64 protein-coding genes, 3 pseudogenes and 1 riboswitch (1 of these 68 cut by a window edge) are annotated in these 53,020 nt (G+C 59.3%); of the genes and pseudogenes, 50 read left to right on the forward strand and 17 right to left on the reverse strand.

The genetic code is table 11. The features are described from left to right. The 30 genes and pseudogenes from O8B93_RS22745 to rplQ all read left to right on the forward strand — a co-directional run. A pseudogene (locus O8B93_RS22745) lies at positions 1-612 on the forward strand (EF-Tu C-terminal domain-related protein); the annotation flags it as partial. Then, a pseudogene (locus tag O8B93_RS22750) lies at positions 590-883 on the forward strand (EF-Tu C-terminal domain-related protein); the annotation flags it as partial. The pseudogenes O8B93_RS22745 and O8B93_RS22750, both read left to right, overlap by 23 nt. 310 nt (positions 884-1,193) lie before the next feature. Beyond that, the gene (gene rpsJ / locus O8B93_RS22755; RefSeq protein WP_003495158.1) at positions 1,194-1,502 is read left to right on the forward strand and encodes a 30S ribosomal protein S10; all 309 of its coding nucleotides are present in this window, start codon (positions 1,194-1,196) and stop codon (positions 1,500-1,502) included. A 168-nt stretch (positions 1,503-1,670) separates the two neighbouring features. Beyond that, positions 1,671-2,312 (forward strand): 50S ribosomal protein L3, encoded by a 642-nt coding sequence (rplC, locus tag O8B93_RS22760; protein ID WP_003507769.1) that lies wholly within the window; start codon positions 1,671-1,673, stop codon positions 2,310-2,312. Positions 2,313-2,324: 12 nt separating this feature from the next. Next, positions 2,325-2,945, forward strand: coding sequence for a 50S ribosomal protein L4 (rplD, locus tag O8B93_RS22765; RefSeq protein ID WP_003495173.1), 621 nt, complete (start codon positions 2,325-2,327; stop codon positions 2,943-2,945). Beyond that, positions 2,942-3,235, forward strand: a complete 294-nt coding sequence (locus O8B93_RS22770) for a 50S ribosomal protein L23 (protein WP_003495178.1) — start codon at positions 2,942-2,944, stop codon at positions 3,233-3,235. The genes rplD and O8B93_RS22770 overlap by 4 nt, the downstream gene beginning before the upstream one ends. A gap of 43 nt (positions 3,236-3,278) precedes the next feature. After that, a complete protein-coding gene (gene rplB, locus O8B93_RS22775) occupies positions 3,279-4,115 on the forward strand; it encodes a 50S ribosomal protein L2 (protein WP_003507771.1) in 837 nt (278 codons plus the stop codon). Between the two features lie 15 nt (positions 4,116-4,130). Beyond that, positions 4,131-4,409 (forward strand): 30S ribosomal protein S19, encoded by a 279-nt coding sequence (gene rpsS / locus O8B93_RS22780; RefSeq protein ID WP_003507772.1) that lies wholly within the window; start codon positions 4,131-4,133, stop codon positions 4,407-4,409. 2 nt (positions 4,410-4,411) lie between these two features. Then, positions 4,412-4,801 (forward strand): 50S ribosomal protein L22, encoded by a 390-nt coding sequence (rplV, locus tag O8B93_RS22785; RefSeq protein WP_006313972.1) that lies wholly within the window; start codon positions 4,412-4,414, stop codon positions 4,799-4,801. Continuing rightward, positions 4,801-5,532 (forward strand): 30S ribosomal protein S3, encoded by a 732-nt coding sequence (gene rpsC / locus O8B93_RS22790; RefSeq protein ID WP_004442600.1) that lies wholly within the window; start codon positions 4,801-4,803, stop codon positions 5,530-5,532. The genes rplV and rpsC overlap by 1 nt, the downstream gene beginning before the upstream one ends. Before the next feature lie 38 nt (positions 5,533-5,570). Continuing rightward, positions 5,571-5,984: a 50S ribosomal protein L16 gene (gene rplP / locus O8B93_RS22795; protein ID WP_006313973.1), complete on the forward strand. Its 414-nt coding sequence runs from the start codon at positions 5,571-5,573 to the stop codon at positions 5,982-5,984. A 12-nt stretch (positions 5,985-5,996) separates the two neighbouring features. Then, positions 5,997-6,197, forward strand: a complete 201-nt coding sequence (gene rpmC, locus O8B93_RS22800; protein WP_003495193.1) for a 50S ribosomal protein L29 — start codon at positions 5,997-5,999, stop codon at positions 6,195-6,197. Between the two features lie 11 nt (positions 6,198-6,208). After that, entirely contained in the window at positions 6,209-6,445 is a 237-nt protein-coding gene (gene rpsQ / locus O8B93_RS22805) for a 30S ribosomal protein S17 (RefSeq protein ID WP_006313974.1), read from the forward strand. Positions 6,446-6,681: 236 nt separating this feature from the next. Then, on the forward strand, positions 6,682-7,050 hold the full coding sequence (gene rplN / locus O8B93_RS22810; protein WP_003495199.1) for a 50S ribosomal protein L14: 369 nt from the start codon (positions 6,682-6,684) through the stop codon (positions 7,048-7,050). Between the two features lie 12 nt (positions 7,051-7,062). Then, on the forward strand, positions 7,063-7,371 hold the full coding sequence (gene rplX, locus O8B93_RS22815; protein ID WP_006313975.1) for a 50S ribosomal protein L24: 309 nt from the start codon (positions 7,063-7,065) through the stop codon (positions 7,369-7,371). After that, on the forward strand, positions 7,364-7,918 hold the full coding sequence (gene rplE, locus O8B93_RS22820) for a 50S ribosomal protein L5 (RefSeq protein ID WP_006313976.1): 555 nt from the start codon (positions 7,364-7,366) through the stop codon (positions 7,916-7,918). The genes rplX and rplE overlap by 8 nt, the downstream gene beginning before the upstream one ends. 33 nt (positions 7,919-7,951) lie before the next feature. Next, positions 7,952-8,257 carry a 30S ribosomal protein S14 gene (gene rpsN, locus O8B93_RS22825; RefSeq protein ID WP_003495202.1) on the forward strand — a complete coding sequence of 102 codons (306 nt, stop codon included), beginning with the start codon at positions 7,952-7,954 and terminating at the stop codon, positions 8,255-8,257. Positions 8,258-8,269: 12 nt separating this feature from the next. After that, positions 8,270-8,668, forward strand: coding sequence for a 30S ribosomal protein S8 (gene rpsH, locus O8B93_RS22830; protein WP_006313978.1), 399 nt, complete (start codon positions 8,270-8,272; stop codon positions 8,666-8,668). Positions 8,669-8,711: 43 nt separating this feature from the next. Then, positions 8,712-9,245, forward strand: coding sequence for a 50S ribosomal protein L6 (rplF, locus tag O8B93_RS22835; protein WP_006313979.1), 534 nt, complete (start codon positions 8,712-8,714; stop codon positions 9,243-9,245). A 12-nt stretch (positions 9,246-9,257) separates the two neighbouring features. Further along, entirely contained in the window at positions 9,258-9,620 is a 363-nt protein-coding gene (gene rplR / locus O8B93_RS22840; protein WP_269712152.1) for a 50S ribosomal protein L18, read from the forward strand. Between the two features lie 119 nt (positions 9,621-9,739). Next, complete coding sequence (gene rpsE, locus O8B93_RS22845) at positions 9,740-10,309, forward strand: 30S ribosomal protein S5 (protein WP_003495208.1); 570 nt, start codon at positions 9,740-9,742, stop codon at positions 10,307-10,309. Between the two features lie 11 nt (positions 10,310-10,320). Further along, a complete protein-coding gene (gene rpmD / locus O8B93_RS22850; protein WP_003495212.1) occupies positions 10,321-10,527 on the forward strand; it encodes a 50S ribosomal protein L30 in 207 nt (68 codons plus the stop codon). 16 nt (positions 10,528-10,543) lie between these two features. After that, entirely contained in the window at positions 10,544-11,023 is a 480-nt protein-coding gene (gene rplO / locus O8B93_RS22855; RefSeq protein WP_046798172.1) for a 50S ribosomal protein L15, read from the forward strand. A 217-nt stretch (positions 11,024-11,240) separates the two neighbouring features. After that, entirely contained in the window at positions 11,241-11,408 is a 168-nt protein-coding gene (locus O8B93_RS22860; RefSeq protein WP_269712153.1) for a hypothetical protein, read from the forward strand. Beyond that, positions 11,353-12,693, forward strand: coding sequence for a preprotein translocase subunit SecY (gene secY / locus O8B93_RS22865; protein ID WP_174008780.1), 1,341 nt, complete (start codon positions 11,353-11,355; stop codon positions 12,691-12,693). Before O8B93_RS22860 ends, secY begins: the two co-directional genes overlap by 56 nt. After that, positions 12,690-13,280 carry an adenylate kinase gene (locus O8B93_RS22870; RefSeq protein WP_269712154.1) on the forward strand — a complete coding sequence of 197 codons (591 nt, stop codon included), beginning with the start codon at positions 12,690-12,692 and terminating at the stop codon, positions 13,278-13,280. The genes secY and O8B93_RS22870 overlap by 4 nt, the downstream gene beginning before the upstream one ends. Before the next feature lie 303 nt (positions 13,281-13,583). Beyond that, positions 13,584-13,952, forward strand: coding sequence for a 30S ribosomal protein S13 (rpsM, locus tag O8B93_RS22875; protein ID WP_003516122.1), 369 nt, complete (start codon positions 13,584-13,586; stop codon positions 13,950-13,952). Positions 13,953-14,090: 138 nt separating this feature from the next. After that, complete coding sequence (rpsK, locus tag O8B93_RS22880) at positions 14,091-14,480, forward strand: 30S ribosomal protein S11 (RefSeq protein WP_003495225.1); 390 nt, start codon at positions 14,091-14,093, stop codon at positions 14,478-14,480. A 195-nt stretch (positions 14,481-14,675) separates the two neighbouring features. Beyond that, entirely contained in the window at positions 14,676-15,686 is a 1,011-nt protein-coding gene (locus O8B93_RS22885) for a DNA-directed RNA polymerase subunit alpha (RefSeq protein ID WP_045017096.1), read from the forward strand. 120 nt (positions 15,687-15,806) lie between these two features. After that, positions 15,807-16,232, forward strand: coding sequence for a 50S ribosomal protein L17 (rplQ, locus tag O8B93_RS22890; protein WP_006313985.1), 426 nt, complete (start codon positions 15,807-15,809; stop codon positions 16,230-16,232). A gap of 75 nt (positions 16,233-16,307) precedes the next feature. Here rplQ and O8B93_RS22895 read toward each other — a convergent pair whose 3' ends face one another. After that, entirely contained in the window at positions 16,308-16,631 is a 324-nt protein-coding gene (locus tag O8B93_RS22895; RefSeq protein WP_269712155.1) for a hypothetical protein, read from the reverse strand. 122 nt (positions 16,632-16,753) lie between these two features. Then, positions 16,754-17,626 (reverse strand): DUF817 domain-containing protein, encoded by an 873-nt coding sequence (locus O8B93_RS22900; RefSeq protein ID WP_269712156.1) that lies wholly within the window; start codon positions 17,624-17,626, stop codon positions 16,754-16,756. A 56-nt stretch (positions 17,627-17,682) separates the two neighbouring features. Between O8B93_RS22900 and O8B93_RS22905 the strand changes: the two genes are divergently transcribed. Continuing rightward, complete coding sequence (locus tag O8B93_RS22905) at positions 17,683-18,111, forward strand: ribosomal maturation YjgA family protein (RefSeq protein ID WP_269712207.1); 429 nt, start codon at positions 17,683-17,685, stop codon at positions 18,109-18,111. Here the strand turns inward: O8B93_RS22905 and msrQ are convergent. Both msrQ and msrP read right to left on the reverse strand, forming a co-directional pair. Further along, positions 18,065-18,712 carry a protein-methionine-sulfoxide reductase heme-binding subunit MsrQ gene (gene msrQ, locus O8B93_RS22910; protein ID WP_269712157.1) on the reverse strand — a complete coding sequence of 216 codons (648 nt, stop codon included), beginning with the start codon at positions 18,710-18,712 and terminating at the stop codon, positions 18,065-18,067. The two genes, O8B93_RS22905 and msrQ, sit on opposite strands and share 47 nt — an antisense overlap. 2 nt (positions 18,713-18,714) lie before the next feature. After that, positions 18,715-19,656 carry a protein-methionine-sulfoxide reductase catalytic subunit MsrP gene (gene msrP / locus O8B93_RS22915; protein ID WP_269712158.1) on the reverse strand — a complete coding sequence of 314 codons (942 nt, stop codon included), beginning with the start codon at positions 19,654-19,656 and terminating at the stop codon, positions 18,715-18,717. Between the two features lie 311 nt (positions 19,657-19,967). Here msrP and ilvD point away from each other — a divergent pair, with 311 nt between their 5' ends. After that, complete coding sequence (ilvD, locus tag O8B93_RS22920) at positions 19,968-21,803, forward strand: dihydroxy-acid dehydratase (RefSeq protein ID WP_269712159.1); 1,836 nt, start codon at positions 19,968-19,970, stop codon at positions 21,801-21,803. A gap of 433 nt (positions 21,804-22,236) precedes the next feature. After that, positions 22,237-23,235, forward strand: coding sequence for a serine hydrolase domain-containing protein (locus O8B93_RS22925; protein ID WP_269712208.1), 999 nt, complete (start codon positions 22,237-22,239; stop codon positions 23,233-23,235). Positions 23,236-23,251: 16 nt separating this feature from the next. On the opposite strand, the gene O8B93_RS22930 is transcribed toward O8B93_RS22925, so the two are convergent. After that, positions 23,252-23,602, reverse strand: coding sequence for a lysozyme inhibitor LprI family protein (locus O8B93_RS22930; RefSeq protein WP_269712160.1), 351 nt, complete (start codon positions 23,600-23,602; stop codon positions 23,252-23,254). Positions 23,603-23,774: 172 nt separating this feature from the next. On the opposite strand from O8B93_RS22930, the gene O8B93_RS22935 reads away from it, so the two are divergent. After that, on the forward strand, positions 23,775-25,181 hold the full coding sequence (locus O8B93_RS22935) for a DegQ family serine endoprotease (protein ID WP_269712161.1): 1,407 nt from the start codon (positions 23,775-23,777) through the stop codon (positions 25,179-25,181). After that, the gene (locus O8B93_RS22940; protein ID WP_269712162.1) at positions 25,178-26,494 is read left to right on the forward strand and encodes a replication-associated recombination protein A; all 1,317 of its coding nucleotides are present in this window, start codon (positions 25,178-25,180) and stop codon (positions 26,492-26,494) included. The genes O8B93_RS22935 and O8B93_RS22940 overlap by 4 nt, the downstream gene beginning before the upstream one ends. Before the next feature lie 113 nt (positions 26,495-26,607). Here the strand turns inward: O8B93_RS22940 and O8B93_RS22945 are convergent, their stop codons facing one another. Continuing rightward, positions 26,608-26,922 (reverse strand): DUF1883 domain-containing protein, encoded by a 315-nt coding sequence (locus O8B93_RS22945; RefSeq protein ID WP_269712163.1) that lies wholly within the window; start codon positions 26,920-26,922, stop codon positions 26,608-26,610. Positions 26,923-27,164: 242 nt separating this feature from the next. Between O8B93_RS22945 and O8B93_RS22950 the strand changes: the two genes are divergently transcribed. Then, positions 27,165-28,979, forward strand: coding sequence for a methyl-accepting chemotaxis protein (locus O8B93_RS22950; protein WP_269712164.1), 1,815 nt, complete (start codon positions 27,165-27,167; stop codon positions 28,977-28,979). 348 nt (positions 28,980-29,327) lie between these two features. Further along, positions 29,328-30,626, forward strand: coding sequence for an extensin-like domain-containing protein (locus tag O8B93_RS22955; protein WP_269712165.1), 1,299 nt, complete (start codon positions 29,328-29,330; stop codon positions 30,624-30,626). Between the two features lie 148 nt (positions 30,627-30,774). On the opposite strand, the pseudogene O8B93_RS28015 reads toward O8B93_RS22955, so the two are convergent. Further along, positions 30,775-30,944, reverse strand: a pseudogene (locus tag O8B93_RS28015) (bifunctional diaminohydroxyphosphoribosylaminopyrimidine deaminase/5-amino-6-(5-phosphoribosylamino)uracil reductase RibD); the annotation flags it as partial. A 356-nt stretch (positions 30,945-31,300) separates the two neighbouring features. Here O8B93_RS28015 and O8B93_RS22960 point away from each other — a divergent pair. The 3 genes from O8B93_RS22960 (at position 31,301) to O8B93_RS22970 (ending at position 33,911) form a co-directional block, all read left to right on the forward strand. Beyond that, on the forward strand, positions 31,301-32,122 hold the full coding sequence (locus tag O8B93_RS22960) for a sulfite exporter TauE/SafE family protein (RefSeq protein ID WP_269712166.1): 822 nt from the start codon (positions 31,301-31,303) through the stop codon (positions 32,120-32,122). Between the two features lie 104 nt (positions 32,123-32,226). Continuing rightward, positions 32,227-33,153 carry an ABC transporter ATP-binding protein gene (locus O8B93_RS22965; RefSeq protein WP_269712167.1) on the forward strand — a complete coding sequence of 309 codons (927 nt, stop codon included), beginning with the start codon at positions 32,227-32,229 and terminating at the stop codon, positions 33,151-33,153. After that, the gene (locus tag O8B93_RS22970) at positions 33,150-33,911 is read left to right on the forward strand and encodes an ABC transporter permease (protein WP_269712168.1); all 762 of its coding nucleotides are present in this window, start codon (positions 33,150-33,152) and stop codon (positions 33,909-33,911) included. Before O8B93_RS22965 ends, O8B93_RS22970 begins: the two co-directional genes overlap by 4 nt. Positions 33,912-34,062: 151 nt before the next feature. Here the strand turns inward: O8B93_RS22970 and O8B93_RS22975 are convergent, their stop codons facing one another. The 5 genes from O8B93_RS22975 to O8B93_RS22995 form a co-directional block, all read right to left on the reverse strand. Beyond that, complete coding sequence (locus O8B93_RS22975; protein WP_269712169.1) at positions 34,063-34,848, reverse strand: SDR family oxidoreductase; 786 nt, start codon at positions 34,846-34,848, stop codon at positions 34,063-34,065. Between the two features lie 23 nt (positions 34,849-34,871). Beyond that, on the reverse strand, positions 34,872-35,831 hold the full coding sequence (locus O8B93_RS22980) for a sugar-binding transcriptional regulator (RefSeq protein WP_046798190.1): 960 nt from the start codon (positions 35,829-35,831) through the stop codon (positions 34,872-34,874). A gap of 20 nt (positions 35,832-35,851) precedes the next feature. Next, positions 35,852-37,321: an FGGY family carbohydrate kinase gene (locus O8B93_RS22985; protein WP_269712209.1), complete on the reverse strand. Its 1,470-nt coding sequence runs from the start codon at positions 37,319-37,321 to the stop codon at positions 35,852-35,854. A 116-nt stretch (positions 37,322-37,437) separates the two neighbouring features. Next, positions 37,438-38,394: a transketolase family protein gene (locus O8B93_RS22990; RefSeq protein WP_269712170.1), complete on the reverse strand. Its 957-nt coding sequence runs from the start codon at positions 38,392-38,394 to the stop codon at positions 37,438-37,440. Further along, positions 38,394-39,203 (reverse strand): transketolase, encoded by an 810-nt coding sequence (locus O8B93_RS22995; RefSeq protein ID WP_078052753.1) that lies wholly within the window; start codon positions 39,201-39,203, stop codon positions 38,394-38,396. Before O8B93_RS22995 ends, O8B93_RS22990 begins: the two co-directional genes overlap by 1 nt. A gap of 230 nt (positions 39,204-39,433) precedes the next feature. Here O8B93_RS22995 and O8B93_RS23000 point away from each other — a divergent pair, with 230 nt between their 5' ends. The 4 genes from O8B93_RS23000 to O8B93_RS23015 all read left to right on the forward strand — a co-directional run bounded on the left by O8B93_RS23000 (position 39,434) and on the right by O8B93_RS23015 (position 43,876). After that, the gene (locus tag O8B93_RS23000; protein WP_127758017.1) at positions 39,434-40,414 is read left to right on the forward strand and encodes an ABC transporter permease; all 981 of its coding nucleotides are present in this window, start codon (positions 39,434-39,436) and stop codon (positions 40,412-40,414) included. 132 nt (positions 40,415-40,546) lie between these two features. After that, a complete protein-coding gene (locus O8B93_RS23005; protein WP_137453042.1) occupies positions 40,547-41,476 on the forward strand; it encodes a sugar ABC transporter substrate-binding protein in 930 nt (309 codons plus the stop codon). 118 nt (positions 41,477-41,594) lie between these two features. Beyond that, the gene (locus tag O8B93_RS23010; RefSeq protein ID WP_269712171.1) at positions 41,595-43,073 is read left to right on the forward strand and encodes a sugar ABC transporter ATP-binding protein; all 1,479 of its coding nucleotides are present in this window, start codon (positions 41,595-41,597) and stop codon (positions 43,071-43,073) included. Between the two features lie 14 nt (positions 43,074-43,087). Then, the gene (locus tag O8B93_RS23015; protein ID WP_269712172.1) at positions 43,088-43,876 is read left to right on the forward strand and encodes an SDR family oxidoreductase; all 789 of its coding nucleotides are present in this window, start codon (positions 43,088-43,090) and stop codon (positions 43,874-43,876) included. Between the two features lie 244 nt (positions 43,877-44,120). Here O8B93_RS23015 and ribB read toward each other — a convergent pair whose 3' ends face one another. The 4 genes from ribB to O8B93_RS23035 form a co-directional block, all read right to left on the reverse strand. After that, complete coding sequence (gene ribB / locus O8B93_RS23020; protein ID WP_080816685.1) at positions 44,121-44,762, reverse strand: 3,4-dihydroxy-2-butanone-4-phosphate synthase; 642 nt, start codon at positions 44,760-44,762, stop codon at positions 44,121-44,123. A gap of 121 nt (positions 44,763-44,883) precedes the next feature. Next, a riboswitch (FMN riboswitch) is annotated at positions 44,884-45,033 on the reverse strand. A gap of 161 nt (positions 45,034-45,194) precedes the next feature. Next, positions 45,195-45,902, reverse strand: a complete 708-nt coding sequence (locus O8B93_RS23025; RefSeq protein WP_269712173.1) for a TIGR02281 family clan AA aspartic protease — start codon at positions 45,900-45,902, stop codon at positions 45,195-45,197. Further along, positions 45,899-46,090, reverse strand: coding sequence for a DUF1289 domain-containing protein (locus O8B93_RS23030; RefSeq protein ID WP_269712174.1), 192 nt, complete (start codon positions 46,088-46,090; stop codon positions 45,899-45,901). The genes O8B93_RS23025 and O8B93_RS23030 overlap by 4 nt, the downstream gene beginning before the upstream one ends. A 19-nt stretch (positions 46,091-46,109) precedes the next feature. Further along, positions 46,110-46,895 (reverse strand): adenosylcobinamide-GDP ribazoletransferase, encoded by a 786-nt coding sequence (locus tag O8B93_RS23035; protein WP_309568515.1) that lies wholly within the window; start codon positions 46,893-46,895, stop codon positions 46,110-46,112. A gap of 152 nt (positions 46,896-47,047) precedes the next feature. Here O8B93_RS23035 and cobT point away from each other — a divergent pair, with 152 nt between their 5' ends. Together cobT and O8B93_RS23045 are read left to right on the forward strand one after the other, a co-directional pair. Then, the gene (gene cobT / locus O8B93_RS23040; RefSeq protein WP_006314026.1) at positions 47,048-48,082 is read left to right on the forward strand and encodes a nicotinate-nucleotide--dimethylbenzimidazole phosphoribosyltransferase; all 1,035 of its coding nucleotides are present in this window, start codon (positions 47,048-47,050) and stop codon (positions 48,080-48,082) included. A gap of 8 nt (positions 48,083-48,090) precedes the next feature. After that, positions 48,091-48,495 carry a diacylglycerol kinase gene (locus O8B93_RS23045; protein WP_269712176.1) on the forward strand — a complete coding sequence of 135 codons (405 nt, stop codon included), beginning with the start codon at positions 48,091-48,093 and terminating at the stop codon, positions 48,493-48,495. A gap of 16 nt (positions 48,496-48,511) precedes the next feature. Here O8B93_RS23045 and pdhS2 read toward each other — a convergent pair whose 3' ends face one another. Further along, positions 48,512-50,047, reverse strand: a complete 1,536-nt coding sequence (pdhS2, locus tag O8B93_RS23050; protein WP_269712177.1) for a two-component system sensor histidine kinase PdhS2 — start codon at positions 50,045-50,047, stop codon at positions 48,512-48,514. Positions 50,048-50,154: 107 nt separating this feature from the next. Here pdhS2 and O8B93_RS23055 point away from each other — a divergent pair, with 107 nt between their 5' ends. The 4 genes from O8B93_RS23055 to O8B93_RS23070 form a co-directional block, all read left to right on the forward strand. Continuing rightward, complete coding sequence (locus O8B93_RS23055) at positions 50,155-50,748, forward strand: thermonuclease family protein (protein WP_269712178.1); 594 nt, start codon at positions 50,155-50,157, stop codon at positions 50,746-50,748. After that, positions 50,741-51,394 (forward strand): uracil-DNA glycosylase family protein, encoded by a 654-nt coding sequence (locus O8B93_RS23060; RefSeq protein WP_269712179.1) that lies wholly within the window; start codon positions 50,741-50,743, stop codon positions 51,392-51,394. The genes O8B93_RS23055 and O8B93_RS23060 overlap by 8 nt, the downstream gene beginning before the upstream one ends. 70 nt (positions 51,395-51,464) lie before the next feature. After that, positions 51,465-51,953, forward strand: coding sequence for an Lrp/AsnC family transcriptional regulator (locus O8B93_RS23065; RefSeq protein ID WP_003507846.1), 489 nt, complete (start codon positions 51,465-51,467; stop codon positions 51,951-51,953). Between the two features lie 288 nt (positions 51,954-52,241). Next, positions 52,242-53,020, forward strand: partial view of an aliphatic sulfonate ABC transporter substrate-binding protein gene (locus tag O8B93_RS23070; RefSeq protein ID WP_269712180.1) — the 5' portion only. The gene runs 187 nt beyond the window's last position; the window shows 779 of its 966 coding nt (coding positions 1-779); the start codon lies at positions 52,242-52,244; the stop codon falls past the right edge of the window.

Genomic DNA, 53,020 nt, shown 5'->3' on the forward strand with positions numbered 1-53,020 from the left:
TCCTACGACTTCCCGGGCGACGATATCCCGATCATCAAGGGTTCGGCACTTGCCGCTCTTGAAGATTCCGACAAGAAGATCGGTGAAGACGCGATCCGCGAGCTGATGGCTGCTGTTGACGCCTACATCCCGACGCCTGAGCGTCCGATCGACCAGCCGTTCCTGATGCCGATCGAAGACGTGTTCTCGATCTCGGGCCGTGGTACGGTTGTGACGGGTCGCGTTGAGCGCGGTATCGTCAAGGTTGGTGAAGAAGTCGAAATCGTCGGCATTCGTCCGACCTCGAAGACGACTGTTACCGGCGTTGAAATGTTCCGCAAGCTGCTCGACCAGGGCCAGGCTGGCGACAACATCGGTGCACTGGTTCGCGGCGTTACCCGTGACGGCGTTGAGCGTGGTCAGATCCTGTGCAAGCCGGGTTCGGTCAAGCCGCACAAGAAGTTCATGGCAGAAGCCTACATCCTGACGAAGGAAGAAGGCGGCCGTCATACGCCGTTCTTCACGAACTACCGTCCGCAGTTCTACTTCCGTACGACTGACGTTACCGGTATCGTTTCGCTTCCTGAAGGCACGGAAATGGTTATGCCGTTCGGTCAAGCCGCACAAGAAGTTCATGGCAGAAGCCTACATCCTGACGAAGGAAGAAGGCGGCCGTCATACGCCGTTCTTCACGAACTACCGTCCGCAGTTCTACTTCCGTACGACTGACGTTACCGGTATCGTTTCGCTTCCTGAAGGCACGGAAATGGTTATGCCTGGCGACAACGTCACGGTTGAAGTCGAGCTGATCGTTCCGATCGCGATGGAAGAAAAGCTGCGCTTCGCTATCCGCGAAGGTGGCCGTACCGTTGGCGCCGGCATCGTCGCTTCGATCGTCGAGTAATATCGACTTCCAAAATTCAGCCCGGCGGCGGTGTTTCAGACACCGCCGCCGGACTTTTAATAAAAAGCCTGGCGGCGTTGCATTTTTAGTGCTTGAAAAATTCGGTGAAAGCGCGTAAACGCGCACTCACACTCACCCGCTGGATTCGCAAGTCATTGCGGAGCGCGGTGTTTTAGCAATACAGACTACTGAAATGATTGGAGTGCAGGGGCATTCCTCTCGATTTTTGAAAATCTGCGGCGCCACGATCAATAGAAGTTCATGTGTTTCCGCGTGCGGAAACGAATAACAAAGAACAAGGACAAGACGAATGACCGGCCAGAATATCCGTATCCGCCTCAAGGCGTTCGATCACCGGATCCTCGATGCCTCTACCCGTGAAATCGTGTCGACCGCAAAGCGCACCGGCGCCAGCGTTCGCGGCCCGGTTCCGCTCCCCACCCGCATCGAAAAGTTTACCGTCAACCGCTCTCCTCACGTTGACAAGAAAAGCCGTGAACAGTTCGAAATGCGGACGCACAAGCGTCTTCTCGATATCGTTGACCCCACCCCGCAGACTGTCGATGCTCTTATGAAGCTCGACCTCGCTGCTGGCGTTGACGTGGAAATCAAGCTCTAAGACCCGGCCCGATCCATCCAAGGTGAGGGCTGAAATAACAAGGAAGGTACGTGGAGCAATCCAACGTCTTCCAAACCGGAGACCGGAAACATCGTGAGATGTCGAAGGGCACTCCTTAACAAAGGCCAGAGAGGGTTTTCCCTTCAAGGCTCGCAAGAGGATGAACCAATGCGTTCAGGTGTGATTGCACAGAAAGTGGGTATGACACGCGTCTATAACGACGCAGGTGAACATATCCCTGTAACAGTATTGCGACTGGATAACGTACAAGTCGTTGCCCAGCGCACGGAAGACAAGAATGGCTACACCGCAGTTCAGCTCGGTGCCGGCCAGTCCAAGGTCAAGAACACGACGAAGGCGCTTCGCGGTCATTTTGCCGCTGCCAATGTCGAACCGAAAGCCAAGCTCGTCGAGTTCCGGGTTTCCCCCGAGAACCTGATCGACATCGGTGCAACACTGACCGCAAATCATTTTCAGTCCGGCCAGCTGGTCGACGTCACTGGAACCACAATCGGTAAAGGTTTTGCCGGTGCTATGAAGCGTCACAACTTCGGTGGTGGCCGCGCTTCGCACGGTAACTCCGTATCGCACCGTGCACACGGTTCGACCGGTAACAACCAGGATCCGGGCCGCGTCTGGAAGGGCAAGCGCATGGCTGGTCATATGGGCCAGACGCGCGTTACGACCCAGAACCTTGAAGTCGTTTCGACTGATGAAGACCGTGGCCTCATCCTGGTAAAGGGTGCAGTTCCCGGTTCGAAGGGTTCCTGGATCATCGTCCGCGACGCCGTCAAGTCGGCTGCGAAGTAAGGGAGCCTTATCATGGAATTGAACGTCAAAACCCTCGAGGGAAAAGACGCCGGCAAGGTTTCTCTGTCGGATGAGATCTTCGGCCTCGACCCCCGCCAGGACATCCTGGCCCGCATGGTTCGCTGGCAGCTTGCAAAGAAGCAGCAGGGAACCCACAAGTCCAAGAACCGGTCGGAAGTTTCCCGCACCGGCGCGAAGATGTACAAGCAGAAGGGTACGGGTCGCGCTCGTCACCATTCGGCTCGCGCACCGCAGTTCCGCGGCGGCGGCAAGGCCCACGGCCCGGTCGTTCGCAGCCACGCCCATGACCTTCCCAAGAAGGTTCGTGCGCTCGCTCTGCGTCACGCTTTGTCTGCAAAGCTGAAGGCTGAAGAACTGATCATCGTCGATCAGCTCGTTGCATCCGAAGCAAAGACCAAGGCTCTGCTGGGCAGCTTCGCTTCGCTTGGCCTGACCAACGCTCTCGTTATCGGTGGCGCTGAACTTGACGGCAACTTCAAGCTCGCAGCCCAGAACATCCCGAATGTGGACGTTCTGCCGGTACAGGGCATCAATGTTTACGACATCCTGCGCCGTGGCAAGCTGGTGCTTTCCAAGGCTGCTGTAGAGGCTCTGGAGGAGCGGTTCAAATGACGGATCTTCGCCACTACGATGTGATCGTATCTCCTTCGATCACGGAAAAGTCGACGCTGGTATCCGAACAGAACCAGGTCGTATTCAACGTCGCCAAGAGCGCTTCCAAGCCTGAAATCAAGGCTGCCGTGGAAGCTCTCTTCGGTGTCAAAGTCACGGCTGTGAACACGCTTATCCGCAAGGGTAAGACCCGTCGTTTCCGTGGGTTCGCCGGTAAGCTTAAGGACGTCAAGAAAGCCGTCGTTACGCTCGCCGAAGGTCAATCCATCGACGTGTCCACCGGACTCTAAAGGTTAGGCCCAAGCGGGCAAAGACCCAAAAGGGAACAAGAATATGGCATTGAAAAGTTTCAATCCGACCACGCCGAGCCAGCGCCAGCTGGTTATCGTGGACCGCGCTTCGCTCTACAAGGGCAAGCCGGTAAAGGCTCTCACCCAGGGCCTCAGCTCCAAGGGTGGCCGTAACAACCAGGGCCGGATCACCGTCCGTTTCCAGGGTGGCGGTCACAAGCGGACCTATCGTCTGGTAGACTTCAAGCGTCGCAAGTTTGACGTTGAAGGTACCGTTGAACGTCTGGAATACGACCCCAACCGCACCGCGTTCATCGCGCTGGTTACGTATACCGACGGCGAACAGGCTTACATTCTCGCGCCACAGCGTCTTGCTGCCGGTGACAAGGTGATCGCCTCCGACAAGGCAGTGGACGTGAAGCCCGGCAACACCATGCCGCTTCAGTACATTCCGGTCGGTTCGATCATCCATAACGTCGAGATGAAGCCGGGCAAGGGCGGTCAGATCGCTCGCTCCGCCGGTACGTATGTCCAGCTCGTCGGCCGCGATGCCGGTATGGCCATCCTGCGTCTCAACTCGGGCGAACAGCGTCTGGTGCACGGCTCCTGCCTCGCATCGATCGGCGCTGTTTCGAACTCGGACCACGGCAACATCAACGACGGCAAGGCCGGTCGTTCCCGTTGGCGCGGCAAGCGTCCGCACGTTCGCGGCGTCGTCATGAACCCGGTCGACCACCCGCACGGTGGTGGTGAAGGTCGTACGTCGGGTGGTCGTCACCCGGTTACTCCGTGGGGCAAGCCCACCAAGGGCAAGCGTACACGTTCGAACAAGTCGACCGACAAGTTCATCATGCGCTCGCGCCATCAGCGTAAGAAGTAAGAGAGGTAGTCACTCATGGCTCGTTCAGTATGGAAAGGTCCGTTTGTTGACGGCTATCTTCTCACCAAGGCTGAGAAGGTGCGCGAGAGCGGACGTAACGAAGTAATCAAGATCTGGAGCCGTCGCTCCACGATCCTGCCGCAGTTCGTTGGTCTGACGTTCGGCGTCTACAACGGCAGCAAGCATGTGCCCGTCTCGGTCAACGAAGACATGGTCGGACACAAGTTCGGTGAATTCTCTCCGACCCGTACCTATTACGGTCACGGCGCGGACAAGAAGGCAAAGAGGAAGTAATCATGGCGAAGGCTAAGACCGAACGCCGGCTGAAGGACAATGAGGCTCAGGCCATTGCCCGTACGCTCCGCGTCAGCCCCCAGAAACTGAACCTGGTTGCCGCTCTTATCCGTGGCAAGAAGGTTGATCGCGCTCTCGCCGAGCTCGAATTCTCCCGCAAGCGCATTGCAGGCACCGTCAAGAAGACGCTCGAATCTGCAATTGCCAATGCGGAAAACAACCATGACCTCGACGTCGACGCTCTCGTCGTCGCCGAGGCCTATGTTGGCAAGTCCATCACCATGAAGCGTTTCCACGCTCGTGGCCGTGGTCGTGCTTCCCGCATTGAAAAGCCGTTCGCTCACCTCACGATCGTTGTTCGTGAAGTTGAGGAAAAAGGGGAGGCCGCATAATGGGTCAGAAAATCAATCCAATCGGCTTCCGCCTCGGCATCAACCGTACCTGGGATAGCCGCTGGTACGCTGACACCGCTGAATACGGCAAGCTTCTGCATGAAGACCTGAAGATCCGGGCTTACCTGATCAAGGAACTCAAGCAGGCTGGTATCGCCAAGGTCGTCATCGAGCGTCCGCACAAGAAGTGCCGCGTCACGATCCACTCGGCTCGTCCGGGTCTGATCATCGGCAAGAAGGGTGCAGACATCGAGAAGCTTCGCAAGAAGCTTTCCGAGATGACCAACTCCGAAACGCACCTCAACATCGTTGAAGTGCGCAAGCCGGAAATCGACGCTACTCTGGTAGCTCAGTCGATCGCCCAGCAGCTCGAGCGCCGCGTGGCTTTCCGCCGTGCGATGAAGCGCGCTGTTCAGTCCGCAATGCGTCTTGGCGCCGAAGGCATCAAGATCACCTGCGGCGGCCGTCTTGGTGGTGCTGAAATCGCTCGTACCGAATGGTACCGCGAAGGTCGCGTTCCGCTGCACACGCTGCGTGCGGACATCGACTACGGCACGGCTGAAGCTGAAACCGCATTCGGTATCTGCGGCATCAAGGTCTGGATCTTCAAGGGCGAAATCCTTGAGCACGATCCGATGGCTTCTGAGCGTCGCGGTCTCGAAGGCGACGCACAGGGCCCTGCAAGCCGTGAGCGTGGCGATCGTGGCGATCGTCGTCGCGAAAACGCTTGATTGACGCTGGCGAAAGATAAGCTCGGAGAAGTAAGAAAATGTTGCAGCCAAAGCGTACTAAGTACCGTAAGCAGTTCAAGGGACGCATCAAGGGCGTCGCCAAGGGCGGCTTTGACCTGGCATTCGGTGAATTCGGCTTGAAGTCGCAGGAACCGAACCGCGTGAATGCACGCGAGATCGAAGCGGCCCGCCGCGCGATCACGCGTTACATGAAGCGCGCAGGTCGTGTGTGGATCCGCGTATTCCCTGACGTTCCGGTAACGGCAAAGCCGACCGAAGTTCGTATGGGTAAGGGCAAGGGTTCGGTCGAATACTGGGCATGCAAGGTCAAGCCCGGTCGTATGATGTTCGAGATCGACGGTGTTACCGAGGAGATCGCCCGTGAGGCGCTTCGTCTCGGCGCTGCCAAGCTCTCGGTCAAGACGCGCTTCGTACAGCGCATCGCAGAGTAAGGAGCAAGGCACATGAAAGCCGATGAAGTTCGCGGCCTCAGCGCCGACCAGCTCAAGGACAAGCTCGCCGATCTGAAGAAGGAGCAGTTCAACCTGCGCTTCCAGAAGGCGACTGGCCAGCTGGAGAAGTCCTCGCGCATCAACGAAGTCCGTAAGGACATCGCCCGCGTTAAAACCATTGCCCGCCAGAAGGCGGCAGAAGCCAAGGCCTAAGGAAAAATAATATGCCGAAACGCATTCTGCAGGGCGTCGTAGTGTCCGACAAGAACGAGAAGACTGTCGTGGTCCGGGTTGAGCGTCGATTCGCTCACCCGCTCATGCAAAAGACCGTTCGTCGTTCGAAGAAGTACAAGGCACACGACGAGAACAATCAGTATAAGGTCGGCGATGTCGTTTCCATCGAGGAATGCGCACCGATCTCCAAGGACAAGCGCTGGACGGTCGTTGCCGCCCAGGCTTAATTTCATCAGAATCGCGCCAGGTCTCTTGTACTTGGCGCGGAATCCTGTATGAAGCAGCGCAAGGACGCTCGTGACCCGGGCGTCTTTTGCTTTGATGCGCACGGAAGGTCCCTCGGGAAACCACCCTGTCACGACATTTCCGCGCAAAAAAAGAGATATTCATAAGCTGGAGCAGGGGGCTCTCTCGAGAGAGAGTTTGCCCAACCGTTCCAGTAACAACAAGAAGGCGACCTGACATGATTCAGATGCAAACAAACCTCGACGTGGCGGATAATTCCGGCGCACGTCGTGTCATGTGCATCAAGGTGCTGGGCGGCTCGAAGCGCAAATATGCTTCTGTTGGCGACATTATTGTCGTTTCCATCAAGGAAGCTATTCCGCGCGGCCGCGTCAAGAAGGGCGATGTGATGAAGGCGGTTGTCGTGCGCACCGCCAAGGACATCCGCCGCGCTGACGGCAGCGTCATCCGTTTCGATAACAACGCAGCCGTTCTTATCGACAACAAGAAAGAGCCCATCGGCACCCGTATCTTCGGACCGGTTCCGCGCGAACTTCGCGCCAAGAACCATATGAAGATCATCTCGCTGGCTCCGGAAGTACTGTAAGGAGCGATAGCGATGCAAAAAATTCGTAAAGGCGACAATGTTGTCGTATTGACCGGTAAGGACAAGGGCCGTACCGGCGAAGTAATCCAGGTAATGCCGAAAGAAGACCGTGCCGTTGTGCGTGGCGTAAACATGGTGAAGCGTCACCAGCGCCAGACCCAGGCTCAGGAAGCCGGCATCATCAACAAGGAAGCATCCTTGCACATCTCCAACATCGCCATCGTCGACAAGGATGGCAAGCCGACCCGCGTTGGCTTCTCTGTTGTGGATGGCAAGAAGGTCCGCGTGGCCAAGCGTTCGGGAGAAGTGATCGATGGCTGATAAGTACGAGCCGCGTCTCAAGACGGAATACGTTTCCCGTATCCGCGGCGCCATGCAGGAGAAGTTCTCCTACGCGAACGTCATGATGATCCCCAAGCTGGACAAGATCGTCATCAACATGGGCGTTGGCGAAGCAACCGCCGATTCGAAGAAGCCAACGATTGCTGCTGGCGATCTGGCGGCAATTGCCGGTCAGAAGCCTGTCATCACCAAGGCTCGCAATTCGATCGCCGGCTTCAAGGTGCGCGAACACATGCCAATCGGCGCGAAGGTTACCCTTCGTGGCGAGCGCATGTACGAATTCCTTGATCGTCTGATCAACATCGCGCTGCCGCGCGTTCGCGACTTCCGGGGTCTGAACCCCAAGAGCTTTGACGGCCGTGGCAACTTCGCCATGGGCATCAAGGAACACATTGTGTTCCCTGAGATCAACTACGACAAGGTTGATCAGATGTGGGGCATGGACATCATCGTTTGCACGACGGCGACGTCGGACGACGAAGCTCGGGCTCTGCTTACAGAGTTCAACTTCCCGTTCCGTCACTAACCGTAACGACGAGCGTAGAAAAGGAACTCCGATATGGCGAAAACAAGCGCAGTTGAAAAGAACAAGCGCCGCCGCAAGTCGGTCGCCCAGCAGGCTACCAAGCGTGCTGCACTCAAGGCGATCGTGATGAACCAGTCCCTTCCGATCGAAGACCGGTTCAAGGCCACTCTGAAGCTCGCTTCGCTGCCGCGTGACGGCTCGAAGACGCGTATCCGCAACCGCTGCGAAGTAACGGGCCGTCCGCGCGCGTTCTATCGCAAGCTCAAGATGTCGCGTATCGCGCTTCGTGAGCTGGGCAATTCCGGCAAGGTGCCGGGCATTGTCAAGTCGAGCTGGTAAGGAGACGGGCACATGACCATGACTGATCCTTTGGGTGATATGCTCACCCGCATCCGCAATGGTGCTGCTCGCCGCAAGTCGTCGGTAAGCACCCCTGCTTCCAGCCTGCGCGCACGCGTTCTCGACGTGCTGCAGTCTGAAGGCTACATCCGCGGTTATTCCAAGGTCGATTTCGAAAACGGCAAGGCCGAATTCACGATCGAACTGAAGTACTACGAAGGCGCGTCGGTGATCCGTGAGATCGGCCGCGTGTCCAAGCCGGGCCGCCGGGTTTATGTCTCGGTAAAGTCCATTCCGCAGGTCGCGAACGGCCTCGGCATCACCATCCTTTCGACTCCGAAGGGTGTGATGGCCGATCACCAGGCTCGCGAACAGAACGTTGGTGGCGAGGTTCTTTGCTCGGTCTTCTAAGACCCGAGCAAGGATCTCCATAACGAACAGACAGGATTGAATAATGTCTCGTATCGGTAAAAAGCCCGTTCCGGTTCCAGCAGGTGTGACGGCCAATGTCGACGGCCAGAAGGTTACTGCTAAGGGCCCGAAGGGTGAACTGTTTTTCGTCGCCAATGACGACATTCAGCTGAAGCTCGAAGATAACGGCGTTTCCGTAACGCCGGCTAACGGCACCAAGGAAGCTCGCTCGAAGTGGGGCATGTCCCGCACGATGATCGAGAACATCTTCAAGGGTGTTAAGGACGGCTATGAGCGCAAGCTCGAAATCAACGGCGTTGGTTACCGTGCCGCCCTGCAGGGCAAGAACCTGCAGCTGGCTCTCGGTTTCAGCCACGACGTTGTTTACGAGCCTCCGGTCGGCATCACCATTGCCGTGCCGAAGCCGACGGAAATCATCGTTTCCGGCATCAACAAGCAGCAGGTTGGCCAGGTAGCCGCGGAAATTCGCGAATACCGCGGTCCCGAGCCCTACAAGGGCAAGGGCGTGAAGTACGCTGAAGAGCGTATTGTCCGCAAAGAAGGCAAGAAGAAGTAAGGATCACGCGAAATGGCTAGCAGGAAAGAAGCACTTGCACGTCGCGCGAGCCGTGTGCGCCGCCAGATCAAGGCGGTTGCCAATGGCCGTCCGCGCCTGTCGGTTCATCGCTCGTCGAAGAACATCTACGCCCAGATCATCGATGACGTTGCTGGCAAGACGCTTGCGTCTGCCTCCACGCTCGAAGCCGATCTGCGCAGCTCGCTCAAGACCGGCGCCGACGTTGCAGCAGCTGCTGTTGTCGGCAAGCTGGTTGCCGAGCGTGCCGTCAAGGCTGGCGTCAAGGATGTCGTTTTCGACCGTGGCGCGTTCATCTATCATGGCCGCATCAAGGCCGTGGCTGAAGCTGCCCGCGAAGGCGGTCTGAACTTCTGATCTTTTTCCGCCCGGACAATGATCCGGGCGGAATTTCACCGGGCCATGCGGATCTCTTCATCGAGGGCGCTGGTCTTTTCGTTTGCCGTTCCACCCGTAAAAGAAAAAGGACAAGGACAATGGCACAGGAAAAAAGAGGTTCTCGCGACGATCGCCAGAACCGTGAAGAGCGCGATAGCGAATTCGTCGACAAGCTGGTCGCGATCAACCGCGTTGCAAAGGTTGTTAAGGGTGGCCGTCGCTTCGGCTTCGCCGCTCTCGTCGTCGTTGGCGACCAGAAGGGCCGCGTTGGCTTCGGTCACGGCAAGGCTCGTGAAGTTCCGGAAGCTATCCGCAAGGCAACGGAAAGCGCAAAGCGCGATCTGATCTTCGTTCCGCTGCGCGATGGCCGCACGCTGCACCACGACGTCAATGGCCGTCACGGCGCAGGCAAGGTTCTGCTGCGTTCGGCCAAGGCCGGTACCGGTATCATCGCCGGTGGTCCGATGCGCGCCGTTTTCGAAACGCTCGGCGTTCATGACGTTGTTGCGAAGTCGACCGGTTCGTCGAACCCGTACAACATGGTTCGCGCCACGTTCGACGCGCTGAAGCATCAGGTTCATCCGAAGGACATCGCTGCACAGCGTGGTCTGAAATATGCGACCCTTCAGGCTCGCCGTGCCGCTTCCGGCAACGCTTCTGAAGAATAAGGAGCTGGATCATGGCCAAGAAAACTACTGAAGCCAAGAAGACTGTCACGGTCGAACAGATCGGCAGCCCTATTCGCCGCCCGGCAATCCAGCGTCAGACGCTGGTCGGTCTGGGTCTCAACAAGATGCATCGTCAGCGCACCCTGGAAGATACTCCGGCGGTTCGCGGCATGATCCGTGCGGTCCAGCATCTCGTTCGCGTCGTTGACGAGAAGTGAGACGGAGTAACCTATCATGAAACTCAATGAAATCAGAGATAACGAAGGCTCCTCCAAGGACCGTATCCGCGTAGGTCGCGGTATCGGTTCCGGCAAGGGCAAGACCGGTGGTCGCGGTGTGAAGGGTCAGAAGGCTCGTTCGGGCGTCGCCATCAACGGTTTTGAAGGCGGTCAGATGCCTATCTACCGTCGCCTGCCGAAGCGTGGCTTTAACAACATTTTCGGTTCCGAATATGCTGTTGTGTCGCTCGGCCGCATTCAGACCGCTATCGACGCCAAGAAGCTTGACGCTTCCGCAACGATCGATGCTGCTGCCCTCAAGGCTGCCGGCGTCATCCGTCGCGTCAAGGACGGCGTACGCATTCTGGCCGACGGCGAGCTGAAGGCCAAGGTTGCCTTCGAAGTTGCCGGCGCTTCCAAGCCCGCGCTCGAAAAGATTGAGAAGGCCGGCGGCTCGATCAAGCTTCTCGTGGTTGCAGCTGAAGCTTCCGAGTAATATATAGACTTCAGACGCCCGGGGCACGTCGCCCCGGGCGTTTGCGCTTCCTGGCCACTGGTGCTTTCGATCTAAATCGATTTATAGAGGCATCAGGGCAATCTCTTCGCGGTGTGCTTTCACGGCCCCGCTTGCGGCAGAAAGTGCTGCAGGGAGAGCCTCACAGTTCTTGAACTTCCGTAGGGGAGGGGATAGGACATAAAAAACAGGGTGAGGCATGATGGCGGTCGAGAACCGCATTCGTCCGAAGCCCGGTTTTGACCGGTATCTTTTAGACCTTTCCGCATTGGCCGGTATTGCTGGCTGGCAAGGGTCATTCGGAGAAATTTATGGCTTCAGCAGCGGAACAACTGGCTTCGAACCTGAATTTTTCGACCTTCGCTAAGGCGGAGGATCTGAAAAAGCGTCTCTGGTTTACTCTTGCCGCACTTCTCGTCTACCGTCTCGGCACCCATATTCCGCTTCCGGGCCTGAACCCCGAAGCCTATGCGCAGGCCTTCCGTGGCCAGGCCAACGGTATTCTCGGTCTTTTCAACATGTTTGCGGGTGGCGCCGTCGAGCGCATGGCGATCTTCGCCCTCGGCATCATGCCTTACATCTCCGCTTCGATCATCGTGCAGCTCATGACCTCGGTCGTGCCATCGCTCGAAGCGTTGAAGAAGGAAGGCGAAGCCGGCCGCAAGATCATCAACCAGTACACCCGCTACGGCACGGTGCTGCTCGGCACGCTGCAGGCCTATGGCATTGCGGTCGGCCTTGAAAGCGGCAATGGTCTCGTGGTCGATCCGGGCATGTTCTTCCGTATTTCCACCGTCATCACGCTGCTCGGCGGCACGATGTTCCTGATGTGGCTCGGCGAGCAGATCACCTCACGTGGTATCGGCAACGGTATTTCGCTGATCATCTTCGCGGGCATCGCAGCAGGCCTGCCCAAGGCTCTGGCCGGCACGCTGGAACTCGGTCGTACCGGTGCGCTGTCGACCCCGCTCATCCTGATGGTCGTCATCGTGGCGATCGGCGTCATTGCCCTCATCGTCTTCGTGGAGCGCGCCCAGCGCCGTCTCCTCATACAATATCCGAAGCGACAGGTCGGCAACCGGATGTTCCAGGGCGATACCTCGCATCTGCCGCTGAAGCTCAACACGGCCGGCGTCATTCCCGCGATCTTCGCATCGTCGCTGCTGCTCCTGCCGGCAACGGCGGCAGGTTTTGCCGGTAACACCAACCTGCCGACCTGGGCGACCTCGATCATCGCGTCGCTGCAGCATGGTCAGCCGTTGTTCATGGCGCTCTACGGCCTGCTGATCGCGTTCTTCGCGTTCTTCTACACGGCAATCGTGTTCAATCCGAAGGATACGGCCGACAATCTCAAGAAGCATGGTGGCTTCATTCCGGGTATCCGTCCGGGCGAGCGCACCGCGGAGTACATCGATTACGTCCTGACCCGCATTACCGTGGTCGGCGCGATTTATCTGGTCTTCGTGTGTATCCTTCCTGAGACACTTATCGCACGTACGGGTATTCCGTTAGCCCTTGGTGGTACTTCGCTTTTGATCGTTGTCAGTGTAACTCTGGATACGGTTGCGCAGATTCAGGGTCACCTGATCGCCCAGCAATATGAAGGTCTGATCAAGAAGTCGAAGTTGCGTGGAGGAAAGAGGGGACGATGAGACTGATATTTTTGGGTCCGCCGGGTGCGGGCAAGGGAACCCAGGCCAAGCGGCTGACTGATAAGTACGGGATCCCGCAGCTTTCCACCGGTGACATGCTTCGCGCTGCGGTCAGCGCGGGCACCGAAATCGGCAAGCGCGCCAAGGCCGTCATGGACGCCGGCGGGCTGGTTTCCGACGATATCGTCAATCAGATCGTTTCCGAACGCATCGAAGCACCGGATTGTGCCAAGGGCTTTATTCTTGACGGCTATCCGCGCACCGTTCCGCAGGCCAAGGCGCTTGCCGACAACATGCGCAAGAAGAATCAGGTTCTCGATGCCGTCATCGAACTGAAGGTGGATGAAGAGGCGTTGATTCGCCGAATCGAAAACCGTGTGGCTGAAACCATTGCCGCTGGCGGCACGGTTCGCTCGGATGACAATCCGGAAGCTTTCCGCAAGCGCCTGACGGAGTATCGCGAGAAGACCGCGCCGCTCTCCGCCCATTATAGCGAACAGGGCGAGCTGGTGACGCTGGATGGTATGGCTGATGTCGATGCCGTCACCGAGGCCATCGAGCGCGTTCTCGAGAAAGCCTCTGCCTGATCGACGGAGCGGATGGGCAAGCGCTGTTGCGTTCTTGCCCACATCGCGCTTTCGCATGACGGCTGATCCTCTGGATCGCAAAAGAATCTTGGCGGAGCCGGTTGCTTTTTTGCGCTGATTCCGTTAAACACCGCGCCAACTCGCGACATCCCAAGCGACTGGCGCGGATTTCCCTAAAGGGAGGGAGATCCGGGTTCAGTCGTTTTGACTTGTCACGGACATCAATTTGAACTGGCGGTCTTGTTGGCCGCTCGAATGGAATCACCACTTGCCGGATGGCAACTGGAACCAAGGAGAAAAGACGTGGCACGTATCGCTGGCGTCAACATCCCGACTGCGAAGCGCGTTGTTATTGCGCTGACCTACATTCACGGGATTGGTCCGAAATTCGCGCAGGAAATCATGGACAAGGTCGGTCTTCCGGCTGACAAGCGCGTTCATCAGCTGACGGATGCTGAAGTTCTTCAGATCCGCGAAGCCATCGACCGCGACTATCAGGTCGAAGGTGACCTGCGTCGTGAGACCTCGATGAACATCAAGCGTCTGATGGACCTCGGTTGCTACCGCGGCCTGCGTCACCGTCGTGGCCTTCCGGTCCGCGGTCAGCGCACGCACACCAACGCCCGCACCCGCAAGGGTCCGGCGAAGGCTATCGCTGGTAAGAAGAAGTAATTTTCCGGTTCTCCGGAAAGGGGAGGCTGGTGCAGTCCGCGCCAGCCTTTCTGAGTTTGGCGAAAAGCTCGAATACGGGCTGATCGCCGGTGTAGCCGCTGGTGTTACGGCGGTGAAGAGATCAATGAAAGGTATAACATGGCCAAGGAAGCCGCACGCGTCCGTCGTCGCGAACGCAAAAATATCACGTCTGGCGTCGCGCACGTCAACTCGACCTTCAACAACACGATGATCACCATCACCGACGCACAGGGCAATGCTATTGCCTGGTCGTCCGCTGGTGCCAAGGGCTTCAAGGGTTCGCGCAAGTCGACCCCGTTCGCTGCCCAGATCGCTGCTGAAGATTGCGCGAAGAAGGCTCAGGAACACGGCATGAAGTCGCTTGAAGTTGAAGTTTGCGGTCCGGGTTCCGGCCGTGAATCGGCACTTCGCGCTCTGCAGGCTGCCGGTTTCATGATCACTTCCATTCGCGACGTGACGCCGATCCCGCACAATGGTTGCCGTCCGCGCAAGAAGCGCCGCGTCTGACGCGACCGTGGTTCGGAAATTCCGCCTTACCTCAGGTCTGGCGGAATTTTCGTGTATCTGGCGTGTGCGCGTCGATTTCGATCGACGGACTTGCGCTCAAGAACCCACTGATGAACCACTGAATTAGGTTCCTCTCGGTGTTTTCATGCTCGGTCCGTCACGATTGGATGGTGGCGGCGAACGGAAGGTTTAAAGATGATTCAGAAGAACTGGCAGGAACTTATCAAGCCGAACAAGGTCGAGTTCACCTCGTCCAGCCGCACCAAGGCAACGCTGGTTGCCGAGCCGCTGGAACGTGGTTTCGGTCTTACCCTCGGCAACGCGCTGCGTCGCGTTCTGTTGTCTTCTCTGCGTGGCGCCGCTGTAACGGCCGTGCAGATCGACGGTGTCCTGCATGAATTCTCCTCCATCCCCGGCGTTCGGGAAGATGTGACGGATATCGTGCTCAACATCAAGGAAATCGCCATCAAGATGGACGGCGATGATTCCAAGCGCATGGTCGTGCGCAAGCAGGGTCCGGGTGCCGTAACTGCTGGTGATATCCAGACGGTTGGCGACATCGAGATCCTGAACCCCGACCACGTAATCTGCACGCTCGACGAAGGCGCTGAAATCCGCATGGAATTCACTGTCAACAACGGCAAGGGTTACGTACCGGCTGAGCGCAACCGCGCGGAAGATGCGCCGATCGGCCTCATTCCGGTGGACAGCCTCTATTCTCCGGTCAAGAAAGTGTCCTACAAGGTGGAAAACACCCGTGAAGGTCAGGTTCTCGACTATGACAAGCTGATCATGACGATCGAGACCAACGGTTCGGTTTCCGGCGAAGACGCCGTTGCCTTCGCCGCTCGCATTCTTCAGGACCAGCTGGGCGTCTTCGTCAACTTCGACGAGCCGCAGAAGGAAGCAGAAGAAGAATCGGTTACCGAACTCGCGTTCAACCCGGCGCTTCTCAAGAAGGTCGACGAGCTGGAGCTGTCGGTTCGTTCGGCTAACTGCCTGAAGAACGACAACATCGTTTATATCGGCGACCTGATCCAGAAGACCGAAGCCGAAATGCTCCGCACGCCGAACTTTGGTCGCAAGTCGCTGAACGAAATCAAGGAAGTTCTCGCTTCCATGGGTCTGCACCTCGGCATGGAAGTGCCGGCATGGCCGCCAGAGAACATCGAAGATCTCGCAAAGCGTTACGAAGACCAGTACTAACAATCAAAAAGGCAGACCCTTTAAAGACTGCCTTTCCCCGTCAAACAGCAGATAAGTCATCTGCATGTGCCAGGAAACGGCAGGCCTTAGAGAAGGAACCTGCGTAGAAGGAGAATAGCAATGCGCCACGGTAATTCAGGCCGCAAGCTCAATAGAACCGCCAGCCACCGCAAGGCAATGTTTGCCAACATGGCTGCTTCGCTCATTACCCATGAGCAGATCGTTACCACCCTTCCGAAGGCGAAGGAAATCCGCCCGATCGTCGAGCGTCTCGTGACGCTGGGCAAGCGCGGCGACCTGCACGCTCGTCGTCAGGCGATCTCGCAGATCAAGGATCAGGACGCCGTTCGCAAGCTGTTCGACGCGATCGCTTCGCGTTACGCAACCCGCAATGGCGGCTACCTGCGTATCATGAAGGCCGGCTACCGCCAGGGCGACAACGCGGCTCTCGCCGTCGTTGAATTCGTCGAGCGCGACGTTGATGCCAAGGGCGCAGCCGACAAGGCTCGCGTTGCCGCTGAAGCTGCTGCTGCCGAAGCCGCATAAGGTCTGACGCCGTTCAGGCGTCATGAGTTTAAAAGCCGGGTGAGAGATCGCCCGGCTTTTTTGTTGAAATGGGCTTCAGGAGCGGCGCTGATAGTAGTCGTCTTTGCCGTCGTCGCCTTCGATCAATTCGACGGTCCGGTTAAGAAGCCATCTAATTCCCTTACCTTCGGCGCCAAATTCAGCATTGGATGTGTTCCAAAGATCTCCAATCAGGCTGTCAGGCGTGTCAGAGCGCAATATTGACGATAGAAATGCATTGAGTTCATTCCGCTCGTTTTTGGTCAGGTGGTACAAGCCAAAAAGTAATACGCGATCCAAGCTCTCGAACATTTCGAAGTCCTGGATCATATAGCCTGTAAATTTCAGGAACACGGGTGCGGGTGTGATGGTCTTTTTCACGATATCGTCGTTCCCAATCCCGTGAAAAAAGTTAACGTCTTCTCCAGACGCATTTCCTTAGCAAGTGTCCCCCATCTGCTTTATGACGGGACCAGAAGATGCCGATGAATAGCTCATCTATCTCACTCCGGAACGTGAATACGGGCCTTGATGTGCTTGAGTTGCGCGACAATCGTAAACGTCATGATGACCAGCAGCGACCACGAACTCCACTTGCCGATATGCACCACGGACCAGGCGCCGATCTGATCGGGGTATTTCCAGATACCGAAGAATGTGGAGATGTTTTCCGCCAGCCAGACGAAAAACCCTATCAGGACGAATGAGAGAAGCAGCGGCATCTTTCGATCCCGATCATAGGGGCGGTAGACCACCGTTGCGCGGGAATAGAGGCCGATGGCGCAGGCGGCGATGTACCAGCGGTAATCGCCGATGAAGTGGTGGGTGAAGAAGTTGGCGTAGATGGCGATGCCGATCAGCGTTGCCATCCAATAGGTGGGATAGTGGCGAATGCGCACATCCAGCAGGCGCCATGCCTGAATGATGTAGCTGCCAACGGCGGCGTACATGAAGCCGGAAAAGAGCGGCACGCCGAGGACCTTGCTATAGGCGAAGTCGGGATAAGACCAGGACTGGATGGCGCTTGATGTCTTGAACACCTCCAGCGCGAAACCGACGATATGGAACAGCAGGATGGCCTTGGCCTCGTCAAGCGTTTCCAGCCTGCTCCAGATCATGAAGAACTGGATGCCGAGCGCGATGATCAGCAGCACGTCATAACGCGGAATGCCAAATAGCCCGGCATGCGGCACGACGAAGATGGAGATGAAAAACAACCCCGCAAACAGGCAGGCACGGGCTTCCTTGATGCCGAAATAGAGAAACTCGACGATAAAGCGCCTGATGCCCTTGAGTTCGCCCCAAGGATAGGTATCGCACAGAAGATTGTCCAAAACGGAGAGGCGGGTTGCGGCTGGACGTGTTGCTGTGCTCATGTTCGCGCCTCGATTTGCATCTTTCACGTCTCATACGAAAACCCGAGGGAGCCCGCATGGGCCTGCCAAGCCTATCCCAGTCTTATTTTGCCCGCTTCCGGCTTTTCGCGGCCGCGGTGATGGTGATCGTTTGCGGTCTTTGCTTGCGGGCGTTCGGCTACGAGGTGGGATTGCCGTTCGTGGCGGTAAAATATGGCGGATCCGTGCTCTGGGGAGCGATGGTCTATCTGCTGCTGGCGACCGTCCTTCCGTCCCGCTGGCACGGTTACGAGGTTCACATCGCCGTTTTCGTCGTTGTTGTCGTGGAGCTGATCCGGCTCGTTCATTTCCCGGCACTGGATGCGTTTCGCGCAACGGCGGCCGGAGCTTTGCTGCTCGGCCGCGTTTTTTCCGCGTGGAATATCGTCTGTTATATCGGCGGGATCGCGGTGGCGTCGTTTACGTTCGGACGGGCCTTGCACGCTTATTCCTCTTCATCGTCATGATCGAGGGCCGCACCAGCCGATAGCCCAGCAAGACAACCATGGTGCTGATATAAAACACCGGCTCCAGCGTGATCGATTTCCGCGCCAGCACGAAATGCAGCACGCCGACGATGAGGACGAGATAAACGAGCTTGTGCAGTGTGTTCCAGCGGCTGCCGAGCTTGCGGATGGACCAGCGGTTGGAGGTGAGCGCAAGCGGCGTGAGCATGACAAGCCCGGCCATGCCGAGCATGATGTAGGGACGTTTGAGAATGTCGCCGGCAATGGAGCCGAGCATCAGGCCGCGATCCAGCACCAGATAGACGGTGAAATGGGCGAGCACATAATAAAAGGCGATCAGGCCCAGCGCCCGGCGATAGGCGATGAGGTTGATGTTGAAGAGATCGCGCAGCGGCGTCACCAGCAGGCCGAGGCACAAAAACCGCAGAGCCCAGATACCGAGCAGGTGCTCGAAATCCTTGACCGGGTTGAAGCCGAGGCCACCGGTTGCGGCGAGGTAGAAATACCAGAGGCCGGGACAGAGGCCGATGAGATACAGCGACCAGATGGCCGCCGGCTGGTAACGCTTGGGCAGCGACGGAAGAGGCAAGGCAAAGGCCATGATCAGTAATTCGCTTTCAGATCCATGCCGGAATAGAGGTTTGCCACCTCGTCATAACCGTTGAACATCAGGGTAGGGCGGTTCTGCGTGCCGAAAAAGCCGCCTTCGCCGATGCGTTGTTCAGTCGCCTGGCTCCAGCGAGGATGGTCCACATGCGGATTGACGTTGGAATAGAAGCCATATTCGCGGGCATTGGAGTTTTTCCAGGTCGTTTCCGGCTGCTTTTCAACAAGCGAAATCCGCACGATAGATTTGATACCCTTGAAACCGTATTTCCACGGGACCACGAGGCGAATCGGCGCGCCGTTCTGGTTTGGCAGCGTTTCTCCATAAAGCCCGACGGCAAGAATGGTCAGCGGATGGCGCGCTTCATCGAGACGCAGGCCCTCGACATAGGGCCAGGACAGAGGCTGGAACAAGCCGCTTTGGCCGGGCATTTCGTCGGGCCGCACGACGGTTTCGAAGGCGACATATTTTGCGCTGCCAAGCGGCTCTACCTTATCGAGCAGCGTGGCGAGCGGGAAACCGATCCAGGGAATGACCATCGACCAGCCTTCGACGCAGCGCATGCGATAGGTGCGCTCCTCCAGCGGATATTTCATCAGCTCTTCGATGCCGAATTCCTGCGGCTTGGAAACGAGGCCATCCACCTTCACCGTCCAGGGCGTCGGCTTGAACTTGCCGGAATTCTCCTTCGGATCGGATTTGCCGACACCGAATTCGTAAAAATTATTGTAGCTGGTAACGGCGTCGAGCGGGGTGAGTTTTTCATCCAGCTTGTATGCACCGGCCTTGGCGGAGAGTGGCGCGGCAATGGCATCGCGGCCGGCCAATCCAATGGCGGCAAGACCCGCCGCCGTTCCGAGGAAGTTGCGTCGGGACAGATAAAAGGATTTGGGCGTTATCTCTGAAGACTCGATATGGGGTGGACGATAGGCGGGCATAAGAACCTCCATAAAAGCCGGGTGCATCGGCTATAAATCGATTATGATAGCCAATACGGTCGCTGCACAGATATGTTTCAGCGCACTGCGGAAAAATAACGCCGAACAGGTGGTAATCGCGCATTTGTGATGGCGTGTCGTTTGCCGATGGTGCTGAATAGAAAGCGTACCGTACCGAACCGTACTGTTTTGCCCGAAGGTGACAGTGACAGGGCTTGCGGTTTGCGCTAGAAAAACCGCAAAATAGGGCAGGAGCTGTTTTTACCGCCTTTGCGGAAATATGCTCCTGGCCAGAGATCGAGGAAAACACCATGCCAGCCTATCGCTCCAGAACGACAACCCACGGCCGCAACATGGCGGGCGCGCGCGGCCTTTGGCGCGCCACCGGCATGAAGGACAGCGATTTCGGCAAGCCGATCATCGCGGTGGTCAATTCCTTCACCCAGTTCGTGCCAGGCCATGTCCACCTGAAGGATCTCGGCCAGCTCGTTGCCCGCGAAATCGAGGCGGCCGGCGGCGTGGCCAAGGAATTCAACACCATCGCGGTCGATGACGGTATCGCCATGGGCCATGACGGCATGCTCTATTCGCTGCCGTCGCGCGAGATCATCGCTGACTCGGTGGAATATATGGTCAACGCCCATTGCGCCGATGCGATGGTTTGCATTTCCAACTGCGACAAGATCACGCCCGGCATGCTGAATGCGGCGATGCGGCTGAATATTCCCGCCGTCTTCGTGTCCGGTGGTCCGATGGAAGCAGGCAAGGTGGTTCTGCACGGCAAGACGGTCGCGCTCGATCTGGTCGATGCCATGGTTGCGGCTGCCGACGACAAGATTTCCGATGAGGACGTCAAGGTTATCGAGCGCTCTGCCTGCCCGACCTGCGGTTCCTGTTCCGGCATGTTTACCGCCAATTCGATGAACTGTCTGACCGAGGCGCTGGGTCTCTCGCTGCCCGGTAACGGCTCGACGCTTGCCACCCACTCGGATCGCAAGCGCCTCTTCGTCGAGGCTGGTCACCTGATCGTCGATCTGGCCCGCCGTTATTACGAGCAGGAGGACGAAACCGTCCTGCCGCGCACCATCGCCAACAAGGCGGCGTTTGAAAACGCCATGTCGCTGGATATCGCCATGGGCGGCTCCACCAATACGGTTCTGCATATTCTGGCTGCCGCGCATGAGGGCGGCGTCGATTTCGGCATGGAAGACATCGATCGTCTTTCCCGCAAGGTTCCCTGCCTTTCCAAGGTCGCGCCTGCCAAGCAGGATGTGCACATGGAAGACGTGCACCGCGCTGGCGGCATCATGCGCATTCTCGGCGAGCTGGAACGCGGCGGTCTCATCAACCGCGATACCTATACGGTTCACGAAGCGACGCTTGGTGACGCCATCGACCGTTGGGACATTACCCGCACCAACAGCGAGACGGTTCGTGAATTCTTCAAGGCGGCCCCCGGCGGCGTACCGACCCAGGTGGCCTTCAGTCAGTCCTCGCGCTGGGACGATCTGGATACGGATAGCGATAACGGCGTCATTCGCTCGGTCGAGAAGCCTTTCTCCAAGGATGGCGGTCTGGCCGTGCTTTACGGCAATATCGCGCTCGATGGCTGCATCGTGAAGACGGCGGGTGTTGATGAATCCATCCTGAAATTCAACGGTTCGGCAGTCGTTTACGAAAGCCAGGACGCAGCCGTGAAGGGTATTCTCGGCAACGAGGTCAAGGCGGGCGACGTCGTCGTCATCCGTTATGAAGGTCCGAAGGGCGGCCCGGGCATGCAGGAAATGCTCTATCCGACCAGCTACCTCAAGTCGAAGGGCCTCGGCAAAGCCTGCGCGCTCATCACCGATGGTCGTTTCTCCGGTGGCACGTCAGGCCTTTCCATCGGCCACGCCTCGCCGGAAGCGGCGCAGGGCGGCGCCATCGGCCTCGTGCGTCAGGGCGACCTGATCGAGATCGACATTCCGAACCGCACCATTAACCTAAAGGTTTCCGATGCGGAACTGGCGTCGCGCCGGGCCGAGCAGGAAGCGCTTGGCTGGAAGCCGGAAGCACCGCGCAAGCGTAATGTCACGACGGCACTGAAGGCCTATGCGGCCTTTGCGTCGAGCGCGGACAAGGGTGCTGTGCGGATTCTGCCGGAGTAAACTGTCGCAGAGTGGGGCGGGAGTTAATTAACCGTCCCGTTGCGCGCTGGTTGGAGCTTGCTGACCAGGACCGAAAAGCTCTCATCCGTCATGCTCGGGCTTGTCCCGAGCATCTGCGACCGACCGATACGACGCGACGTGGATAGATCCTCGGGACAGGCCCGAGCATGACGTCGAGAGTGATGTGCGATCTGCAATTTTTCGATCAGCCGCCCTTCGGGGCGGCTTTTTGTTGTCTGAATTTGGTGTGAAGCCCAGCTCATAAACAGATTCAATTGCCTCACAGGGTGATTCTTCTGCCGCCTTCAACATTCTGTTTTTCCATCATAAATACGAAACTACTTACGGGCTTCCTCCTATCCAGCAGTCACATTGGAGTGATGTTCGCCCAGCGACCCTTTTCCAGAACGCGGCGATGCCTAACTTCATCACCATGAAAAGACGAACCGCACTCGCCCTCATCGCCTCGCTGCCTTTTGCTCCGCTGGCCCGCGCGCAAAGCGCCGGCAACGTCCGTTTCGACCCGCTATTGCGGGACGCGGACGCGCTTTCCAGCCTCAAGGCGGTGATCGTCAGCATTAATGGTGAGGAGGTATCTAGCCGTGCCTATCATGGCGCCAGCCTCAACGGTTCAACCAATATCAAATCGGCGTCGAAGTCGGTCATTTCGGCGCTGGTGGGCATGGCGATCGATCGCAAGCTTCTGTCGGGCGCAGATCAGCCGATCGCGACCATCCTGCGCGGTGATTTTCCGCCGGCCCCCGATCCTCGGCTGGAGCGGATTACCATCGGCAATCTCCTGTCCATGCAGTCGGGTCTGGAGCGCATGTCCGGCCCGAATTATGGCCGCTGGGTTGCCAGCCGCAACTGGGTGAGAATGGCGCTGGGTTCCGGTTTCGCGGGAGAGCCCGGCGGCGGCATGCTTTATTCCACGGCCTCCACACATCTGCTCTCGGCGATATTGACGAAGGCATCCGGCCGTTCGACGCTGTCTCTTGCCCGAGACTGGTTCCGGCCGCTGGAAGGGTTTTCCATTGGCGGCTGGGAACGTGATCCGCAGGGCATCTATCTCGGCGGTAACCAGATGGCGATGACGGCGCGCTCCCTGCTGGCCTTCGGCGAACTCTATCGTCTTGGCGGCGTAACGCCCGATGGTGAGCGGCTGATCTCGCAGGAATGGATCAGCCAGTCCTGGCAACAACGCACCAATTCGGTCTTCAACGGCGATGGTTACGGTTATTGCTGGTTCATCAAGGAAATGGCGGGGGAGACGGTCTATTACGCCTGGGGTTATGGCGGGCAGATGCTCTATATCGTACCTGCCAGACGGCTTTCCGTGGTCATGACCTCGCGGGAGGATGCACCCTCCGCCAGAACCGGTTATCGCGACCAGCTGCATGGTCTCATGGAAAATATCATCCGTGCTGTGTGAGGACAGCCGATAAGGGTCAGAGCGGGCGGTTGATGCTTTGGAAGGCTTCACCGAGGCGCTTCATGCGCTCCTCATAGGCACCCGTCAGGCAGGTGAGATCGGCTGCGCATTCCTGGCGTTTCTTCAGCCATTTGCTCTGTTCGTCGCGCAAGGTATCACGCGCGCCCATCGCCATCAGCTGGGTGAGGATGTCGAAGGTGGTGGCCATCTTCACATCCTGGTCGTTCAGCGCGCGGTTATCACAGATCGCTTTTTCATCGGCCGCCAGATCGGGCTTGGTGCAATCGAAGCTTGCCGCGCTGGCCGGTGAAACGAAGGAGGAGGTGAGGAGGATGCCGGAGGCGAGAAGGGTGGATTTCAGGTGCATGGATCGTCTCTTCTAAGGACCGTCTTGTCGGCTGAAACCAAAAAGAGGTGTTGTTGGTTCCAATTGCGTGAACCGATCACTGCCTGGAAAAGCTTGGCCATCATCTTGCCGCTCTTTGCTTTACAGGCTTTGGCGTTATAACTCCATCATACTGATGACGATGAGGAATCACATGCGAAGCGTGTTGAAGTATCTGTCCACCGGCTTTCTCGCCGCGCTCGTCCTCCTGCCCGTGGGCGCCGGAGCGCAGGACAACAAGACCGTGCCGGCAAGCCACACGGAAATGCAGCTTTCCTTCGCGCCGCTGGTGAAGCGCACCGCAGGTGCTGTTGTGAACGTCTATGCCGAGCGCATCGTGCAGCGGCGTGCCTCCCCTTTTGCCGGCGATCCCTTCTTCGAGCAGTTTTTCGGCCAGCAGATGCCGAACCGCACGGAAAAGCAGTCATCGCTCGGTTCGGGCGTGATCGTGACGGCAGGTGGCCTCGTGGTGACGAATAATCACGTCATTGATGGCGCTGATGACATCAAGGTGGCGCTGGCGGATGGTCGCGAGTTTTCCTCCAAGGTGCTGATGAAGGACGACCGGGTCGATCTCGCCGTGCTGCAGATCGACGCCAAGGAGCAATTCCCGGTGCTGTCGCTCGGCGATTCCGACAGGATCGAGGTGGGTGATCTGGTTTTTGCCATCGGTAACCCTTTCGGGGTGGGCCAGACGGTGACGAGCGGCATCGTTTCCGGTCTCGCGCGCAACCAGGTGACGCAGGGTGATTTCGGCTTTTTCATTCAGACCGACGCCTCCATCAACCCCGGCAATTCCGGCGGCGCGCTGATGAACATGGCGGGTGAGTTGATCGGCATCAATACCGCGATCTTTTCCAAGGGTGGCGGGTCGAACGGCATCGGTTTTGCCATTCCCGCCAATCTGGTCCGGGTGTTCGTAGCGGCCGCGGAGCGCGGCGACGCCAACTTCCAGCGGCCCTATATCGGTGCGACTTTCGATCCGGTGACATCAGATGTCGCGGAAGCGCTCGGCCTGCATCGCGCTCGCGGCGCGCTCGTCGTCAGCGTCACCAAGGGTGGTCCGGCGGAGAAGGCTGGTATCGAGCCCGGACAGGTGGTGACCGCTGTTAACGGCCTTGAAGTGGAGCATCCCGATGCGCTGGGCTATCGCCTGACGACGGCCGGCATCGGCAAGTCGGCCGAACTGACGGTTGTCGAAAAGGGCAAAGAGAAGAAGCTGACCATCGCTCTCAATACGGCACCCGAAACCGCGCCGCGTGACGAACGGCTGCTCGAAGGCCGCAATCCCTTTGCGGGCGCAACCGTCGCCAACCTCTCGCCGAAGCTTGCGGATGAATTGCGCATGCCTTCGCAGGTGACCGGTGTCGTCATCACCGATGTGAAGCGTGGCTCACCGGCCTATCGCGTCGGTTTCCAGCCGAAGGATGTCATCCTGTCGCTGAACGGTGCGGATATTGGCTCCACCGCCGCGGTTGAGAAGGCGCTGGACGACAATCCCGGCTTCTGGCGCGTGGAAATCCTGCGCGACGGGCAGCGTATCCGGCAGTTCCTGCGATGAGCGACGACCTCTTTGCCCCGCAAGTGCCCGTGGAGGTCGCCAACCGGCGGCCTCTTGCCGATCGTCTGCGTCCAAAAACGCTGGCGGAGGTGAGCGGGCAGCCACATCTGACGGGCGAAGAGGGCGTTCTGCGCCGTATGATCGACAGCGGCTCCTTGGGGTCGATGATCTTCTGGGGGCCGCCAGGAACCGGCAAGACCACGGTTGCCCGCCTGCTGTCCGGCGAGGCGGGGCTGGCCTTCGAGCAGATATCGGCAATCTTTTCCGGTGTTGCCGATCTCAAGAAGGTGTTCGAGGCAGCGCGCACGCGCCGGATGAATGGCCGGCAGACGCTGCTTTTCGTCGATGAGATTCATCGTTTCAACCGCGCCCAACAGGATAGTTTCCTGCCGGTCATGGAAGATGGCACCATCATTCTCGTGGGGGCCACCACCGAAAATCCGTCCTTCGAGCTTAATGCCGCTCTTTTGTCGCGCGCGCGTGTCCTGACGTTCGGTTCGCATGACGAGGATAGCCTGAGCGAACTCCTGAAACGTGCCGAGGAAGCGGAGGGCAAGCCCCTGCCGCTGACGGAAGAGGCGCGGGCAAGCCTCATCCGCATGGCCGATGGCGATGGCCGCGCCGTGCTGACGCTTGCCGAAGAGGTCTGGCGGGCGGCGCGCAAGGATGAGACCTTCGATACCGAAGGGCTGACCCGCATCGTCCAGCGCCGCGCCCCGGTTTACGACAAAAGCCAGGACGGCCACTACAATCTCATTTCCGCGCTGCATAAATCCGTGCGCGGTTCGGACCCGGATGCGGCACTTTATTATCTCGCCCGCATGTTCGATGCCGGTGAAGACCCGCTTTATCTCGGGCGGCGGCTGGTGCGCATGGCGGTGGAGGATATCGGCCTTGCCGACCCGCAGGCGCTTGTCGTCTGCAATGCCGCCAAAGATGCCTATGATTATCTCGGCTCACCAGAGGGTGAGCTCGCGCTGGCGCAGGCCTGCGTTTATCTCGCCACCGCGCCGAAATCCAACGCCGTTTACACCGCCTTTAAATCGGCGATGCGGGCGGCCAAGGAAAACGGCTCGCTGGTGCCGCCGAAACATATTCTGAACGCGCCGACCAAGCTCATGAAGGGTGAGGGTTATGGCGATGGCTATCGTTATGACCATGACGAGCCGGACGCCTTTTCGGGGCAGGATTATTTCCCGGAAAAAATGGGCCGCACGACCTTCTACGATCCGCCAGACAGGGGTTTCGAGCGGGAAATCCGCAAACGTCTCGACTGGTGGTCGAAGCTGCGACGTGAGCGCGGATCGCGCTAGCCCCTATAATGGCGGAGGCGGGGTCTGCATTCCCCGGCGATCTTGAGAAAAAGAATCAGGTCGTTGGTAAAGTGAGTCGCGAAATCCAGATAACCAGCTGTTTTTAAAAGAACTCAGGATGCCTTGCGGTGCAGCGTTGCCTGCGTCTGTGCCGGCAGCATCTTGACCGAGGATTCCGCCAGGCCACTATGGCCCTCGGCATCGATGACCAGGTGCCAGTGCATGGTTTCCGGAACGGCGATGCGGATCGGTGATTTTTTGGCGACGCCGCCAAGATATTTGAAGTCGAGCAACTCGGTGAAACGCTGGAAATTTGCGCCCGTCATCAGGCGGACATTGTTGACGGATGACAGCGATATTTCAAGGGTGGTGCCAGCCCGCAATTCCTTCAGGTCATAATGCGTATAGCGGAAATTCGGCCGGGCCATCGCGTGCCTCCCTGTAGAGTTATTTCGGTCAAGGAGGATAGGGGTGGCACGGTTAACGCGGTCTTTAAATGCCGCTGGCTCTCCTGAAATTTCACGCCTTCTGTCGCAATTTGGAATGGGGGAACGACGTTTCTATCGATCCCCTGAATAAGACCATCGTATAACATTCGTATTTAATAATAATAAATTTATTGCCTTTAACATCGGCTGGTCGAAGTGCATTCGGCGATGTTGGGGGGAACATGAAAAACGTAACAATATCTATGCGCCTTTACGCGCTCGTCGCATTGTTTCTGGCAATACTGGCCGCGGCTCTCACATTCAGCCTATTTGAAAGCTATCGTGAGATGGAGCGCGAGCGTAAAGCCGGGCTTGCAGCGATGAACGAGACCGCCGTCGCCATTCTCAAGCAATATTACCAGCTGGAGCAGGGCGGAAGCCTGACGCGGGAGGCGGCGCAACAGCAGGCGAAGACAACGATCGCGGCGATGCGTTATGGCAATGGCAGCGGTTATTTCTGGATCAACGATATGCATCCCACCATGGTGATGCACCCGATCAAGCCTGAAATGAACGGCACAGACCTCACTGCCAACAAGGATCCGAACGGCAAGGCGCTGTTCGTGGAATTCGTGAATACGGTGAAGGCGGGCGGTCAGGGTTTTGTCGATTATTACTGGCCGAAGCCCGGCGCGCCTGATCCGGTCGAGAAATTTTCCCATGTTGCGGGTTTCGCCCCCTGGGGCTGGATTGTCGGTACCGGTGTTTATGTCGACGATCTCGAGGCGGTATTCTGGCGTGACGCCTATTTTAACGGCGGCCTTTGTGTCGTGGTGGGTCTTCTGGTCGTTGGTGTTGCCGCCTTCGTGGTGCGCAGCGTGACGCGGCCGATCGATCTCATCCGCCAGAGCATGAAGCGGATCGCGGATGGTGACGGTGCAGCCGAAATCCAGTTTGCCGATCGCCGCAATGAAATCGGCGCGATCGCCAAGACGCTTCTGGTGCTGCGTGACAGCGTCAACGAGCGCAGTGCGCTGCAGGCCCGCGAGGCCGATCAGCAGCGGGCGCTGGAGGAGGCGCGGCACGGCAACGAGATGGTTCTTCGCTCCGCATCCGAACGGCAGGCCCATGCCATGGAGCGGCTGGGCCATGCGCTTGAGGCGCTTGCCAATGGCGATCTAACGGTCGAACTTGCCGATATCGGCGCGGATTATGAAAAACTGCGTGTGGATTTCAATCGTGCCGTCGGCGCGCTGCACGGCGCGATCGAGGCGATTGCGAGAACCGGCCATGTCGTGAATGACAGCGCCTCCGACATTAGCGGCGCGACCGGCAATCTTTCCCGCCGCACCGAACAGCAGGCGGCGGCGCTGGAGGAGACGGCGGCGGCTCTCGATGAAATCACCGCCACCGTGCGAACCGCCTCCGAACGGGCCAATGAAGCACGGCAGATGGTGCAGGACACAAAAACCAGCGCCGGCCGTTCGGGTGAAATCGTCCGCAACGCGGTCGATGCCATGGGCCGCATCGAAGATTCCTCGAAACGCATCGGTCAGATCATCTCGGTCATCGATGAAATCGCTTTCCAGACCAACCTTCTGGCGCTGAATGCCGGTGTCGAGGCGGCGCGTGCCGGCGAGGCGGGACGCGGTTTTGCCGTGGTGGCGCAGGAGGTGCGTGAACTGGCACAACGCTCCGCCAATGCCGCCAAGGAGATCAAGACGCTTATCAACCGTTCGGCCGAGGAGGTGGGCGGCGGCGTGGCACTCGTGCGCTCCACCGGCGATGCGCTGGACGAGATCGTGGCGCTGGTCAACCGCGTGGATGGCCACGTCAATTCCATCGCCACGGCGGCGCGGGAACAGGCGACCGGCCTGCAGGAGATCAATACCTCCGTCAACCACATGGACCAGATGACCCAGCAGAATGCCGCCATGGTGGAAGAAACGACCGCGGCCAGCCAGACGCTCGCCGAGGAAAGCCAGCAGCTGCGGGCGCTGCTTTCACGTTTCGAACTGGGGCAGGGCGTAGGACGCGCGGTTTCGCGGGCGGCTTGATTTGATCCGTTTTGAATAAGTGGAGGGCGCGACTTTGGCTGCGCCCTTCGCTTGTTGACGGACTTTCACCCACACTCGACGTCATCCTCGGGCTCGTCCCGAGGATCCAACCACGCTTCGTAAAATCAATCGGTTGCAGATGCTCGGGACAGGCCCGAGCATGACGGCGGGGAGGTCTTCGAACTTTCTGCTCCCCACGGATGCGGCTGGGCCGGGCCTTTGCATCAGATGGACCGCAAAACTAGCCATTCGTTATTTCCCGCAACCAATAAGGTTTCATTTACCTCATTTCTTTAAAATTTGTCCTGTATTGCCGCGATTGCGGCCGCTGAAGGTACAGGTTCTCGTATGGCGTATGTTTCCCTTCCGCGTCGTCTTGTGACGTTGCTGATGATTTCCACGGTCATGGTGTCGTGTTCGGCGGAGGGTCTCGTGCCTCCGGCCGAGGTGGACGGCACCACGCGCGTCAGCGCCATTCGCTCGTCGCGGCAGCAGGGCTACAGCGCGCCGGCGGGTGCGGTCAATCAGGCTGAACGAGCCGGGCAGAGTGCCGATTATCCGTCCGCCATATCGCAGCCGATGCCGGAACATTACGCCTCGCAGGATCCGCTGCTGCAGTCGCCGCAGGGCGCGCAGGGTTATTCGACACTCGAATCCCAGCATCAGGCGCGCATGGCGGCCAGCGGTCAGACTATCGCGCCGGCGCAGACCATGCAGAGCCAGACTATGCAATCCCAGACCACGTCCGGGCAGCAAATGGCCAGCAACCAGATCGCCGAAGGCGAGAGTGGCGTGAACATGGATTCCATGCTCGGCGTGGAGCCGGTTCGCGGACTTGCCGAAGAACAGGATGCGGATATTGCAGAGGGTGCTTCGGCGCAGCCAGTGGTGGATGGCATCGGCACCGATAATCCGGTTGCCGTCTCTCCTCCTCGCCGGCAACAAAGCACCAGTCAATCACGGCTGATACCGCCACCACCCGTTGGCTCTTCTTCCCGCCGCCAGCCGGTGGAGGAAGTCGCCATGCTCATGCCAAACGATCCGATGGCGGGTGGCGGGATGCAAAGCAACCGATCGATGCCACCTGGCGTCATGCCGTCCTCCGAAGTTGCCTGCCGCAGCGAATTGCGCCGCCTCGGCGTCGCCTTCCGCGATGTCGCCCGTATCGCCGACGGCCCGACCTGCGGCATCGATTATCCGATCGAACTCAGCGGACTTGCCAGCGGCGTCGCCATCCGCCCTGCCGTGAAGCTCAATTGTCAGGTCACGCTTGCCTTTGCCAAATGGGTGAAGTTCGAACTCGTGCCGTCCTCGCGCTTCCGTTATCTCTCCGGCGTTAGCCGCATCACGCCGATGGGCGGTTATTCCTGCCGCAAGATGAATTCGCGTTCCAGCAATCCCTGGTCCGAACATGCGCGCGGCAATGCCATCGATATCGGCACCATCACGCTGAAGAACGGCAAGGAGATCGATGTCCGCAGCAAGAGCTTCTTTGCCTTCCGCGAAAAGGCACTGCTGAAGGCGGTGAGGTCCGACAGCTGCAAATATTTCTCGACCGTTCTCGGGCCTGGCAGCGATCCTAACCACTGGAACCATTTTCACTTCGACCTGCGTACGCGGAAATCCGGTTACAGGCATTGTGATTAGAGCGGCGAGAGATAAATCGAAATCGGTCCCGCCGCTCTCAGTTTTTGTTTGAGCATCGGACTTTCCGAAAACCGCAATACAGTTTTCGCTCCGGTGCTCCAGCTGTGAGCTTTCAGGAGGTTGTCCATTGGCAACGAACCGGAGGTGCGTGAGGCTTACCCCCCTCTGCCCTGCCGGGCATCTCCCCCTCAAGGGGGGAGATCGATCTGCGGCGAGGTTTCGCCTATCTCAACGTTTGAGAATGAAGTCGGGTTAGCGCCTCCTGCCTATCTCCCCCCTTGAGGGGGAGATGCCCGGCAGGGCAGAGGGGGGTAAACTACACCCGCCCTCGACCCCAATGGACCGTCATTCCCGTCCCCGAAGCCCGAGGATGAGCCGGAATGACGGAGGGAGGGCTTTGGCACCCATCTCTCCATACATACATCCCCGTCCAATGCCCGCAAAAAAAGACCGGCCCGAAGGCCGGTGAAGAAGACAGCCTTATCGGGGGGATATCGGCGTCTTTGCAAGGGCATGCAATGGGAAAACGATCCCACGGAGTGGTCCATCCGGCGCGGATATGCGGCAAAAGACATCGCGCCGTACTGACCTGCGGCCAACATGGCTTGCCGCGCTTTTCTGATACGCTATGAGCGTCACATGTTTGTGACAACGGCCCCCCGGAGACCGCTTTCATGCCCCCTGTTTCAGAGATAATGGTCTTTGCCGCCGCACTTGCGGCAGCGGGTGTGGTGGCCGGACTTCTGGCGGGCTTGTTCGGCATAGGCGGCGGTGCGGTGCTGGTGCCGGTCTTCTATCATGTCTTCGGCCTTCTGGATGTGCCAGAGGCGGTGCGCATGCATCTTTCGCTCGGCACCTCGCTTGCCATCATCGTGCCGACCTCCATCCGCTCGTTTCTGACGCATCGCCAGAAGGGCGCGGTCGACCTCGATCTGCTGAAGGGGTGGATTGTCGCCGTGCCGCTCGGCACCATCCTCGCCTCCGTCGTGGCGGCCTACGCTTCCAGCGTCGCGTTGCGGCTGATCTTCGCCTTCATCGCACTCGCGCTTGCCTTCCGGATGATCGTCAACCGGACGAGCTGGCAACTCGGCTCCGACCTGCCGAAAAACCCTACCCGGTTTCTGGTCGGCACGGGCATCGGCCTCCTGTCCGGCCTGATGGGCGTGGGTGGCGGGGTGATGAACAATACCTTCATGACGCTTTACGGACGAACGATCCATCAGGCCGTCGCCACCTCCTCCGGCGTCGGTGTGCTGATCTCGCTGCCGGGTCTTCTGGGCTATATCTGGGCTGGCTGGGGTGATGCGGGCCTGCCGCCGTTTTCGACCGGTTTTATCAACTGGATCGCCGTGGTGCTGCTCATTCCCATCACGCTTCTCGTCGCTCCCTATGGTGCGCGGCTTGCCCATGCGCTCAGCAAAAAGCAACTGGAGCGGGCCTTCGGCGTGTTTCTGGTCTTCGTCGCGGTGCAATTTTTCTATAGCGTTTACGGCTGATTTTCCGTCTGTGCCGAACGCAGTGTTCAGTCCATCGGGCTGGCTTTTGCAACCTCTGCGGCCTATATGGCGTTCATCTCACTCGATTTCCAAAAGAGTTCGTCATGAATGCCATTGTTTCCATACGGAATCTGACAAAATCCTACGCAAATGGTTTTCAGGCGCTCAAAGGTGTCAGCCTCGATATCAGAGAGGGGGAAATCCTCGCGCTTCTCGGCCCGAACGGTGCCGGCAAGACGACGCTGATTTCCATCGTCTGCGGTCTGGTCAATCCGGGTGAAGGTTCGGTACTTGTCGGCGGCCACAATGTGGTGAAGGATTTCCGGCAGACCCGTGCGCTCATCGGCCTCGTGCCCCAGGAACTGACGACGGACATGTTCGAGACCGTGTGGAACACGGTCAGTTTCTCGCGCGGCCTGCATGGGCAGAAGAAGAACCCGACGCTGATCGAGAGCATTCTGAAGTCCCTGTCCCTGTGGGACAAGAAGGACAATATGTTGCGGGAGCTTTCCGGCGGCATGAAGCGTCGCGTGCTGATCGCCAAGGCGCTTGCGCATGAGCCGAAGGTGCTCTTCCTGGATGAGCCCACTGCCGGCGTGGATGTGGCGTTGCGCCGCGATATGTGGAACGTCGTCGCCGATCTGCGCTCCAGAGGCGTCACCATCATCCTCACCACACATTACATCGAGGAGGCGGAAGAAATCGCCGACCGGGTGGGTGTCATTAATGGCGGCGAATTGCTGCTGGTGGAAGAAAAGACCGCGCTGATGAAGAAACTCGGCCGCAAGCAGCTGTTCCTTGAGCTGGCGCAGCCGGTGGAGCAATTGCCTGACAGTCTCGCGCCATTTGCCCTGACGCTTTCGGAGGATCACAGCACGCTCACCTACGAAATCGAGGGGAATGGCGAGCAGGGACGCATTGCCGATCTTCTGGGCGCTCTTTCCGCCGCTAACATCCATTTCAAGGATATTTCCACGCGGCAGAGCTCGCTTGAGGATATCTTCGTTTCGCTGGTCGGAGGCCAGAAATGAATTTCGAAGCCATCAAGTCCATCTACCTGTTCGAAATGGCGCGTACCCGCCGCACCCTGTTGCAAAGCGTGGTGTCTCCCGTCATTTCAACCTCGCTTTATTTCATTGTGTTTGGAACAGCGATCGGTTCGCGGATTCAGGAAGTTGGCGGCGTTTCCTACGGCGCGTTCATAACGCCCGGCCTCATCATGCTGACGCTTCTGACGCAATGTATCAGCAACGGCTCCTTCGGCATCTATTTCCCCAAGTTCACCGGCACCGTCTACGAGATATTGTCCGCGCCCGTATCGATGACGGAAATCGTCGCGGGTTATGTCGGCGCGGCGGCGACAAAGGGGCTGATGATCGGCACGATCATTCTGATAACCGCGTCATTCTTCGTGGATATCACCATTGCCCATCCGTTCATGATGGTGCTGTTCTTCGTGCTGACGGCTATCAGTTTCAGTCTGTTCGGCTTCATCATCGGCATCTGGGCGACGAATTTCGAGCAGCTGAACCTCATCCCCATGCTGGTGGTGCCGCCGCTGACCTTCCTTGGCGGCAGCTTCTACTCCATCGACATGCTGCCGCCCTTCTGGCAGACGGTCAGCCACTTCAATCCTGTGCTTTATCTCATCAGCGGTTTCCGCTGGAGTTTTTATGAGATCGCCGACGTCAATCCCGTCATCAGCCTTGCGATGATCACGCTGTTTCTGGCGGTTTGCCTCGGTGTTATCGCGTGGATGTTCAAGACGGGGTATCGGCTGCGCAACTGACGGCTCAAATCGTCAGAGATCGCGGAAGCTTTCCTCATACGCGACGTCATCCTCGGGCTTGTCCCGAGGATCTGCAACCGGTTGATTTAATTGAACGTGATTGGATCCTCGGGACAAGCCCGAGGATGACGAAGGAGAGGCTAATAAGCCCTCAAGACATGATCAACCCACCATCGACATTGATCGTCTGGCCGGTGATGTATGCCGCATCCTCTGACGCCAGAAACGCCACCAGTGCGGCCACTTCTGCCGGCGTTCCGGCGCGGCGCATCGGGATGTTGCGTACCCATTCGGCCATTAGTTCGCCCGGCTTGTAATCGCCCAGCATCTGGCCCCAGACACGGTCGTTATAGTCCCACATTTCGGTATGGATGATGCCGGGGCAAATGGCGTTGACGGTGATTCCCTCAGGCGCCAGCTCCTTGGCAAGGCTTTGCGTCAGGCCGATAACGCCGAATTTGGACGCGGCATAATGCGGTGTGTAGATGAAACCCTGCCGTGCCTGACCGGAGGCTGTGTTGACGAGGCGGCCTTTGGTGCCGCTTTCGCGGAAGCGGCGGATCGCCTCCTGGCAGCAGAGGAACGCGCCTTTGGTGTTGACGTCGAGATTGAAATCCCACTGTTCCTGCGTCAGTTCCTCGATCTTGGAAATGGTGATGACGCCGGCATTCTGGACGGAGATGGACAGCGGGCCGATCGCCTCTTCGGCTGCGCCATAGGCCTCGCGCACCGCTGCCGCGTCGCGCACATCGAGGATGACGCCATGGGTGACCGCGCCGGTTTCGTCCGCCAGTTTTCTGGCGGCGTCATGGGTGTCCCTGTCGACAGAGGCGATGGCGACTTTTGCGCCTTCCTCGGCAAAACGGCGGGCGATGCCGTATCCGATGCCCTTATTGCCTCCGGTCACGAATACGGATTGACCTTCAAAGCGCCTCATGTCTCCTCCTTATGGGTTTTTGGCTATGTTTCCTTGCCGACCAGTCGTTCGGCGGTGAATTTATCGGTGACGAGCACGTCGATCACACCGGTTCTGAGCGCGCCGGCAATCGCCTCGGTCTTTTTCGAGCCGCCGGCCAGCGCAATGACGCGGTCGACATTGGAGAGGTTTTCCAGCGGCAGGCCGATGACCCGGTCGTCGAGCGGTGTCTTCACCGGCTTGCCGTCCTTGTCAAAGAAGCGCAGCGAGATGTCGCCCACCGCACCCGCCTGGGCGAGATCGGCCAGTTCCTTGGCCGAAAAGATATTGCCGGACCGCGCGAGAAGCTCCGATGGTTCGACCGCGCCGACGCCGACAATGGCGAGCGTGATCGACCCGAAGAGATCGATGGTTTCGCGCACGAAGGGATCGGCGAGCATCAAGAGCTTGGCTTCGCGCGAGGTGGCGACGCCCGGCACCGGCAGCAGTTTCGGTTCGGCCTCCGTCAGCCGCGCCAACCGGGTGGTGATTTGGGTGGCATGCGTCTGCACGGAAGGATCGCCCATGCCGCCCAGTGTCTGGACGATATAGCGCGCCTTGGCACCTTTAAGCGGATGGATGTTCTCCACCATCTTGAAGATCGTCTGGCTCCAGCTGGAAACGCCGATGATCTCGTTCTGCGACAGCGTCACCTCGAGGAAATGCGCCGCTGCCTCGCCGATGCGGGCCATGATCGCACCGTCGCGATCCTCGCTGCAATCGACAACGATCGCTTCCGGCAGGTCGAAACGTTCGCGCAGCTGCGCTTCCAGATCGCTATAGGTGCCGGGCGGCGGAATGATGCTGGTGCGGACGATGCCTTCCGCCTCGGCACGCTTCAACATGCGCGAGACGGTGGCCTGCGACAGGTTGAGATGCTGCGCAATTTCCGCCTGCCTTTTGTGCTCGCTGAAATACATCTGCGCCACGCGGGATATCATTCGAAGTTCGTTTAGCCTGCCCATAAGCCCTCCATGGTGAATTTTTATTCACCATTACCCGAGGTTACAGGCAAGGTCGAGCGGGCAATCGTATCGCGCCAGACGCTAAGCCGCTGGCTGTTTTCGCTGGCGGACGGCGCGATGGTGTTGCCGTTGCTGTTCAACGCCGCGATGGCATCGAGATCGCTCCAGACACCGAGGGCCAGGCCGGCGAGATAGGCAGCACCCAGCGCGGAGGCTTCCGGCGCGTCGCGCTGGATGACGGGGTGTTGCAGCATGTCGGCAACGCATTGCATCAGGAAACGGTTCTGGCTCGGGCCGCCATCCACGAACAGGCGTCCAAAGCCCGAAGGCGACTGTGCGCGCATGGCGGCGAAGACGTCATGGACCTGAAAGGCAATCGAGTCAGTGACGGCGCGGGCCATCTGGGCACGCGTGGTGCTGAAATTGATCTGGGAGAACAGGGCGCGCGCATTGGTATCCCAATAGGGCGCACCGAGGCCAACGAAGGCCGGCACGAAACCGGGACCGTTTGGCTCGGCGGTGGCGGCGAGTTCCACCAGCGCGGCGACATCCGGCAGGCCGAGAATCTCCGTCATCCAGGGCAGGGAGGCTGCCGAAACGAGAATATTGCCTTCAAAGGCGAAGGTCGGTTTGCCGCCGAGCCGCCATGCGACCGTGGTGGTGATGCCGCGTTCAGGCGCGATGAAATGCGGCAGGGTGGTCATCACAGATGAGCCGGTGCCGAAAGTCACCTTGCCATCGCCGGGGTTGAAGGCGCCGTGGCCGAAGAGGGCTGCGTGGCTGTCGCCGATGGCGGCGAGGATCGGTGTGCCGTCCTTGATACCGGGAACGCCCGATGTGGTGCCGAAATCGCCGCTGCTGTCGCGCAGATCAGGCAGGGCGTTGATATCGATGCCGAAGAGCTCGCAAAGCTCATCGCTCCAGACCTGCCGGTTGAGATCGAGCACCTGGCTGCGGGCGGCGTTGGAGGCGTCGCAGGCATGGACTTTACCGCCGGTGAAGCAATGGATGAGCCAGCTATCGATGGTGCCGATGCGGAGCCTGCGGCCCTTCGGGGCACGCTCCAGCAGCCAGCGCATTTTTGCGCCGGGAAACATGGGGTCGATCGGCAGGCCGGTCAGCGCCATGACGCGCTCGGAATGGCCTTTCTCGATCAGCTCAGCACAGTCTTGCGCCGTTCTTCGGCACTGCCAGCTGAGCACCGGGCCGAGCGGTTCGCCGGTCTCGCCATCCCATATGGTCACGGATTCGCGCTGGTTGGAAATGGCGATGGCCGCGACATCGATGTCAGAGGGGGCGGCGGCGAGGCAGGCGGAGATCGCTTCACGGACCGAGGCCCAGATGCGGTTCGGATCCTGTTCCACCCAGCCGGGCTGCGGATAGGCGATGCCGACGGGAGATGAGCCGCGCGCCAGCAGCTCTCCGCTTTCCGAGACGAGTATGGCCTTGGAATTGGTGGTGCCCTGATCGATGGACAGAATGGCGCGCATCATGGGAGTCTTTCGTCGGCAGTTTTTCGTTTCGGCCTTGCGGCGAGTAAACGACGATATTGCAGAAAGGGTGTCGCCGCGCATCCGAAGACACGCGACGACTCTGGGAGGAGACCTTATTTTCTCTTGATCAGCGCTTCGGCCGCATCCGCAATGGCGGCCGGCGCCATGCCGAATTCATCCAGCAGCCATTCCGCCGAGCCGGTATGGGCGAAGACGCCGGGAACGCCGAGGCGCTTCATCGGCACGGGCGAATGGTCGACCACGACTTCGGCAATGGCCGAACCAAGGCCGCCGAAGATCGAATGTTCTTCAGCCGTCAGGATCGCGCCGGTTTCCTTGGCAGCGGCGACGATGGCCGCTTCATCGATGGGGCGAACCGTCGCCATATTCAGAACGCGCGCCTTGACGCCGCGGCTCAACAGAATATCGGCGGCCTTGACGATGCGGTGGGTCAGCGTGCCGTTGGCGATCAGCGTCAGGTCGGAACCTTCACGCAGCAGGTTGGCGCGGCCGAGTTCGAAGACGTGGCCTTCCGGCAGCAGATCCGGCACGCCGACGCGTGACAGCCGCAGGAAGCATGGGCCGGCGTATTCCGCCGCCCATTTGACGGCGGCGGCCGTCTCGATGCGGTCGCAGGGGGCGATGACCGGCAGGTTCGGCAGAACACGGGTCCAGGCGAAATCTTCGATGGAATGATGCGTCGGGCCGAGTTCGCCATAGGCCATGCCCGAGGATATGCCGATCAGCTTCACATTGGCGTTGGAATAAGCAAGGTCGGCCTTGATCTGCTCCAGCGCGCGGCCGGTGAGGAAGCAGGACGCGCCGCAGACGAAGGGCAACTGGCCGCCATTGGCGAGACCGGCGCCGACGCCGACCATATTCTGTTCGGCAATGCCGACATTGACGAGGCGCTCGGGGAATTTCGACTTGAAGCCGCCGAGCTTCGAGGAGCCGACCGAATCGTTGCAGACGGCGACAACCCTGTCATTGCCGGCGGCCAGCGCTTCCAGCGTTTCGGCGAAGGCGTCGCGGCAGTCATAAAGCTTGGCGGCGGTTACGGGCGCGTTCATTACAATGTCTCCGAAAGTTCTTTGACGGCGATTTCATATTGTTCCCTGCTCGGAACCTTGTGATGCCAGTCGACGCGGTCCTGCATGAAGGAAATGCCGTGACCCTTGTTGGTGTGGGCGACGATGCAATGCGGGCGATCGCCGCGATGCTCCAGCGCCGGCACGACTTCCGCCATGGCGTTGCCGTTGATTTCGCTGACTTCCCAGCCGAAAGCCTCGAGCTTCGGGCGAAGTGGCGCGACATCATTGGTTTCCGAAAGCGCCGCACCCTGCTGGAAGCGGTTGTGGTCGACGATCAGCGTCAGGTTGTTCAGGCCGAATTGCGCAGCGGACATGATGGCTTCCCAGTTGGAGCCTTCCTGCATCTCGCCGTCGCCGGTCATGACATAGGTGTGGTAGTCCGCACCGGAAAGCTTGGCCGCCTTGGCCATGCCGACGGCAACCGGCAGACCGTGGCCGAGCGGGCCGGTATTGGTTTCCACACCCGGCACCTTGTTACAGTTCGGATGGCCGTTGAGGCGCGAATTCGGCTGCAGGAAGGTCGAGATTTCCTCTTCCGGGATGAAACCGCGCTTGGCAAGCGTCACATACAGCGCGCAGGCCGTATGGCCCTTGGAAAGCACGAAGCGGTCGCGGGCAGGGTTCTTCGGATCATCCGGCCAGATGCGCAGGACGCGGAAGTAAAGGGCCGTCATGATGTCGATAGCCGACATTTCGCCGCCGACATGGCCCGCACCCGCTTCAAAAACAGCCTGTACGTCGCGAAGGCGAATCTGGCGCGCAATGCGCTCTAGCTCCTGGGACTGCATGGAATCCTCTTCAAAACATGCGTGTGAATATTTATGCATCTATTTATATAATTGCAGACGTGGCGTTTCTGTCAAGATGGAATTGCGGATTGTTTATCGTCCGGCGGTATCGGCATTGCCGTGAAAGCCCTATTGACAAGCTTCTCTCAACTGGCTTATGCATGTTTCGCCGATGATGAATAATTATTCTAATCGGTTTAAAAAATGCAAGACAGTCATCGGGAGGAGCCATGTCCGCGCTTGAACGCAATGAGGGGGTCACGCACACCAGGAGCCCGCTTGCCTGGCTGAGTGGTGCGACCGGACCGCTTTTGGGCCTGCTGCTGCTCTGCGTGTTTCTGACTTTCGCCAGCGAGAACTTCTTGTCGCTCCGAAACGGGCTCAACATTCTCGACCAGATCACCGTGCTCGGCATCATGGCCGTCGGCATGACCTTCGTGATTCTGCTCGGCGGCATCGACCTGTCCGTCGGCTCGGTGCTGGCGCTGTCGATGATGATCATGGGCTGGACGGCCAATGTCGCGGGCATGCCGATGGGCATGGCCATCGTGCTGGCGCTTGTCGCCTCTGCCGCCTGCGGCCTCGTGGTCGGTATTCTGGTGACGGCCTTCCGGGTGCCTGCTTTCATTGCCACGCTGGCGATGATGTCGGTGGCGCGCGGTCTCGCCAATATGATCACCGATGGACAGCAGATCGTCGGTTTCCCTGACTGGTTCATGATGCTGGCGATTGAGCGTCATTTCGGCGTGCTGACCGCAACCGTGCTGCTGATGCTGGTCGTGGTGCTTGTTACCTGGATTTTCCTGCGTTTCCGCTCCGAAGGCCGGACGGTCTATGCCGTTGGCGGCAACCCGGAAGTGGCGCGTCTTGCCGGCATCAACGTGCCGCTGGTCACCATCTGCGTTTATGTCGCCTGTGCGGTTCTGGCCGGTCTTGCCGGCATCGTTCTTGCGGCACGTCTCGACTCGGTGCAGCCCTCCAGCGGCTTCGGTTACGAACTGGATACGATTGCGGCTGTCGTCATCGGCGGAACCTCGCTTTCGGGCGGTGCGGGCGGCATCGGCGGCACCCTGATCGGCGTGCTGATCATAGGCGTGCTGCGCAATGGCCTCAATCTGCTCAACGTTTCTCCCTTTTTGCAGCAGGTCATCATCGGTGTGGTCATCGTGCTGGCCGTGGGTGCTGAAACCTTGCGTCGCCGCAGAAGCTGAATTTGCCTGCGGATGGCGAAGAGCCGTCCGCGCAATAAACGACCCTCCCGGCATGGGAGGCGTGAAAAACGGCCGGAGGGGAGGAGGTTTGATCTGCCCGAAGGTCAACAATCAACAAATGGAGGAATAATCATGAAATTTTCACGCATTCTGCTGACATCCGCCGCCCTTCTCGCCCTGTCGCTCGGCCAGGCCAATGCCGCCGAAGTCAAGAAGATCGGCCTTGCCGTCGCCAATCTGCAGGCGAACTTCTTCAACCAGATCAAGCAGGCCGTTGAAGCCGAAGCCAAGACGCGCGGCATTGCCGTCGTCACCGTTGACGCCAAGGGCGATGGCCCGACGCAGGTCAACCAGATCCAGGATCTGCTCACCCAGAACATCGATGCGCTGATCTATATTCCGGCCGGCGCCGCCGCTGCGACCGTTCCGGTAAAGCTTGCCAAGGCCGCCGGCGTTCCCGTCATCAACATCGACCGCAATGCCGATGGCGCGCCGGGCGATACCTTCCTTGCCACCGATTCCGTCGCCTCCGCCAAGGCGGTTTGCGATTACATCATCAAGCAGGCCGGTGGTTCGGGCAAGATGGTCATCATCCATGGCCAGAAGGGCACGACACCGGAAGTGGACCGCACCAAGGGCTGCATGGAATCGGTAAACGCCAATTCCGGCGTGAAGATCGTCGCCGAACAGTGGTCCAACATGTGGAGCCAGGATGAAGGCTTCCAGATCATGCAGAACATGCTGCAGGCCAATCCGGATGTTTCCATCGTCTTTGCACAGGCCGACGGTCTGGCGCTCGGCGCGGCGCAGGCAATCAAGGTCGCAAACCCTTCGCAGAAGATCGTCGTTGGCGGCTTTGATGGTGATACGGCAGCCCTTGAGGCGCTGAAGAACGGCGTGTTCGACGTGACCGCGACGCAGCAGACCCAGAAGATGGGCCGCATGGCTGTCGAAATGGCCGTCAAGATCGTCGGTGGCGAGAAGGTTCCGGCCGTGCAGCTCTCCGATGCGACGCTGACGACAAAGGAAAATGTCGAAGGCTTCATCGCCAACCATCCCTGATCCTGCTGCCCCGCGCGACCCATGGGATGCGCGGGGCATTCACTGGTTTGTCTTTAGATTATTTCGGACGCAAGGCTTTGGGCATTCCCGTTGCTTATGTGTCCTGGGAGGTCCCGTCATGCGCGAGCCGGTTCTTTCGCTCCGTGGCATCAGCAAACGTTATGGTCCGCTTGAGGTTCTGAAAGCCGTCGATCTCGATGTTTATCCGGGCGAAGTGGTGGCGTTGCTGGGTGAAAACGGCGCGGGCAAGTCCACGCTGTCAGGTATCATCGCCGGTTCGCGTGAGCCGTCCGAGGGCAAGATGACATGGCTTGGGCAGCCTTACGCGCCTGCATCGCCGCGCGAGGCGATCGACAAGGGTATCGTGCTCATCCACCAGGAGCTGAAGCTTCTGCCGGAGCTTTCCATCGCTGAAAATGTCTTCATCGGCCGCTGGCTGATGAAGAACGGCGTTATCGACCGCGCCGAGATGGTGCGCAGAGCCCAGCAGCAGCTGGCGCGCCTCAATCTCCACATTCCCGCCACCCGCAAGGTGGCCGGCCTTTCCACCGCCAACCAGCAGCTGATCGAAATCGCCAAGGCGCTGGCGCTGGATGCGAAACTTCTGATCCTCGATGAGCCGACGGCGGCGCTTGGCGGTGCGGAAACGCAGGCGCTGTTTGAGCAGGTGCGCAAGCTGCGCGCCGAGGGTGTCGGCATCATCTATATTTCCCACCGCATGGAAGAGATCAAACAGATCACCGACCGCATCGTCGTGTTGCGCGATGGTGAGCGCGTGCATGAATTTGCCGATAGCGCGACGCCGGTGCGTACCATCGTCGAAAGCATGGTCGGCCGCTCGCTGGAGCGACTGTTCCCGGCGTTGCCGGAACCGCAGGACAACGTGGTGCTGGAGGTCAAGGGGCTGACCGGCGCGACCAATGCCTTCCGCGACATCAGCTTCGGCGTTCGCGCCGGTGAAATCCTTGGTATCGCCGGACTTATCGGGGCGGGACGCACCGAGCTGGTGCGGGCGATTTCCGGTGCCGACCCGACGAGTGCGGGTGAGGTGCTGCTGGATGGCAAGGTGCTGACGCTGAAAAGCCCGGCGGACGCGATAGAGGAGGGCATCGTCATGGTGCCGGAAGACCGCAAATTGCAGGGGCTGGTGGTGGAGCACGAGATCGGCGAGAACCTGATCTATGCCAATCTCGACCGCGTCGGCACCGGCTGGATCACGCCGCGCATCAAGCGCGCCTTTACCAAGGAGGCCATCGCCAAATTCGGGGTGAAGGGCCGCAGCGAACAGCCGGCATCGGATCTTTCCGGCGGCAACCAGCAGAAGGTGGTCATTGCCAAATGGCTTGCCCGCAATCCACGCGTGGTGGTGCTGGACGAGCCGACCCGTGGCATCGATGTCGGCGCACGCGCGGGCATTTACGATATCATCGTCGGTCTGGCGAAAAGCGGCGTGGCCGTCATCGTCGTCAGTTCCGATCTCGAGGAAGTGCTGGGCGTATCGAACCGCATCCTCGTGCTCGCGCAGGGAAAACAGGCCGGCATCCTCAACCGCGACGAAGCAAACGACGTCTCGGTCATGGAGCTGGCAACCATCTGAAGAAGGAAATACCGATGTCCACCATCACACTCAACGCGCCGAAACTGTTCGATCTTTCCGGCCAGGTAGCGCTTGTCACCGGCGCCGGTTCCGGCATCGGCCAGCGGATCGCCATGGGGCTCGCCCAGTCCGGCGCCAATGTCGCGCTGCTTGATCGTCGCACCGATGACGGTCTGGCGCAGACGGCCGATTTCATTGCCAGGGCCGGACGCAAGTCGATCCAGATTGCTGCCGACGTCACCAGCAAGCAGGCTTTGACTGAAGCCGTGGCCCGCACGGAGGCTGAACTCGGTGCGCTGTCGCTCGCCGTCAATGCCGCCGGCATCGCCAACGCCAATCCGGCCGAGGAGATGGAAGAGAGCCAGTTTCAGACGATGATGGACATCAACCTGAAGGGCGTTTTTCTGTCCTGCCAGGCGGAAGCCAATGCCATGCTGAAGAATGGTCGTGGCGCGATCGTCAACATCGCCTCCATGTCCGGCGTCATCGTCAATCGCGGACTGATGCAGTGCCATTACAACGCCTCGAAGGCCGGCGTCATCCACATGTCGAAATCCATGGCGATGGAGTGGGTGGGGCGCGGCATTCGCGTCAACACCATCTCGCCGGGTTACACCGCAACACCGATGAATACGCGGCTGGAAATGGTGCACCAGACCAAGCTGTTCGAAGAACAGACGCCGATGCAGCGCATGGCGGGCGTCGATGAGATGGTCGGTCCGGCGATCTTCCTGCTGTCAGATGCGGCGAGCTTTGTGACGGGCGTGGACCTGCTGGTGGATGGTGGTTTCTGCTGCTGGTAGGGTTTTGGCGTCGTGGAAGTACTGACTTACTGGTCTGATGAACATAAACGTCCGCGCCAACCGGCGGTTCACCACACTCCACGTCATCCTCGGGCTTGACCCGAGGATCCATGGGCGGCCGAGTTGTGGATCCTCGGGTCAAGCCCGAGGATGACGGAGCTGAGAGGTTTCAGCGCTTCAGTTACGCATTTCACGCCCGGCTTGCGCCGGGCGTTTTCGTATTCATAACACGAGCAGCAGCAGCTCACGCAACCTGCTTCTGCACCACGTCCTCGACAACCTCGCCCTTGAGGTAAGCAACGAGGTCCTTGATCGTCACGACGAGCAGGCCGTGGCGTTCGGCGAAGACTTCGAGCTGGGGCAGGCGGGCCATGGTGCCGTCGTCATTGGCAACTTCGCAGATGGTGCCGGACGGGAACTTCCCGGCAAGGCGGCAGAGGTCCACGGCGGCTTCCGTGTGGCCGGTGCGGCCGAGAACACCTTGCGGATTGGCGCGCAGCGGGAAGATGTGGCCGGGACGGGCGAAGTCTTCCGGGCGCGAACCCTCCGACACCAGCGCACGCACTGTCTCTGCCCGGTCGGCGGCGGAAATGCCTGTCGTGGTGCCCGGAATATAGTCCACCGAGACGGTGAAGGCCGTCTTGAGGGATTCGGTGTTGCGCGACACCATCAGCGGAATGTCGAGCGCATCCAGACGCTCACCCGGCATGGCGACGCAGACCAGCCCGCGGGCATGGTTCATCATGAAAGCGATCTGTTGCGGCGTGATGCTGTCGGAGGCGGCGATGATATCGCCTTCGTTTTCGCGGTCTTCATCGTCAACCACAATCACCATCTCGCCACGGGAAATGGCATCGATCGCGTCTTCAATTTTAGCAATGGTCATTCTATTTCAAGCCTTTCAAGGGGTTATGCCGTTTTGCGGCATTTTCGCGCTTCAAGAAGCGCCAAATATCCCTTGGGCGAACAATGCAATGCGAAGCCCGCTCACGCGCGGGCGTCTTATGCCTTGTCCTCTTCCATCCGGACTATACCGTCGGCTCCGGCCTCTCACCGGATCTGCTGACCTTCCGGCTTTGGAGACCGGAAGCGCTCGCGGGCTCCGGGAAAAATCCGATACCGCCGGTGGGGAATTGCACCCCGCCCTGAGAACAGCACCAACATAAATTATCAAATGGGAAGGAATCAAGGGGCAATGCTGTGACGAGAGCGGTCAGTGCGAAAAGAACATCCCGATTGCGGCCTAAACGGGGTATTTCCTTTCCAGTTGCGATGGTTAGTGCGGGAGTGTGCGAGCAGGGAGCGTGATCCCTGCGATCTATCGGTCGCGCAGCCGCAATTCGTCGGTCTGCATCTGTAGCGAACCGAGCGTCGAGAGGAAGCTCATACCGAGCAGGCTCTGGCCCAGTTGCCCATCCTGGGCAACGAGTGCTGGAATATCGCGTCTGGCGATCGGGCCGATGCCGATTTCGGACAGGGTGACGGGCGCCGCTGCCGTGCGACCGTTCGCGGTCATGACAGGCACGGTATAACGCAGCCCCGTCGTATCGATGCCAATCGCGGCTGCATCGGCATTGGCGAGCACCACCGAGCTTGCGCCGGTATCGACCAGCATATGGATCGTCTTGCCTTCGACGGTGACATTCGCCTCGAAATGGCCGCTCATGGATTTATGCAGCACGATCTCCTGTTCGCCGCCGGCGGTTGTCACCACCACGGCGCGGCCGGGCATCAGGCCGCTCAGCAACCGGTCGCCGAAGGATTGCAGGTCGTAGCGATAGAGATAGAGCGAGGTGAGACCGAGGATGATGACAAGCCAGGCGGCGAGTTGGCGGATGACGGTGCCGAAGCTGCCGCGTCTTCCCGCCAATATGCCGGCGGACAGGAGACCGGCAATGGGCAGAAGATAAAGGACATGGGCGAATTGATCATTGTCGATGCCGAGCGTTCGGCCACCGTCGTGATTGATGAGAAGCAGGCCAAGGCCGACGGCCAGCAGAAGGAGAACGATGGTCAGCCTGTTCATGCGGTATGTGTCTCCTTGGCGGTCTCGCTCAAATTTTCCAGTCTTTGCGGCAGCGCCCGCATGATCGTGCGGCGTTTCTCGTCGCTATAGCCTGCCCAGCCGCCGATTTCATCCAGCGTGCGGCCGCAGCCGATACAGAGGCTGTTGGTCGCATCGAGGCGGCAAATATGGATGCAGGGTGTTTCCATGACGATCTATATCAGGCCGTTACGTCGCAAGGGCAAGGGCGACGAGAGTAACGATCTCCGTGATCTGCTGGCAGGCGCCGATGGTATCGCCGGTATGGCCGCCGATCTTCCTGTCGCACAGCCTGCTGAACAGTATGGTGGCCAGAATGGCTGCCGCCAGCACAAGTGCAATCGACAGAAGAGGCAAAGCGTGCAGCGTGAAGAGGATGAAGACCAGTAACCCGATCGCCAGTGCGATATTGCGCTCGGTGTCTCCTGGCTGGCCGGCGCCTGCGGCAATGCCGGAGGTTTTGGCGGCGGGCAGGGCCTGCCAGTGCCACACCATCAGGGCACGGCTCAGGACAAGTGCGGCGATCAGGCCGGCGGCGGCAGTTTTCGCGGGAAGTGTCTCGATCAGCGATGCGAGTGCGGTGGCACGCAGGGCAAAAGATAGCACCATGGCGATGGTGCCATAGCTGCCGATGCGGCTGTCCTTCATGATCTCAAGAGTTCGTGCCTTGTCCTTGCCTGCGCCGAAACCATCGGCCATATCGGCCAGTCCATCCTCATGCAGCGCACCCGTAAGAAGCGCCGTGAGGGCGATGGCGAGCCAGCCGGTGAGCTGCGGCGAGGCATCGAAGGTGGCGAAAATCACCACCAGAAAAGCCGCGGGCAGGGCGATCAGCAGGCCGGCGGCGGGAAAGGCGCGGGCGGTGCGGCGCATCGACACGCCATCGGCATTTTCGAAAAACCGCGAAGGAACCGGCAGGCGGCTGAGAAAGGCTACGGAATGCATGACATCTGTTATAAAATCCCCGGCCTTCATGCTCTCTCCGTTGCTGCACTTGCATTTCCGGTTGTTCCGCGGCGCTTCCGCGATTATGAGAGGCGCAACAAAGACCGATTTGCCGGAAAACACAAGTTCCGGACGCATGAGCCGATGCGACAGCCAACCCGGCTACGAAAGAGACCGACACCATGAGCATGAGCGGATTGCCCTTCGACGATTTTCGCGCGCTGTTGCGTGAGCTTCCCGGCCCGGATACGCATGCGCTGGTGGCGGCCAAGGAGCGCAATGCGCAGCTGACCAAGCCTGCCGGCTCGCTCGGACGTCTGGAAGAGATCGCCATGTGGCTGGCGGCATGGTCCGGCCGTTCGCCCGCCGTCACTCGCCCGCTGGTGGCGATTTTTGCTGGCAATCACGGCGTCACTCGGCATGGCGTTACGCCTTATCCGACATCTGTTACCCAGCAGATGGTGGAGAATTTTGCGGCCGGCGGTGCTGCCATCAACCAGATCTGCGTCGCCAATGATCTCGGCCTGAAAATTTTCGATCTGGCCCTCGATTATCCGACTGGCGACATCACCTGCGAGCCCGCCCTTTCGGAGCGCGACTGCGCCGCCACCATGGCCTTCGGCATGGAGGCGATTGCCGGCGGCACCGATCTTCTCTGCGTCGGCGAAATGGGCATCGGCAACACCACGATTGCCGCGGCGATCAATCTCGCACTTTACGGTGGCACGGCGGAAGAGTGGACCGGTCCCGGCACCGGTTCGGAAGGCGAAGTCATGGCCCGCAAAATCGCGGCAGTGAAGGCTGCGGTGGAGTTCCATAAGGACCACCTGTCCGATCCGCTGGAAATCATGCGCCGTCTCGGCGGGCGCGAGATCGCGGCGATTGCGGGCGCCATCCTTGCCGCCCGCGTGCAGCGCATTCCCGTGCTGATCGACGGTTATGTGGCAACAGCCGCTGCCGCTCTCCTGAAGGCCGCCAATTCTTCGGCGCTCGACCATTGCCTGATCGGCCATGTCTCGGGTGAACCGGGTCATCTCGCTGCCGTCGAAAAGCTTGGCAAGACGCCGCTTCTGGCGCTTGGCATGCGGCTCGGTGAAGGGACTGGGGCAGCACTTGCCGCCGGCATCGTCAAGGCTGCTGCCGCCTGCCATTCCGGCATGGCAACGTTCGAGGCGGCGGGTGTGGACACCCGCATCAGCCCGCGTACCGAGCATTGAGGTCAAAGATGGACGTGACGCCGCAGAAATCGCAACCGGAGCCCGTCTTTCGCAAGGAAAAAGGCTGGCGGCATCTTTTCGCCGCTGCCCGCTATTCCGTGCAGGGGCTCGGCCGGCTGTGGCAGGAAGCGGCGTTCCGCCACGAGGTTCTCGCCTTCGGAGTAGGGCTCGCCCTGCTTCTGGTGGCCGGCGCGCCGTTCGCGCATCTTCTCGTTTTCACGGTGCTGATGCTGCTTCTGTTTTCGGTTGAGGCGCTGAATACCGCTATCGAGGAGCTGGTGGACCGCATTTCGCCGGAAATCTCCTCGGTCGGGCGGCACGCCAAGGACCTCGGCTCCTTTGCCGTTTTCTGCCTATTGCTGGCGAACGGATTTTTCGTGCTTTATTCGCTGGTAACGTCGCTGTTCTTCTAGCAGGTGTCTTTGCGGCTCAGGCGAAGGACCGGCGGCGTGGCTGGATCGCGTGGGTTTCTTCCACCGCCGGCAGGCTTTGCAGCACGCGCTTTGCCGGCAGAATGGCGATGCCTTCGGTGCCTTCACGCAGTTTCGATTTCAGGATGAACTGGCCATCATGCTTGGCGAGAATGGCCTGAACGATGGGCAGGCCAAGGCCCGTTCCCTGTTCTGCGCTCTTGATCGCGATCGATCCCTGGCCGAAGGCCGAGAGCACCACGGGGATCTCATCTTCGGGAATGCCGGGGCCGTTATCCCTGATCGACACATATTGGCCGCCGCCCGCCGTCCAGCCCGCCTTCACGAGGATTTCGCCACCCTGCGGGGTGAATTTCACGGCATTGGAGAGCAGGTTGAGAATGACCTGGCGGATGGATTTCTCATCGGCCCAGACCTGTGGCAGGCTGGCTTCGAACTGCTGGGAAATCCGGATGTTCTTGGCCCGGGCGCGCAGCTGGATCATGCCGATGCAATCCTCGGCGATTTCCAGCATGGAGATGGATTCCTCGTTGAGATCGTAGCGGCCGGCCTCGATGCGCGACAGGTCGAGGATTTCATTGATGAGATCGAGCAGATGCTGGCCGGAGCGATGGATATCGCCGGAATATTCCTTGTAGAGCGGATTGTTGAGCGGGCCGAGCACCTCTGAGGACATGACCTCGGAGAAGCCGAGGATGGCGTTGAGCGGGGTTCTGAGCTCGTGCGACATGGAGGCGAGAAAGCGTGATTTGGCCAGATTGGCCTCTTCGGCGCGCCGCCGCGCTTCGTCGGACACCGAATTGGCGACTTCAAGTTCGGCGATCAGGTCGTCCTTTTCCGTCTGCGAGGAGAGGAGCTTGATGCTGGTCTGGTAAAGCCGGCTGGTGATGCGATGACAGAAGAGGATCGCCATGCCGAACATCAGCGCCAGACCGACATCGAAGGGATCGCGCGAAATCACTGAGGTCATGCACAGCGCGGCCAGTACCGGCAGGAAGGTCATGAAGGTTGCCCGCCGCAGCATGAAATTGGCCATGGCGGTGAGCGAAAGGGCGATCAGCAGCGTTGCGCCCTTGAAGAAAAGAACGAGCGTCGGGTCGTTGCGCACCGGCTCGGCCAATGCGAACATGGCCCAGGCGCAGCCGATGACGATCTGCATGCCGAGAAAGAGGTTTTTCCAATGCTGGAGATTTTCGTCGGTGATCTCCTGTTTGGCGGCACGTTTTGCCAGCACCAGCGACATGGCGTGAAAGCTCAACGCGATCAGCGACCAGATGATCAGGCTGATATCGCCGGTTATGTAAAGGCCGATGATGGAGGCCAGCACGATGAAAAGCGGCATGATCATCGCGCCCTGCAGAGCTTCGGCGATGTGCATGGTCAGCATTTCGCGTTCATAGGCTTCGTTTCCACCGGCACCCTGCTGCAGGCGTTCACGCGTCGCCTTCACCGTTTCGAAAACCGCCTTGTTGCGGTGTTTCTTCGATCGGTCGACGATGATCTTGTCGGTGGACGTGCTGACGCTTTTACTCATTGTTACAACGCAGGTGACATGAACCCTTGCAGGCTACGCCCAAAATCTTAAGAAGATGCTGCCGTGAAAGGATTTGTTTGCCATTTCTGACAAGGGTTTGTTGTGACATGAGACGAAATGGAGGCAGGCGCGGGCGTTTTTCGGCAATTCGCGATGGCGGGCTTTTTCTCGCCACGATTTTTCTCGGTATTCTCATTGCCGCCAAGCTCGACCAGATCAACAGCGAGACCCATGTCGGCCGTTTCTTCGTGATCGATGGCGATACGCTTTCCAAGGGCGACGAACGCTTCCGGCTGCTTGGCATAGATGCGCCGGAGCTTGCCCAAACATGCCTGCGCGGCGGCGAGAGTTGGCCATGTGGGGAGGAGGCGCGCGGCGCGCTGCGACGGCTGGTGACGGCGCGGGATTTTTCCTGTTCCGGCAGCTCCAGGGACCGTTACGGGCGACAACTCGTTTATTGCACGGCGGATGGCAAGGATGTGTCCTCGGAAATGGTTTTGGCGGGGTTTGCCGTTGCATCAGGCTATTTCCAGTTTTCCGGCGAGCAGGCGAAGGCACGGCAGGAGGGGCGGGGCATCTGGGCGGGGGATTTCGAAAGGCCTTCCGAGTGGCGACGTGAGCATCGGGCAGCGGATCTGGAAACGCCGGCAGCGGGCTTTTTGACCGTCATCCGTCATCTTCTGGGGTGGGATCATGGCTGAGGCGGAGCGGTCCCCATTGCTGCGGGATGACGGGCTGGATGGGTTGCGCGGCGAGATCGCCCGCTGTCGTCTCTGTCGTGATGCGCCGCTGAAGGGAATGGCCGATCGCCTGCCGCATGAACCGCGACCGGTGGTCGTGATCTCGACCAAGGCGAAGATTCTGATCGCCGGGCAGGCGCCGGGGCTGCGTGTGCATGAAACCGGGCTGCCCTTCAACGATGCTTCCGGCGACAGGCTGCGGCAATGGCTCGATGTCGACCGGGAGACGTTCTACGACCCTGAGCGCTTCGCGATCGTGCCCATGGGTTTCTGTTTTCCCGGTTATGACGACAAGGGCAGTGATCTGCCGCCACGGCGGGAATGTGCGCCTTTATGGCGTGAGAGGGTAATAGCGGCGATGCCGCAGGTGGAGCTGATCCTCGCGGTCGGCCAATATGCGCAGGCTTTTCACCTCGGTGAAAGGCGACACAAAACCATGACCGAAACGGTAGAGAACTGGCGCAGCTATCTCCATGCCAATTCCGGCCCCGGCATTTTGCCGCTGCCGCATCCCAGCTGGCGCAATACCGGCTGGCTGAAAAAGAACCCATGGTTCACGGAGGAGCTGCTTCCGGTTCTGCGACAATATGTGGAAATGCGGGTTTAGTGAAACAATTTTCTGTTTTTCTGCGAAAATTAGTGTATTGAAAGGAAATTAATTCAGGAGGGTAGACGCATTGGATCGCCTAGACCGTAAGATTTTGCGCATTCTGCAAGAGGATTCCACGCTGGCCGTTGCCGATCTGGCAAAAAAGGTCGGCCTTTCCACAACGCCCTGTTGGCGGCGTATCCAGAAGATGGAGGAAGACGGCGTTATCCGCCGGCGCGTGGCGCTGCTTGATCCGGTCAAGGTCAACACCAAGGTCACGGTTTTCGTCTCCATCCGCACCGCCTCCCATTCCATCGAATGGCTGAAGCGTTTCTCGGAAGTGGTTTCCGAGTTTCCTGAGGTCGTGGAGTTCTACCGCATGAGCGGCGATGTCGATTATCTGCTGCGCGTCGTCGTGCCCGATATCGCGGCCTATGACGCTTTCTACAAGCGGATGATCGCCAAGATCGAAATCCGCGACGTGTCCTCCGCTTTCGCGATGGAACAGATCAAATATACGACGGAACTGCCGCTCGATTACATGCTGCTGGATAATCCCAAATCCGGCGAAGAGTGATCCGCCGTCCATCCTGTCTTTGAACGATGCCCTTTCCGGCCGCCGGGGAGGGCATTTTTATTTGTGGATTGCCTTTTCCCCGTTGATCTGACCCGTCACGGGATGACACTGCCGGAAGGTCCATCCCGTATGCACCGCCAAGGCACGACAATCTTATTCCGCCCTATCAGGCAAATTCGCACATTCAATTCTCTCCGCGCCGTCTCCGCGCAACGTGGGAATTTGATAAAATCTCTCGAATATCTACGCTTTTAATATCTGATGATGGCAACAGCGAGGGATATCGATATGATCACACGACGCGGAACATTGGGACTGCTTGCAGGTGCGACGGGGGCGGTGTTCCTGCCGCATATCCGCCGTGCTGGGGCTGCAACGACCACATTGCGGATCGGCTGGCAGAAGAATGGCGTGATCGCGCTGGCAAAAAGCCAAGGCGCGCTGGAAGCGCTGTTTAAGGATCGCGGCATCGAGGTGAAATGGTCGGAGTTTTCCTCCGGTCCGCCGCTGCTCGAAGCGCTGGGCGCGGGCGCGCTGGATATCGGGCCGACCGGCGATGTGCCGCCGCTCTTCGCGCAGGCCGCCGGTGGCAATCTGCGTTACGTCGGCACCTACAAGGCGGCGGCTGGCGGATCGGCCATCCTCGTGCAGAAGGATTCGCCGCTGAAGACGCTGGAAGACCTGAAAGGCAAGAAGGTTGCCTTCAAGCGCGGTTCCAGCGCCCATAATGTCACCGTCAAGGCGTTGCGAAAGGCCGGGCTAACGTTGAGCGACATCACGCCCGTCGATCTTGCGCCGCCGGATGCCGCCGCCGCCTTCCGCAGCGGCAGCATCGATGCCTGGTCGATCTGGGATCCCTATTTTGCCGTGGCGGAAAAAGAGCCGACGACGCGGGTTCTTTCCACTGCCGAAGGCATCGTCGATCCCTGGAGCTATTTTCTCGCCAATGGCGATTTCGTCGAGTCCAATCCCGATTTCGTGCCGCTGATCCTCAAGGAACTCGCAAATGTTGGCGCCAAGGCGCAGGCCAATATCGATGCGACCGCAAAGTCTCTGGCGGCGATCAC

The sequence above is a fragment of the Martinezella rhizogenes genome (assembly GCF_027460065.1).
Lineage (GTDB): Bacteria > Pseudomonadota > Alphaproteobacteria > Rhizobiales > Rhizobiaceae > Agrobacterium > Agrobacterium rhizogenes_C.

Excerpts from the sequence above, each read along its gene's own strand:
- rpsJ (WP_003495158.1), top strand. The coding sequence starts at position 1,194 with ATGACCGGCCAGAATATCCGTATCCGCCTCAAGGCGTTCGATCACCGG.
- rplC (WP_003507769.1), top strand. The coding sequence starts at position 1,671 with ATGCGTTCAGGTGTGATTGCACAGAAAGTGGGTATGACACGCGTCTAT.
- rplD (WP_003495173.1), top strand. The coding sequence starts at position 2,325 with ATGGAATTGAACGTCAAAACCCTCGAGGGAAAAGACGCCGGCAAGGTT.
- O8B93_RS22770 (WP_003495178.1), top strand. The coding sequence starts at position 2,942 with ATGACGGATCTTCGCCACTACGATGTGATCGTATCTCCTTCGATCACG.
- rplB (WP_003507771.1), top strand. The coding sequence starts at position 3,279 with ATGGCATTGAAAAGTTTCAATCCGACCACGCCGAGCCAGCGCCAGCTG.
- rpsS (WP_003507772.1), top strand. The coding sequence starts at position 4,131 with ATGGCTCGTTCAGTATGGAAAGGTCCGTTTGTTGACGGCTATCTTCTC.
- rplV (WP_006313972.1), top strand. The coding sequence starts at position 4,412 with ATGGCGAAGGCTAAGACCGAACGCCGGCTGAAGGACAATGAGGCTCAG.
- rpsC (WP_004442600.1), top strand. The coding sequence starts at position 4,801 with ATGGGTCAGAAAATCAATCCAATCGGCTTCCGCCTCGGCATCAACCGT.
- rplP (WP_006313973.1), top strand. The coding sequence starts at position 5,571 with ATGTTGCAGCCAAAGCGTACTAAGTACCGTAAGCAGTTCAAGGGACGC.
- rpmC (WP_003495193.1), top strand. The coding sequence starts at position 5,997 with ATGAAAGCCGATGAAGTTCGCGGCCTCAGCGCCGACCAGCTCAAGGAC.
- rpsQ (WP_006313974.1), top strand. The coding sequence starts at position 6,209 with ATGCCGAAACGCATTCTGCAGGGCGTCGTAGTGTCCGACAAGAACGAG.
- rplN (WP_003495199.1), top strand. The coding sequence starts at position 6,682 with ATGATTCAGATGCAAACAAACCTCGACGTGGCGGATAATTCCGGCGCA.
- rplX (WP_006313975.1), top strand. The coding sequence starts at position 7,063 with ATGCAAAAAATTCGTAAAGGCGACAATGTTGTCGTATTGACCGGTAAG.
- rplE (WP_006313976.1), top strand. The coding sequence starts at position 7,364 with ATGGCTGATAAGTACGAGCCGCGTCTCAAGACGGAATACGTTTCCCGT.
- rpsN (WP_003495202.1), top strand. The coding sequence starts at position 7,952 with ATGGCGAAAACAAGCGCAGTTGAAAAGAACAAGCGCCGCCGCAAGTCG.
- rpsH (WP_006313978.1), top strand. The coding sequence starts at position 8,270 with ATGACCATGACTGATCCTTTGGGTGATATGCTCACCCGCATCCGCAAT.
- rplF (WP_006313979.1), top strand. The coding sequence starts at position 8,712 with ATGTCTCGTATCGGTAAAAAGCCCGTTCCGGTTCCAGCAGGTGTGACG.
- rplR (WP_269712152.1), top strand. The coding sequence starts at position 9,258 with ATGGCTAGCAGGAAAGAAGCACTTGCACGTCGCGCGAGCCGTGTGCGC.
- rpsE (WP_003495208.1), top strand. The coding sequence starts at position 9,740 with ATGGCACAGGAAAAAAGAGGTTCTCGCGACGATCGCCAGAACCGTGAA.
- rpmD (WP_003495212.1), top strand. The coding sequence starts at position 10,321 with ATGGCCAAGAAAACTACTGAAGCCAAGAAGACTGTCACGGTCGAACAG.
- rplO (WP_046798172.1), top strand. The coding sequence starts at position 10,544 with ATGAAACTCAATGAAATCAGAGATAACGAAGGCTCCTCCAAGGACCGT.
- O8B93_RS22860 (WP_269712153.1), top strand. The coding sequence starts at position 11,241 with ATGATGGCGGTCGAGAACCGCATTCGTCCGAAGCCCGGTTTTGACCGG.
- secY (WP_174008780.1), top strand. The coding sequence starts at position 11,353 with ATGGCTTCAGCAGCGGAACAACTGGCTTCGAACCTGAATTTTTCGACC.
- O8B93_RS22870 (WP_269712154.1), top strand. The coding sequence starts at position 12,690 with ATGAGACTGATATTTTTGGGTCCGCCGGGTGCGGGCAAGGGAACCCAG.
- rpsK (WP_003495225.1), top strand. The coding sequence starts at position 14,091 with ATGGCCAAGGAAGCCGCACGCGTCCGTCGTCGCGAACGCAAAAATATC.
- O8B93_RS22885 (WP_045017096.1), top strand. The coding sequence starts at position 14,676 with ATGATTCAGAAGAACTGGCAGGAACTTATCAAGCCGAACAAGGTCGAG.
- rplQ (WP_006313985.1), top strand. The coding sequence starts at position 15,807 with ATGCGCCACGGTAATTCAGGCCGCAAGCTCAATAGAACCGCCAGCCAC.
- O8B93_RS22900 (WP_269712156.1), bottom strand. The coding sequence starts at position 17,626 with ATGAGCACAGCAACACGTCCAGCCGCAACCCGCCTCTCCGTTTTGGAC.
- O8B93_RS22905 (WP_269712207.1), top strand. The coding sequence starts at position 17,683 with ATGGGCCTGCCAAGCCTATCCCAGTCTTATTTTGCCCGCTTCCGGCTT.
- msrQ (WP_269712157.1), bottom strand. The coding sequence starts at position 18,712 with ATGGCCTTTGCCTTGCCTCTTCCGTCGCTGCCCAAGCGTTACCAGCCG.
- msrP (WP_269712158.1), bottom strand. The coding sequence starts at position 19,656 with ATGCCCGCCTATCGTCCACCCCATATCGAGTCTTCAGAGATAACGCCC.
- ilvD (WP_269712159.1), top strand. The coding sequence starts at position 19,968 with ATGCCAGCCTATCGCTCCAGAACGACAACCCACGGCCGCAACATGGCG.
- O8B93_RS22925 (WP_269712208.1), top strand. The coding sequence starts at position 22,237 with ATGAAAAGACGAACCGCACTCGCCCTCATCGCCTCGCTGCCTTTTGCT.
- O8B93_RS22930 (WP_269712160.1), bottom strand. The coding sequence starts at position 23,602 with ATGCACCTGAAATCCACCCTTCTCGCCTCCGGCATCCTCCTCACCTCC.
- O8B93_RS22935 (WP_269712161.1), top strand. The coding sequence starts at position 23,775 with ATGCGAAGCGTGTTGAAGTATCTGTCCACCGGCTTTCTCGCCGCGCTC.
- O8B93_RS22940 (WP_269712162.1), top strand. The coding sequence starts at position 25,178 with ATGAGCGACGACCTCTTTGCCCCGCAAGTGCCCGTGGAGGTCGCCAAC.
- O8B93_RS22945 (WP_269712163.1), bottom strand. The coding sequence starts at position 26,922 with ATGGCCCGGCCGAATTTCCGCTATACGCATTATGACCTGAAGGAATTG.
- O8B93_RS22950 (WP_269712164.1), top strand. The coding sequence starts at position 27,165 with ATGAAAAACGTAACAATATCTATGCGCCTTTACGCGCTCGTCGCATTG.
- O8B93_RS22955 (WP_269712165.1), top strand. The coding sequence starts at position 29,328 with ATGGCGTATGTTTCCCTTCCGCGTCGTCTTGTGACGTTGCTGATGATT.
- O8B93_RS22960 (WP_269712166.1), top strand. The coding sequence starts at position 31,301 with ATGCCCCCTGTTTCAGAGATAATGGTCTTTGCCGCCGCACTTGCGGCA.
- O8B93_RS22965 (WP_269712167.1), top strand. The coding sequence starts at position 32,227 with ATGAATGCCATTGTTTCCATACGGAATCTGACAAAATCCTACGCAAAT.
- O8B93_RS22970 (WP_269712168.1), top strand. The coding sequence starts at position 33,150 with ATGAATTTCGAAGCCATCAAGTCCATCTACCTGTTCGAAATGGCGCGT.
- O8B93_RS22975 (WP_269712169.1), bottom strand. The coding sequence starts at position 34,848 with ATGAGGCGCTTTGAAGGTCAATCCGTATTCGTGACCGGAGGCAATAAG.
- O8B93_RS22980 (WP_046798190.1), bottom strand. The coding sequence starts at position 35,831 with ATGGGCAGGCTAAACGAACTTCGAATGATATCCCGCGTGGCGCAGATG.
- O8B93_RS22985 (WP_269712209.1), bottom strand. The coding sequence starts at position 37,321 with ATGCGCGCCATTCTGTCCATCGATCAGGGCACCACCAATTCCAAGGCC.
- O8B93_RS22990 (WP_269712170.1), bottom strand. The coding sequence starts at position 38,394 with ATGAACGCGCCCGTAACCGCCGCCAAGCTTTATGACTGCCGCGACGCC.
- O8B93_RS22995 (WP_078052753.1), bottom strand. The coding sequence starts at position 39,203 with ATGCAGTCCCAGGAGCTAGAGCGCATTGCGCGCCAGATTCGCCTTCGC.
- O8B93_RS23000 (WP_127758017.1), top strand. The coding sequence starts at position 39,434 with ATGTCCGCGCTTGAACGCAATGAGGGGGTCACGCACACCAGGAGCCCG.
- O8B93_RS23005 (WP_137453042.1), top strand. The coding sequence starts at position 40,547 with ATGAAATTTTCACGCATTCTGCTGACATCCGCCGCCCTTCTCGCCCTG.
- O8B93_RS23010 (WP_269712171.1), top strand. The coding sequence starts at position 41,595 with ATGCGCGAGCCGGTTCTTTCGCTCCGTGGCATCAGCAAACGTTATGGT.
- O8B93_RS23015 (WP_269712172.1), top strand. The coding sequence starts at position 43,088 with ATGTCCACCATCACACTCAACGCGCCGAAACTGTTCGATCTTTCCGGC.
- ribB (WP_080816685.1), bottom strand. The coding sequence starts at position 44,762 with ATGACCATTGCTAAAATTGAAGACGCGATCGATGCCATTTCCCGTGGC.
- O8B93_RS23025 (WP_269712173.1), bottom strand. The coding sequence starts at position 45,902 with ATGAACAGGCTGACCATCGTTCTCCTTCTGCTGGCCGTCGGCCTTGGC.
- O8B93_RS23030 (WP_269712174.1), bottom strand. The coding sequence starts at position 46,090 with ATGGAAACACCCTGCATCCATATTTGCCGCCTCGATGCGACCAACAGC.
- O8B93_RS23035 (WP_309568515.1), bottom strand. The coding sequence starts at position 46,895 with ATGAAGGCCGGGGATTTTATAACAGATGTCATGCATTCCGTAGCCTTT.
- cobT (WP_006314026.1), top strand. The coding sequence starts at position 47,048 with ATGAGCATGAGCGGATTGCCCTTCGACGATTTTCGCGCGCTGTTGCGT.
- O8B93_RS23045 (WP_269712176.1), top strand. The coding sequence starts at position 48,091 with ATGGACGTGACGCCGCAGAAATCGCAACCGGAGCCCGTCTTTCGCAAG.
- pdhS2 (WP_269712177.1), bottom strand. The coding sequence starts at position 50,047 with ATGAGTAAAAGCGTCAGCACGTCCACCGACAAGATCATCGTCGACCGA.
- O8B93_RS23055 (WP_269712178.1), top strand. The coding sequence starts at position 50,155 with ATGAGACGAAATGGAGGCAGGCGCGGGCGTTTTTCGGCAATTCGCGAT.
- O8B93_RS23060 (WP_269712179.1), top strand. The coding sequence starts at position 50,741 with ATGGCTGAGGCGGAGCGGTCCCCATTGCTGCGGGATGACGGGCTGGAT.